Raw genomic sequence first — 43,067 nt, 5'->3', positions numbered from 1 at the left:
CAGTCGAAGGCTCCCCGTGAGGCGGAGCCGGTCCCCCGGGAGCCGGTGGAGGGCGGGGAGTCGAAGGCTCCCCGTGAGGCGGAGCCGGTCCCCCGGGAGCCGGTGGAGGGCGGGGAGTCGAAGGCTCCCCGTGAGGCGGAGCCGGTCCCCCGGGGAGCCGGTGGAGGGCGGGGAGTCGGGGACTCGACGGGAAGCGGAGCCGGTTCCGGTCGCCTCCGGCCGGGGCGGGGCCTCCCCGGGCGGGGCCAGGGCCGACACGACGGGTGCCAGCTCGGGAACGCAGCGGCCCAGCTCCGTCAGCGGGTCACCCCCTGGCACGAGCTGCACGACCTGCCGCGCCCGGCCGCCGCTGCCGTCGCCGTCGTTACCGCCCGGCGCACCGTCCCGCAGGGCGGGCACCAGACCGGCGTTCAGCAGCGAGGACTTCCCCGCCCCCGACGCGCCCACGAGCATGACCAGGCCGCCCGTCCCCACGGCGGCCCCGAGCTGGGTGACGAGCGCGTCCGTGCTCCGCTCCCGGCCGAAGAACCACCGGGCGTCCTCCCGGCGATAGGAGGCCAGCCCGCGGTACGGGCACACCCCGCCGGGCGCGGACCCGGCCCCGTCCGCAGACCGCTCCCCGGACGCGGACGCCGCGGACTCCGCGGGCCGTTCACCGACCGGGTCGGCCACCGCGCGTTCCCACAGCCGCTGCCACTGGCCGAGGTCGTACAGGCCGGGGGAGACCGGCGTGGGTCGCGAGCGCCGCGCCTCGGGGATCAGCACCTGCAGCACGGCCGCGAGAGCGGGGAACTGAGCCGGTACGTTCCGGGCCCGCCGCCAGTCGCTGATGCGCTGGGCGGACACGCGCACGGGCCGCCCGCGTTCGTCGACCCGCTGGAGCCGGACGACCGCTTCGGACACACGTTTGAGAGGAGGGTTGCCAGCTTCCTTGTACAGCAGTGCGAGGCGTTCCGCGAAGGCGGTGCGTGCCCCCGAGTCGGAACTCAAGGCCTCAGCTCCTTACTTCCACGCCTGGACGTCCGGACCGGAAAGCTCACTTTATATGGCTGACCTGCGGTAATGCCCTCCGTCGGCCACCGGAGACTCCTCCCCGGTGGCCGAAAATGGCAGGATCCGGACGCGACAGCGGGCTCATCCGGTCAGCTGCCGTCCGAGCCGGACGACCACAGCCCCACCGTTCGGTACCGGTCCCCACGAGGGGAGGGACCGGTGCCGGACGACGTGGTGATCCTCCCCGGCGGACCCCGCCCCGCAACCCCGGCGGACCGTTCGATTCGCCCTGACGGACCGAGCTCTCGGCGGACCCTGGATACCTGACGGCCCGTCAGCTATGGTCGCCCTGCCGTACCGCTTCGGAGCGATGTACAGGGGTGAGCGCAGTGGAGTCACGTCCCGAGAGCCCACGACCGCAGGGTGCTCCACGCTGGGTCGCGATGTTCTACCGGCCGGCCGCGGGCTCCTGGCATACGGCAGCGCAGTCGCCCCACCGCTCGCCCGTGCTGTACGCCCTCGGCGAGATGACCCGGGCCGTGCGGGCCCGGGGCGACGAGGTGACGGTGGCCCTGTGGGGGCCCAAGGACGGCGCGTGGCACCGGTTCGACACCGCGCCGCAGCAGACCCCCGGGCACCGGCCGGACCCTGAACCCTCCCCCGGCGAACCGGCCACACTGGCGGAACGGATGACCGGCCGCCGCCACCAGGTCCTCATGGCCGGCCTGACCAAGGCGGGCCTCTACGACCTCTCCCCCGAGGACGACACCACCGTCCAGGCCCTGGTCGAACGGCTCGACGAGGCCGCCGTACGCCGGGTCGCCCACTGGCTGACGACCGCCGGGGGCGCGCGGTAGCCGGCCGGTTCAGCCGACGGCGTGCTGGGCAGGCAGACTCCCGACGGCCATCGGCTCCCGACGCCGTCAGGAGGGGGACGAAACGGCATGAAGGTCTCTGTCGACCGCGATCTCTGCTACGGCTCCGCCGAGTGCGCCCACCGGGCACCGGCTGTCTTCGAGTTCGTCGACGGCTTCGGCGTCGTCCGCCCGGGTCGCGAGCAGGCGGGCGAGGACCCGGAGATCCTGGAGGCGGTGGAGAAGTGCCCGAGCCAGGCCATCAGCATCACCGAGTCACCGCGCTCGGCATCGGACCTGCCGTAGCGAGGGCCGATGCCGGCGCCGAGCCTTCTCGCGGTCTTCGTCCCACCCCGATGACGAGTCCCTGTCGGCGGGCGGCGTCCTCGCCCGCAACACCGCGGCGGGCGCGCGCACGGCCGTCGTGACGACGACCTGGTCGGCGGACGCCCCGCGCGCCGCCGAACTGGCCGAGGCGCTCCGCATCCTGGGCGCCGGCCCGCCGCGCATGCTGGGCTACGCCGACTCCCGCGTCCCGCGCTCGGCGCGCAGCAGCAGGGCGGCGCCGGGGGCCGCGTCCGGGAGGCGGACCGCCCCCAGCCCGGGCAGGACGACTCCCGAACCCGGACAGGCCGCGCTGGTGCGACGCCCCGCTGGACGAGGCGGTGGGGGAACTGGTCGCGCACCTGCGCGACCTCCGCCCGGAGACCGTCGTCACCCACGACGCGTACGGCGGCCTGACCGGCCACGAGGACCACGTGCACACCCACCGGGTGACCACGCGCGGTCCACGCCGCCGGCCTGGAACGCCTCTTCCCGGACGCCGGAGATCCGTGGCAGCCGAGCGCCCTGCACCTGGCCACGCACCCGCACTCGGCCCTGGGGGCGGGGGGAGGGGCACTTGGCCCCCACGGGCAAAGCGATGCGCACGGTCCCCGACGAACGGGTCAGCGCCACCGTCGACGTCACCCCATGGCTGGACCGGAAGACCGCGGCGGTCCTGGCCCACCGCACGGAGGTGGCACGGGGAGCCGCTCCGGGCCTGATCGCCGCGCTCCCCGCGCCCGAACGCGAGCGGCTGCGCGGCACGGAGTGGTACACCTGCCACGACCTGACACCGACGGCGCCTCCACCACCAGGGTGATCGTGGTGCTCAGTCCTCAGCCGGCCGGCCGCCCAGCTCCAGGACGAGGTGATAGCCACCGGCCAGGTCGATACCGGTCCGCTCGCGCAGCAGTTTGACCGCGGCGATCTGCTGGCCGTCGTCGAGCAGAGCGGTCAGCTCCTCGACCAGCCCGGCGTCGAGTCGACGCAGGGCGGCCAGCGCCTGGGCGTTGCTCGTGGGCAACGCGTGCCCCCCGGCCAGCAGTTCCACGGCCTCCCGGGCCGGGCCCCGCTTCAGCCAGGAGCCCCTGCGCAACCGCCGCACGGCCTTGCCCGTACGCCCGTCCGCGGCCAGCACCCTCGCCTCGTCCTGGGCATCCCGCCCGACGGGGGTGATGAGCGCGGCCGTGCGCGCCTTGGTGTTGGTCATGACACTCCTGCGTGGTGGGGTCTCAAGGCTGAAGACGATGGAGAGCCGGTCGCCGCCGCCCCATGCGGAAGGGATGCCTCTCAGCTCGGCGAGGTCGCTCCGCCCCAGCTCAAACGAGGGGAGGCGCCCTGTCAACCGGCAGCGAGTGAGGAGAAGTACGCCGCCCCGCCTCCCAGGACGACCAACTGCACGACGCCCGGGATACGCCACCCCAGGGCGAGGAGCCCACCGCCCGTGAGCACTGCGCCGCCGCCCAGCAGCCACGCCGCCGTCGACGCCGCCTGCGACGCACCCGTCGGAACGACACCGTCGCTCTCGTAGCCGTCCGCCCATCCCGCCATCCCGTAGCCGTACACCATCCAGGCGATGACCACGAAGTCGATGACGAGCAGCACGCCACAAACCCCCAGCTGCCCGCCGGATGATGGGTCACTCGCCTGTCTCAAGGCCTCTGCCGTTCCGCCATCGGGTGATGATCTGCTGAGTACATGCGGTCAGCATGGCGTTCCGGCGGGCACGGCACATGAGCACAGATACTCAGACGCGCCGCGCAGCCACGACGGACATGAGACGCCTTGGAAGCACAGAACCAGCGAGCGATTGCTCAGGCTCAGGCGACAGAGGCCTGTCAGGAGCTCATTGAGGCACGTCAGGCCCTCGACCTACGCGGGTTCGGCGCAGACCTCCTTGACCTCGATCAAGCTCAGCAGCGGGCACGTTCGATGCTGGACCATGAGCGAGAAGCGGTCACGGCTGCGGCGTCGGAACTCGGTGCGCCACCCCGGCTAAGTGACATGCGTGGTCGGGCCTACGGCGCGCAGCACACGGCCTTCCCCCCAGGTCCCTTCGGAGGCCCGCTTGGGGGCAACCCCGAAGGTATTTGTCTGACACAACCCCGAACAAGTCGGCCGCACTGGTTCTCAGCCTGGTCCAACAGACCGCCGATCAAGCGTCAGCAGAGGCCAGGGCAGAGGCGAACAGGATCGTTGCTGATGCACGCAAAGAGGCCAGGAGGACGGTTGGGTGTGACCCTGATACCCGTCACCTGCGCCGTTTCAGCGCCAGTGCCATGCGTAGAAATTCCTCGTACAGCAGTCGGCCGACCAGCGCCCCGCCGAAGACCACGACGCCCACGCCGACCAGCCAGGACTCGATGACCAGGACGGTTCCGACGGGCCCGTAGCTGACGGCGTTGGATGCGATCAACGGCGAGAAGACGAGCCTGGAGAAGACTCTCAGGCCGAGCAGCCCGATCACGGTGGCCACAGCGCCGGGCAGCAGGGCACGCCAGCGGACCCTCCCGCCGAGCAGCAGGCGCTGGGACCACCACAGGAACAGGACGGCACTCAGCGACGCGACGGCCCCACCGGCCAGAGGTCCGCGCAGCAGCGTGGTGGCGGAGACGTAGAGGTATCCGGTGAGGACACCGAGCCACACCACATGCCGCCACCTGGCCCACCAGCGAGCCGGCGGCAGGCCCCAGACCTTCTCATAGCCGGTCTGCACCGCCGCCCCGAACGTCAGGCCGAACACGGCGAGAGCGGCGATACCGAACGCGGTCGTGGTCCGCAGGGCCTGGCCGGGCCGGATGAACAACTGCTCGACCTGCCGCCTGGAAGCCGTCGAGACGCCCAGCCCTTCCCCCAGCCACTGCGCGAACCCCCGCCCGTGCTCGGCGTCGGCAGCGGAGACGATGATCAGCAGCGGTACCAGCGTGAGGAGCCCCAGCGCCGCGAAGCCCAGCGAACGCGACCACAGCTCGGTATCCCTGCTCCGCCTCCATCCCCGCCCGACTGGCGAACGGCTGATCACGCGGTGCAGCCGCCCGAACCGAGACGAACGGTCCGCGTCACCGGAAGGCTTTATCGACATGCCTGCCGACTACCACGTTCGAAACCCTTGCCACGCGAGGGCGCGACGCGACGAATCGCGGATAGCCTGAACAAACAATGGGCCACCGAGGTTCAGCAGGCTGTGACTGCCCGCAGGGGCGGCTCGAACCGGCCCCGGATCAACGGCTCAGGAGGCACGCCATGATCCGTTCAGCCGATATCCGCGAGTGGCGCAACCGCAGCGTCGTCGACCCGAAGGGCCACAAGATCGGCGTGCTCGAAGCGGTCTACGTGGACACCACCACCGACGAACCGGCCATGGCCACGGTCCGCACCGGACTCCCCACCCGCCACCACCTGGCCTTCGTCCCCCTCGACGAGGCGATCCTCGGGCCCGGCTACGTCAAGGTCTCCTACGCCAAGACGCTGGTGAAGAAGGCGCCCTCGCTCGGCATGGACGACGTCCTGCCCGCCGAGTCAGAGGAAGCGATCTTCCAGCACTACGACATGCCCTACCGGACGGGAGCAGGCGGCGAGCGGCAACTCGCGCGCCGCTGACGCCCGCGCTCATCCACCCTTGGGAGGCGTACGCGTCATGGCCTTCTTGCTGCTTCTCGTTCTGGTCGCCGTCGTGCTGGGAATCATCGGAGTGGCGGCCGAGGGGCTGAGCTACTTGTTGATCATCGGCATCGCGATTCTCGTGGCCGCACTGGCCCTCATCGCCGTCCGCTGGTCCCAGCGCACCGGTCGGCGCCCCATCCGATAACACCGTCAGCCCCCCACGTCCCCTTGGCCCGTAGTCAGGCGACGCGGTCGGCACCGTGGCGGGCTTCCCGGAGTCTGACCTTCGACGGGAGGCGGTCCAGGCCGGCCGAGTCCCGCGCGTGTACGAGCGTTTCCCGGGTCAGTTGCCCCAGAATCCGCGCCGGGTCCGTGTGAGGCTCCAGCAGCAGCCGCACACGTGCGGCCGGAGCAGTACGTCGGCCTGTCAGCCGTACATGCGCGCGCGACACCCCGTTCAGGGCCTGCGCCTCTTCCTCGATGACGTCCTCCAGCGTGCGGCCGTCGAGTCGGGCCGCTGCGCCGTCTTCGCTGTCCACGAGAACCTGGCTCAGGCGGTGCCTGCGCTGTGCGAGGAGCCACCACAGCAGCAGGGCCAGCAGCACGGCGAGCACCGCGATCACGGTCGGCCACCACCAGCCCTCGTCCCGCCACCGGGTGCGTCCCCCGGCGCCCAGGATCACATCGTCCGGCCCGCGGAAGGGCCACCAGCCCGGCACGCCGAAACCCCAGTGGCGTTGCAGATCCAGCCCGCCCAGCAGCACGGCGCCGCCCAGGGCGAACAGCCCAAGGCCGAGTAGCCCCAGCAGCACCCGGTTCACTGGCTTGAGCATCCGGACTCACCTCAGCCCTTCTTCGGGCGCCGGACCTGCACGGTCAGCGCGGGTTGCCGGGCGAGACCCAAGGACGTCACGGCTTCCCCCAGCGTGGCGCCCAGGTCCGCGCGGACCTCCCCTGGATCGCGGAAATGTGCGTCTGCCCGGGCTTTGACCTTCCGGCGGCCGACAGCGACCCGCGCCGACTGGACACCGGGCACCTGCACGGCCCGGTCGCGCAGAACCAGGGCGACCGCGCGGCGGTCGACCCCGGCGCGGACCTCCTCCGCCCCGGGGCTACCGGTGGGTTGCCGCATGGGCAGCAGCCCGCGCAGACCCGGCGTCACCGCCAGCAGGAAAAGCCACAGGCCGAAGGCCATCGCCACCGCGGCCCCGACGATCATCCAGATGTCATCCAGGGGCCGTGTGGCCAGTTCCTCGGCGAGCCGACGCCGCCAGCGCATCGCGGGTCCGCCTGCCCGCACCGAGACCACGTCATACAGGAACAGGCCAGTGGCTGCGACGGACAACAGGGCAACCAAGGCCGCGGGGACCCGCCGAGCAGACCAGAAGCGGCGCGCCGACCGGCGCGATGACGCGCCGACCGATGCCGTCGAGCCCGTGCCCGCCCTAGGGGTGCCGTCGGCGGACGGAGTTGCCTTTCCGGGATCGGAGGAAAGGTCGCTGTCACCGGTCGGCTGCCGCCAGGTGTTCGCGCTCATCTCACCCTCGCCTGGTCCGTGTGCCGCGCATGCTCCGAGTGCAGTTTCCCGACCGACACCGAGAAGTCGGACACCTCCATTCCGGCCCATGTCCTGAGCCGCTCGGTAACCTCCCGGCGCACTGCGGCGCACTGCGCCCCGATGTCGGACGGATAGCCGAGCTCGACGGTGATGCGCATACCCACCTCGCCGATGACCTGCCGTCCGGCGGTGGACTCGTCGTCTCCTCCGGCGGTATGCCGCTCCGGTGCCCGCCGCACGGATGTGGCCACGTGTGGCGTCCGGTGGCCGGGCGGTACGTGGCCGGCCGACTCGGTGAACCGGCTCAGTGCCTCGCGCGCCACGTGGGAAGCGATCTTCGCGACGACCCGGTCGGCGACGGTGATCGCACCGCGCTCCCCGCGGGGAATGCCCGGGCGCCGGTCGGCTTCGCCGGTCACTGCCGCCAGTCTCCCCGAGCCCGTCGCCGGTCATCGCGGATCCGCTCCTGCCGGTCTCGCCGACGGACGAAGTCACCCGGTTCGAGGTCACCTTCCATGAACCGCCCGGCCACGAGACCGACAATGCCCAGCCCGAGCACCAGCAGGAAAGCCCAGAAGTTGCCGAAATACGCGGCGAAACCCAGCGCCATCCCGGCCATCAAGCCCACCACGGCCCTGCTCATCACGCGCTCCTTCACTCATGCGGGCTGCTCCGCCCCGGCTACTGGACCCGCTGCCGCTCTTCGCCTTCGTCCTCCTCGTCGGGCAGCCTCACATCGCTGACCATGATGTTGACTTCCACGACGTCCCGACCCGCCATCCGCTCCACCGCGGAGATCACGTTCTCCCGCACCGCGCCGGCCACGTCCGTGATCGAGACGCCGTAATCGACGACGATCTCCAGATCGATGGCCGCCTGCAGCTCTCCGACCTCGACGCTGACCCCGCGCGTGGCGGATTTGCCGCTGCCGGCGCCGGGCATCCGCTCCCGCATGGATCCCATCGAGCGGGCGAATCCGCTGCCCAGGGCATGAACGCCGCGCACGTCCCGCGCCGCCATTCCGGCGATCTTCTCCACCACCACATCGGCGATGGCCGTCCGGCCGCGAGACTCGGGCGCACCACTGTGCCTCAGGCCGGTGTTCTCAGTCATAGGGATATTCCTCCCTCAAGAAGCCCACCTGGCACCATTTATTCAGATTATATTCATATTAGGACGTTTTGACCGAGGTGGATCGTGGCGAGGTGCTCAACGGATGGCCGAGCGTCCCCGGCCGGAGTCCTCGCAGACGCTCCGGGTTCAGTGCGGCAGAACCGTGGCCATAGGAGAAGAGGGTGAGAAGCCGGTGACCGAGGCATGGACGCCGGCCGTACGGCACCAGCTCGACCTGAGCCGGCTGCTTCCACTCGGCGGGCCCGATGACGGGACATGGATCACCGAGCAAGCAGCCGTACGGGCCCTCAGACGTGCTGCAGCCGACATTCCCGGCGTTCGGCTGGAGTCTGTGCGCATCGGGGCGGCACCGCTCGAGGCCGTGTCCGAGCCTGCTGTCCGTCCGCCGGCCGGCGCGCTACCGCCCGGCCCGCTCAGGATCGAAGCCGCACTCACAGCATCCCCGGGGCAGCCGTTGCCCGAGTCCGCCGAACAGTTGAGGAGCGCACTGCTCAAAGCGGCCACTGACCGGCTAGGCCTGGCCACCCTGACAGCTGACCTGCTCGTCACGGATCTCCATGACGGCTCGGGGACAGGCGTGCAGTCGCGGACCGCAGCGAGGGCCACGAGGCCCGTGCCGGAAGCTGCAGCCGCGCGAAGTTCACCCCCGGTGGCCGGTACGGGATTCCTGTGGGGACACGTCGGTGAGTTGGCGGACGTCGCGGCGGCTGTTCCGGGCGTCGCTCGCCTCGCCCCCGTGCTGGGAAGCCGCCCGATCAAGGTGGAGCACCATGACGATCCACCCAGCCGCCACATCGAGGTCCAACTCGCGGTCCTCCGCGGACACCATCCACTCGAAGTCGCTCGCGCCGTCCGGGTCGCCGTAGCCGACGCAGCCACAACTGACACCCCGGGCCCGGTCACCGCCGCCGTCCTCATCACAGAGACCGCGGCATAGCCGGCCAGACGTCAGGTTGCTCAAGAGGGCTATGGAGCATGGCCCTCGTCTGAATCGTCAACGTGATGGTTCCGCGTCAGGAGCGGACTACCTGCAAGCAGCGCTGTCCCACAGGCCAGAGCTGGTCCACACGCACTGATCGACAACGCGACACAGCCGGATCAAGGTGAGACAGAGCCCATGCAGAAGGGGTGCCCCTCAGCGAGAAGCACCCCTTCTGACCTGCAACATCTATGACCTGCGCGGAGGCGGTGGGATTTGAACCCACGGTGACATCGCTGCCACGACGGTTTTCAAGACCGTTCCCTTCGGCCGCTCGGGCACGCCTCCCCGCGCCGACCGTGATCGGCGGCGCGGGGACAAGGGTAGCGGGTCGGTGCGGGCGGGTGGGGGTCAGTTGTCGCCGACGCGGGATCCCAGGGTGACCTCGGTCGTACGCTGCTTGCCGCCGCGCTCGTAGGTGATCGTGACCTTGTCGCCGGGCTGGTGGGTCCAGATCTCGCCGATCAGGGTGGGGCCGGAGTCGATGACCCGGTCGTCGAGCTTGATGATGACGTCGCCGGGCTTGAGGCCCGCCTTCGCGGCCGGGCCGCCCGGCTCGACCGGTGCCGCGCCGCCCGCGCCCTGGTCGGTGATCTGCGCGCCGTCGGAGCTGTCGTCCAGGGAGACGGACGCGCCGATCTTCGCGTACACCGGCTTGCCGTTCTTGATCAGCTCCTGCGCGACGTACTTCGCCTGGTTGATCGGGATGGCGAAGCCCAGACCGATCGAGCCCGACTGGCCGGTGCCGAAGCCGCCGTTGCCGGTCGACTGGATCGCGGAGTTGATGCCGATGACGTTGCCCCGAGCGTCCAGCAGCGGACCGCCGGAGTTGCCCGGGTTGATCGAGGCGTCGGTCTGCAGGGCGCTCATGTACGACGCCTGGCTGCCGCTGCCGTCGCTGGAGGCCACCGGGCGGTTCTTGGCGCTGATGATGCCCGTCGTCACCGTGTCGGACAGGCCGAACGGGGCGCCGATCGCGATGGTCGAGTCGCCGACGGCCACCTTGTCCGAGTCGCCGAGGGTGAGCGGCTTCAGGTCGGAGGGGGCGTCCTTGAGCTTGATGACCGCCACGTCGTAGCCCTGCGCGTGACCGACCACCTCGGCGTCGTACTTCTTGCCGCTCGGGAACGTCGCCGTCAGCTTGCCGCCGTCCACCGCGTCCGCCACCACGTGGTTGTTGGTGACGATGTGGCCCTGCTTGTCGAAGACGAAGCCCGTGCCGGTACCGCCCTCGCCGCTGGTGCTCTCGGCCTGGATGGTGACCGTGCTCGGCAGCGCCTTGGCGGCGACGCCCGCGGTCGTGCCCGGGTCGCGCTTGACGTCACCGCCGTTCGCGGAAGCCGAGACCGTCGTGGAACCGGTGCTCTCGTCGTTGTCCTTCGCCAGCACGTAGCCGAGCCCGCCGCCCAGGCCGCCCGCGACCAGCGCGGCCACCAGGACCGCGGCTACCAGACCGCCGCGTCCGCGGCCGGACTTCGGCGCCGGCTGCTGGTACGACGAACCCCAGCCGCCCGGACCGGACCCGGAACCGCCGTCGCCGTAGGGGGCGGTCGGCGGCGGGGGCGGGGGCCAGGACGGGTCGGGGGCGGAAGAGGAGGCGCCGGGGTGACCGGCGTCGCCGGAGGCACCCTGCCCCAGGGCGTCCTGCCCGTACGGCCCTTGAGGGGCCTGCCCTTGGGCGTCCTGCCCGTACGGCCCCTGGGGGGCCTGTGCCTGGGGCGCCGGAGCAGCGGGAGCGTCCACCGGCACGGGGGGTGCGGACGGGGCGGGGGGTACCGCGGTGCCCTCGTTCTCGGTGCTCACAGCTTTTCTCCTAGATCCACGGCTGTTGTCCGGGTCGCACTCGGTCACGCTTTTTCACACCGGTCGACGGGTCCGGCGCGATGGAGCTGTGCTTGTCCCTTTGTATGCCGTCAGCTTTTCCCACCGGCCGTCAGAGCACCATAAGCGGTGGCTGTGCGTCCGAGGCCATTCTTTATATAGGTCATTACTGGCGAAAAGGATGCAATCCCTATGCCTCCGTCCGGACCTGCGCATCCGTCGAGTCCGTCCGACCGGACGCGTACCCGCACTCGGTGGCACCATGACGCGGTGACCCACGCACGACAGCACGTGATTCAAGTCGTCGCCCACCGCGGGGCCTCCGAGGATGCCCCGGAACACACCCTGGCCGCGTACACCAAGGCGATCGAGGACGGCGCGGACGCCCTCGAATGCGATGTGCGCCTCACCGCCGACGGCCACCTGGTGTGCGTACACGACCGCCGGATCAACCGTACGTCCAACGGCCGCGGTGCGGTCTCCGCGCTGGAGCTGGCCGACCTCGCCGCCCTGGACTTCGGTTCCTGGAAGAGGGGTGAGGCCTGGAAGGGACGCGACGAGGAACCCGACTGGGAGCACCGCCCGGAGGACCGCGAGGCGACCTCCGTCCTCACCCTGGAGCGGCTGCTGGAACTCGTCGCCGACGCCGGGCGCCGCGTGGAACTGGCCATCGAGACCAAGCACCCCACCCGCTGGGCGGGGCAGGTCGAGGACCGGCTGCTGGTCCTGCTGAAGCGGTTCGGTCTCGAGGCCCCCGCCTCCGCGGAGGAGTCCCAGGTGCGGGTCATGAGCTTCTCGGCCCGTTCGCTGCACCGCGTGCGTGCCGCCTCCCCGACGCTTCCGACGGTCTATCTGACGCAGTTCCTCACCCCCCGGCTGCGCGACGGACGGCTGCCCCCCGGCGTGCGGATCGCGGGCCCCTCGCTCCGGATCGTGCGCAACCACCCCACATACATCGAGCGCCTGAAGCAGTCCGGGCACCAGGTGCACGTGTGGACCGTGAACGAGCCCTCGGACGTGGATCTCTGCGTAGCGCTGGGCGTCGACGCCATCATCACCAACCGCCCGCGCGCGGTCCTGGACCAGCTCGGCCGCTGACGCTCCACGTCGGCGCCGCCAACCTCTCAAGTCACACCAGACCCACGCACACCTCTTGACCTCATGCCCCGACGAACGGGATCCTCCCATCTCGGCCACACCGATGGTTTCCGGCCAGGTGGTGACAGGGAGTGCTCCGGCGCGTTCGATCCGTGACCTGGCTGTGGTGAATGCGTCATGGGACGTGGGTTGGCCGGTTTCCGGTACAGGCCAATGGGGCATCCACACCGTGGCGTGGGGCGAAGGAGGTCTCGGGGGTGGCGTTGGTGGTGGCACAGGAGGTGCCCACGTCGTCGAGCATGGCCGTACCCCATGGCCCTGCGGGCGTGGGGGAAGCGAGACACCGGATGCGTACGCAGTTGCGCGGAGGGGGAGTCGCGGAATCGGTCGTCGACGACGCCGTACTGATCCTTTCCGAACTCCTGAGCAACGCGTGCAAGCACGGCAGGCCCCTGGGCGACGCGCTGTCCGGTGACGGTGACGTCCGTGCCGCCTGGCGCGTGGACCCGGCCGGCCGGCTCATCGTCGAGGTCACGGACGGCGGCGGCCCGACCCGCCCCGCCCCCGCGACCCCGTCGGTCACGGCGCACGGCGGCCGCGGGCTGAACATCATCACCGCGCTCGCCGACGACTGGGGTGTGCGCGACGACATCCGCGGCGAGGTCACCGTGTGGGTCATCGTCCACGCGGACGTCCACGACCCGGACGCCGGCCACCGCCGCGACGACTTCGCGACGCGTGTCGCCGCCCCCGCGGTCTCCCGGATACCCGGGCTGGATTTCGCGGACGCCTTCGACGCCTTCGACGACATGGACTGAGCGCCTGCGCCGCGCTGGAGAGGGCGTTGTCCACAGGGCACGTGGCCCGCGGCACGAACGGCTAGGCTCGCGACCGTACGAGACGAGCCGTAACCGGGAGACCCATCGATGGCCAAGAAGCGACCGCAGACGAAGGCCAAGCGCCCGCAGACCACGGGCGGGGCCCGCACCGCAGGTGTTGATGGAGACGTTCCGGTCGTGGGCGCCCGTGAGCCCTGCCCCTGCGGCAGCGGCCGCCGCTACAAGGCCTGTCACGGCCGGGCCGCCTCACACGCGGCGACCGAGCTGGTGCACCGCCCCTTCGAGGGCCTGCCCGGCGAATGCGACTGGGTGGCCCTGCGCGAACTGGTCCCGGCTGCCACGGTCGAGCTGACCCTCAAGGACGGCCTGCCCGAGGGCGTCCCCTCGGTCACGCTCGCCACGGTCCTGCCGATGGCCTGGCCCGCCCTGCGCCGCGACGACGGCTCGGTCCTGATCGGACTGCAGAACGACACCTCCTCCGGGGACATCAGCCGTGACCTCGCCGACACGCTCCAGCGCGCCATGGAAGCCCCGCCCGGCACGCCCGTCCAGGGCCGCCGCGCTCCGGCCGACAGCCCGCGGCTGCAGGACCTGCTCGACCCCGAGGGCACGTTCGAGCCAGAAGTGCACAGCGGCTTCGAGTTCTGGGTCCCGGATTCGGAGAACGCCACGCCCGACGTGACCGCCTCCCTTGAGCGGGCCAACGCCGCGGCCATCCCGACCGTCAAGCTCCAGGGTGTGGACGCCGCGTACTGGTGCGAGACGCCGGAGAAGAACCATCTGCGGTGGGTCATGCCGCACGCCGAGGAACTGCTTCTGGACGCCCTCGCGCGACTGCACGCAGCGGGCCGCTCCAGCCTCGGCGAAGGGACCCGCCTCGTGGGCTCCTTCCGCGCTCACGGGCTCACGGTGCCGGTCTGGGACCTGCCGAGCGGGGTCACGGCCGAGGACGTGGAGAAGCCCGCGGCAGAGTTCGCCGAGCGCCTCGCCGCCGCCCTGGCGACGGAAGCGCCGCTCACCGCGGAGGAGCGCCGCGCCCGCGGCGGCCTCACCAACCGGCAGGTCACGCTCAGCTGACACCGGCCCCCGGCGCCCGCCCGGCCGGTCCACCGGCCGGCCGGGCCGTCGCGTCCGGGAGGGCACAACTCCCGGCGCGGACAAGCCAGTCGGTGACCGGAAAGGCGAGTTCGAATTTGCGAACCGCCGATCTCTTGTTACCGTTCCTGTAGCCCGGTTGCTGGTGCATCCCCCGTCGCCAGCAACCGGGTCTTTTTCGTCCCGGCTTCCGTTCACGGAACGCAGCCGATCCTCAACTACCCGTTCTCGCGGGTTAGTTGCTCCCCGAGCGCAGCAGCAGCGGGCCCCGCCCGCCCCGCTCGGCGAACTCCGCGACAGCCGTGTACGCCGCCGGATTCCCGCGTGTGGGCTCCCGGGGCGTCTCACACGTCCCCGGCTCGTCCTCCGCCCTCACGGCGCACGTCATCCGCACGCTCCGGTCGTCAGGACCCATCAGGCTCAGCAGGGCGTCCAGCGCCTTGCCCGTCGCATTGCGGTAGTAGGTCCGCGCCCAGGTCTCGGCACCCTGCGTCACCACACAGGTCTGCGCCTCGATGCCGTCGGGCGAGGAGAGTCCGGGGCCGCAGCGCACGGCGGTCGACAGGCCCTGGTCGAGTACGGGGTGGCCGAGCTTGGGGCGGCCGAGGACGGGCGCCCCGGGCGCCTTGCCGCCGGCGCGCGGAGAGGACACCCCGGGCGCCTTGCCGTCGGCATGCGGAGAGGAACGCAGGGCACCGGAACCGGACGCACGGACATCGGCATCCACCGATCCCACAGCGCCCTTGGGCCCCGTGGACCCCACAGGCCCCGCGGACGCCACGGCCAGTGGCAGTGCGGCCGCGCACGCCGCCACGACGCCCGCGAGGGCGAACAGTCTGGTCTTTCGGGGTTCCCGGGAGCGGCCCCGGGCATGACGCCGCATGGTTCCGGAACTTAACGCGCCGGGACGGGCGCCGGGCCCGGCGCGCCCGACAGCCCTAGAACTCGGGCGCGCTCACACCCGTACGAGTGAGGGCCTCGACCACGGCGTCCACGACGGCCTCGACATCGGGCAGCCACGGCGAGGCCGAACCAGGCAGCGGCGCGCGCTCCCAGCGGATCTCGCCCTGGCCCGTCTCGGACGGGGGCAGGGCCAGGTAGCCGCCCTCGCTGTGGAAGCGGAGGGAGCCGGGGACGAAGTCCTTGGCGTAGAGCAGTTCGCCGAGCTGCTCCATGGAGTACGGCTTGACGAGGATCGCCCAGCGGGCGGGGGAGGCGACGACCGGGCCGAGCCGCATGCCCATCTGGTCGAGCGCCTTGAGGGCGCGGGCGGCCGGCAGGGCCGGCAGCGAGACCGCGCAGGGGGCGAGGCCGCCGGTGGCCAGGACGATCGGCGCCGTCGGCCGGTTGCCCCACCACCAGCGCACCATGCGCTCGTCGGTCGTGGCCGCGAGGACGCCGGGGTCGAAGGGGTGGGCGCCGGGCACCGTGCAGTCGGGGTCGGGGCAGCTGCAGCGGGAGTGCCCCTGCGGGTCCGCCGCCACGCCCGGGAGTACGGGCCACTGCCATTCCGTCGCGTAGGTCAGGGCCGCGCCGATCAGCTCAGGCCTCCCGTCGCTGCGCTGGGACAGGAGCCTGCGACGCCTTCCGAGGATCTCGCGCATGAGCGCTCGTTCCTTTCCGTTGCACGCCTTGGCAACACTGTGGTCCACATCACATTATGTGTCGATCACTTCACTGTGCGTACCTGTTGGCGCATCACACCCCTGCCGGGAGCAGGGGGAACCCCTATGGGTCGAGCTTGGGGCTGCCTCCGCGGCCGTCCCGCCCATACTGCGTCTGTCGAAAGCACGGGCGTGGCGTAGGGGTGGCGAAGTATGGCGTTTGCCGTCGCGCGTATTTCTCTCCGCCTCCGCCACGGGAGGATGGGGCACGGTCGTCGGTGGATAGGACGCCCGGTACCGTCACCAGGTTCCGGGTGGTTCCCAACCACCCCTGGCCTTCACCGAGTACGTACCCATCACGACCGTTGTGACGCTCCGTCGAGCAAGCCCAGTCGACCGCAATAAGCCGTCCCCTGAGGCAGTTTTAGGCCAACTTTGCATTTCCGCAAGGGGAAGGGGAGTTGTTCTCTCGGTCCTCATGGACACCAGGAATCCCAGCAGGACAATGCTGGACATCTCCTCACGAGTGCGTGTACATGTGGAGACACTGCTAGCGACGCAGAATGACATGGGGGTTTGCGATGCTTTTGAGCAGTACGTGCCGGTTGGAAGGCCGGACGCCATGAACGCTCCGCACCCTCCGAAAGTGGCTGGAATCGATTCAACGGTTCCAGCGCCCGCACACACTGTCGCGCCCGTCGCGGCGGGGGCCCCCGCGGCCGCTCCCGCGAACCCCCCGCCCCCTCCCGGCGCGGTCCTCCAGGACCGCCTGGCCGGCTGGGTCTCCGACCTCACCACCCTGCACGAACTCACCGAACGCCTGGCCCGCACGGCCGTGCTCGACGCAGCGCTCGAGGAACTGCTGCGGGCCGGCGCCGCCCTGGTGGGTGCCCGGCGCGGCCTCGTCGTCCTGGAACCGGGCGACGGACTCGGCCCGGACACCACCATCGGCCTGGGCCTCGCCCGCGCCGACCTCGGCCACCTCGAGACGGTGCCGCGCAGCGCCCTGTCCTACGGCCGGATCCTCGACGGGCTGCCGGGCGGCGAGGGCGGCATCGCCGAACCGGACCTGTTCGCCGTGGAGGGGCTCGATCCCCGCCACCGCGAGGTCGCGGCCCGCCTCGGCTACGCCGCCAGCTACGCCCTTCCCTTGACCACCGACACCGCCGGCCGCCTCGGCGTCGCCGTGTGGCTCTACGACGAACCCGCCGAACCGGGCGAGCGGCAGCGCCACCTCGCCGGCCTCTACGCGCGGTACGCAGCCGAGCACCTGGCCCGCCTCCTCGAACTGGAACGCACCCGCACGTCCATGGCCACGATGTCGGACGAGCTGCTGCCCGCGCGGCTGCCCCGGGTCGCCGGCGTCCAGCTCGCCGCCCGGCACCGCACCGGCCCGCGCGGCGGCGGCGACTGGTACGACGCCCTGCCGCTGCCCGACGCGGCCCTCGGCCTCGCGGTCGGGTCCGTCACCGGGTCGGGCCCGAGCGCGGTCGCGGCGATGGGGCGGCTGCGGGCGTCGCTGCGCGCCTACGCCGTGATGGAAGGGGAGGACCCGGTAGCCGTCCTGTCCGACCTGGAGCTGCTGCTGCGGCTGACCGAACCGGCCCGCTCGGCCACGGCCCTGTTCGGCTACTGCGAACCGGCCGCGCGCAAGATCACGCTGGCCGGGGCGGGGCACAGCCCGCCGTTGCTGATCGGACAGCGCCGCACCGAGTTCGTGGAGACGTCCGTCTCGGCCCCGCTGGGCATGCTCGCCTGCTGGGAGGCGCCCAGCGTGGAGATCCTCGCCGAACCCGGAGAGACGGTTCTGCTCTACACCGACGGCCTGCTGCACCGCACGGGCGAGGCCACCGACCGCGCCTTCGCCCGGCTGCACGCGGCCGCCGCCGGTGTGCCCCGAGCCCTGCGCGGCGACCCCGGCGCGATCGCCGACCACGTCCTGCGGAGCGTCCTGCCGGACGGACTGGACGCGGCGGCGGGTGCGGAGGACGTCGTCCTGCTGGCGGTCCGGTTCGAATAACGCTCCTCGTCACCGCCCCGGGGCCGCTTCCGCGCCGCCGTAGAGTGGACGGTGGTCCAGTGCCGTACCGAGGAGGATGACCGTGGCCGAGGAGCTCACACCGGCGACCCCGGACGAGAGCGAAGAGCCGATCAAGCAGCGGAAGAACGGACTGTACCCGGGCGTGTCCGACGAGCTGGCCGAGAACATGAAGAGCGGCTGGGCCGACACCGAGCTGCGCGACCTGCGGCCCATCCCCCAGGCCGCGGAGACCGCGGCCCGGCGGGCCGCGCTCTCCGCGCGCTTCCCGGGCGAGCGTCTGGTGATCCCCGCGGGCAACCTGAAGACCCGCTCGAACGACACCGAGTACACTTTCCGCGCGTCCGTCGAGTACGCCTACCTCACCGGCAACCAGACAGAGGACGGCGTCCTGGTCCTGGAGCCCACGGCCGAGGGCCACGAGCCGACGATCTACCTCCTGCCGCGCTCCGACCGCGCCAACGGCGAGTTCTGGCTGGACGGCCAGGGCGAGCTGTGGGTCGGCCGCCGCCACTCCCTCACCGAGGCCGGGACGCTGTACGGCATCCCCGCCTCCGACGTGCGCGAGCTGGCCGGCGCCCTGCGCGAGGCCACCGGGCCGGTGCGGGTCGTGCGCGGCTACGACGCCGGCATCGAGGCGGCCCTGACCGACAAGGTCACCGCCGAGCGCGACGAGGAGCTGCGGGTCTTCCTGTCCGAGGCCCGCCTGGTCAAGGACGAGTTCGAGATCGGCGAGCTGCAGAAGGCGGTCGACTCGACCGTGCGCGGCTTCGAGGACGTGGTGAAGGTCCTCGACAAGGCCGAGGCGACCTCCGAGCGGTACATCGAGGGCACGTTCTTCCTCCGTGCGCGGGTGGAGGGCAACGACGTCGGCTACGGCACGATCGCCGCCGCCGGGCCGCACGCCTGCACGCTGCACTGGGTGCGCAATGACGGGGCCGTGCGCTCGGGTGAGCTGCTGCTGCTCGACGCGGGTGTGGAGACGCACACGTACTACACGGCCGACGTGACGCGCACCCTGCCGGTCAACGGGCGGTTCGACGAGATCCAGCGCAAGATCTACGACGCCGTCTACGAGGCCCAGGAGGCCGGGATCGCGGCGGTGAGGCCGGGCGCGAAGTACCGCGACTTCCACGACGCCGCCCAGCGGGTGCTGGCCGAGAGGCTCGTCGAATGGGGGCTCGTCGAGGGGCCGGTGGAGCGGGTGCTGGAGCTCGGGCTGCAGCGGCGCTGGACGCTGCACGGGACCGGGCACATGCTCGGTATGGACGTGCACGACTGTGCCGCGGCGCGGGTCGAGGCGTACGTCGACGGCACGCTGGAGCCGGGGATGTGCCTGACCGTCGAGCCCGGGTTGTACTTCCAGGCCGATGACCTGACGGTGCCGGAGGAGTACCGGGGCATCGGTGTGCGGATCGAGGACGACATCCTCGTGACGGACGACGGGAACCGGAATCTGAGTGCGGCGCTGCCCCGGCGGTCCGACGAGGTCGAGGCGTGGATGGCGGCCGTCAAGGGCTGAGTGTCGTCCGCGGGTGCGTGGGGGCTGGTCGCGCCCTGGCGGCGGAGCCGCACCGTGACTCAGCCCCGCGCCCCACTTGGGACGCGGGCCTCTCGGTCAAGAAACAGCAGGTCAGCGTTAGTTGACGTATGAGATCATGGCCGACCTTGCCGGGCCGATTCGGGGAACGGGCGCGATCATCATGAAGAACGTTCAGACGGCGCTGACCATGCAGGACGCCATCCTCACCCTGCAGAAGTACTGGAGCGACAACGGCTGCATGATCACGCAGCCGCTGAACACGGAGGTCGGAGCCGGTACGGCCAACCCGGCCACGGCACTGCGGGTGCTCGGTCCCGAGCCGTGGAGCGTCGCCTACGTCGAGCCGAGCGTGCGGCCGGACGACTCGCGCTACGGCGAGAACCCCAACCGGCTCCAGACCCACACCCAGTTCCAGGTGATCCTCAAGCCCGACCCGGGCAACCCGCAGGAGCTCTATCTGGGCAGCCTCCGCGCCCTCGGTGTCGACTTGAACGCGCACGACGTGCGCTTCGTCGAGGACAACTGGGCCTCGCCCGCGCTCGGCGCCTGGGGGCTGGGCTGGGAGGTCTGGCTGGACGGCATGGAGATCACCCAGTTCACCTACTTCCAGCAGGTCGGCGGCGTCGTCCTGGACCCGGTGTCGGTGGAGATCACCTACGGGCTCGAGCGCATCCTGATGAACCTTCAGGGCGTGTCCCACTTCAAGGACATCGCGTACGCGCCGGGCATCACCTACGGCGAGGTGTTCGGGCAGAACGAGTACGAGATGAGCCGCTACTACCTCGACGACGCCGACATCGACACCAACCACCGGCTGTTCGAGTCGTACGCGGCCGAGGCCCGGCGCCTGCTGGACCTGGAACTGCCCGTCCCCGCGTACACGTACGTGCTGAAGTGCAGCCACACCTTCAACGTGCTCGACGCGCGCGGTGCGATCAGCACCACCGAGCGGGCCAAGGCGTTCTCGCTGATGCGTGGCCTGACGCACGAGACGGCCAAGCTGTGGGAGCGGCGGCGGGCCGCGCTGGAGCATCCGCTCGGGCTGGCGGCGGCGCCGGCTACGGCCGAGCGGGCCATGCTGCCCAAGGTGCCGGGCACCGAGACGCTGCTGTTCGAGATCGGCGTGGAGGAACTGCCCTACGCGGATGTCCCCGCCACCACCGAAGCGGTGCGCGAGTCGGTCACCGCCAAGCTCGCCGCGACCCGGCTGGGGCACGGCGCGATCACCGTGATGGCGACACCGCGCCGGATCGTGATCACGGTCGACGGTGTGCAGCCGCGCGAGCGGGACACCATGCGGACCGTGCGCGGGCCCAAGGTCGCCGCTGCCTACAAGGACGGCGCGCCCACCCCCGCGCTCCTGGGCTTCGCCCGCAGTCAGGGCGCCGAACCGGCCGATGTGCGCGTGGTCGAGGCCAACGGGGTCGAGTACGTGGCGGTCACCCGGCACGAAGAGGGACGCCCTGCCGTGGAGGTGCTCAGCGCGCTGCTGGCCGAGGTCGTCTCCGGGCTGCGGGCGGGGCGCAACATGCGCTGGAGCGACCCCGGGCTGTCGTTCTCGCGTCCCGTGCGCTGGCTGCTCGCGCTGCTGGGGCGCACTCCCCTGCCCGTGGTGGTCTCCTCCCTCTCCGCGAGCGACACGACGCGGGTGCAGCGGCAGGCCCCGTATCCGGAGGTCCGGGTGACCTCCGCCGAGGGCTATCCGCACTTCCTGCACATGCACGGCATCCTGCTGGACCGCGAGGCCCGGCGCGGCGCGGTCGTGCGCGGTGCCCTGGAGGCCGCCGCCGAGGTGGGCGGGCACATCGACGTGGAGGGCCAGGCCGGACTGATCGACGAGATCACCGACATCCTGGAGTTCCCGTACGCCGTGCGGGGCTCGTTCGACGAGCGCTACCTCGAACTGCCCGCGAGCGTCCTGACCACCGTGATGCGCAAGCACCAGCGCTATCTGCCGGTGCTGGACGGCGAGCGGCTCATGCCGCACTTCGTGACCTTCGCCAACGCCCTGTGCGACGACGACGTGGTGCGGGCGGGCAACGAGGCGGTACTGAGGGCCCGTTACGAGGACGCCTCGTTCTTCTGGCGGGCGGACCTGAAGGTGGCGCCGGAGGAGTTCCGGCGGCGGCTGGACAAGCTGACCTTCGAGGACCGGCTCGGCACGGTCGCCGACCGCGCGGTCCGGCTCGCCTCCCTCGCCCAGGACCTGGCCGGACGGGCCGGGCTCCCGGAGGAGTCGGTGGAGGTCGTGCGGCGCGCCGGTGCCCTGGCCAAGTTCGATCTGGCGTCGCAGATGGTGATCGAGTTCTCCGGGCTGGCCGGGGTCATGGCGGAGGAGTACGCCCGCCGGGCCGGTGAGTCCGCCGATGTCGCCCGGGCGCTGGCCGAGATGGAGCTGCCCCGCTCCGCCGGCGGTGCCCTGCCGGCCGGGGACGCGGGTGCCGTGCTGTCCCTGGCCGACCGGTTCGACCTGGTGACGGGCATGTTCCTGATCGGCGCGGCACCGACCGGGAGCTCCGACCCGTACGGGGTGCGCCGGGCGGCGATCGGGCTGCTCAACGTGTTGCGCAGCCTGCCCGCCGTGGCGGGGGTGCGGGTGAGCGAGGGGCTGCGCGCGGCGGCTGTGCGGTACGCCGCGCAGGGCGTCGAGGTGCCCGCCGAGCGGGTCGCCGAGGCAGCCGAGCTCATCACCCGGCGCTACGAGCAGCAGCTCACCGACGCCGGGCACGAACACCGGCTCGTCCAGGCCGTACTGGTGTGGGCCGACCGGCCCGCCCACGGCGACCGGACGCTGGCCACGCTGGAGCGGCACATCGGCAGCGAGGCGTTCGAGGCGCTCGCGGCCGCGTTCCAGAGGGTGGTGCGCATCCTGCCCGAGGGCGGTGCCGAGGCGGCGGATGTGTCCCTGCTGACCGCGCCCGCGGAACTGCGTCTCGCCGAGAGCGCCCAGGCCGTACGGCAGGCGCTGCAGGGGCGGGAGGACGATCTCGGCGCCCTGATCGAGGTCTCCGCCCCGCTGGTCGACGCGATCGGCGTCTTCTTCGACGAGGTGCTGGTGATGGACCCCGACCCGGCGGTCCGGGCGGCGCGGCTGGCGCTGCTGACGGAGGTGGCGGGCCTGGCGCGTACGACGCTGGACTGGGGAGCGCTGTAGGGCGGCCGGTCACAGGCTGTGTTTCACGTGAAACACCGCCCTCGCCGGGAAGGTCAGACCGCGATCAGCGGGGCGCCGGAACGCCACTTCAGAATCTTGTCGAAGCTCACCACGGCTCCGCCCCGGCCCGGCTTGTTCCCGATGTGGACGTGGTCGGCGAGTTCCTCGATGAGGCACAGACCCCTGCCGTTCTCCGCGTCGGAGTGCGCGGGGCGAACCGGCGGACGGGGCCGCCCGGCGGAAGCCGCAGGGAATCCCGGGCCCGCGTCGGCGACCTCGATGCGGCACTTCTCGCCGTCGAGGTACGCGGTGACCCGGTACGCCTCCGAACCGGGGCCACGCCCCGTGTCCCCGCCGTGCTCCACGGCGTTCGCGCACGCCTCGCTGAGAGCGACGGACAGGTCGTAGGAGATGTCGGGGTCGACGCCCGCGGTCTCCATCGTGCCGATCAGCAGGCGGCGGGCGAGCGGCACGCTCGCAGCTTCGCGCCGCAGATGGAGTGACCACCAGATGCTCATGCTCCAGCCTCCTGGCTGCGGCTCGACATACCGTTACGTATTGCCCTCACTGCCCGTGTGTAAGCGTGAAGTTGACGTGACGCCGCCCATACGGCGGATGCGCGCTGGTCCTGATCGGTGTATGTGAGGGCAGACACCGGCGCATCTGGGGGCGTGCGGGACCAGAGCATGACGTTCCGGTCGTACGGCATCTTATGGACCTGCCGCACGGTGCCTGCGGGGCCAGTGCGATGATGAGCCCGCCATGTCTGCCCCCCACGCGCGCGCGACGCGCTCCGGACACACGCTCCGGATCCTGCGGGCCGCGGTGTTCGCCGCGGTCTGCGTCGTGCTGGCCGGGGCAGGTCACGCGATCGCCTCCTGCGACGGCATTCCGCTGTGGACGCTGGTCGCCGGGTTCCTCGGGGTGGTCGCGGTGACGGCCCCGCTCGCCGGGCGCGTGCGCTCACTGGCGGGGATCACGGGAATGCTCGCGTTCGGCCAGCTGGTGCTGCACACGCTGTTCGGCCTCGGCCAGCACGGTACGGCCGCCGTCACGTCCTCGGTGCCTGCGGGCGGGAGCGACGCCGCACTCGTCCAGCAGGCCGCACGGTTCGTGTGCGGCACGACGGCGGCGGCGATCAGCCCGGCACAGGCCCACAGGATCCTCACCGAAGCCCGGATCCAGCCGTCTCCGGGAGCGCACACGCATCTGCCCGCGGACGCCGCGTCCGAGTCGGCCTCGCTCTGGCCGTCCCTGCCGATGCTGCTCGGCCACGTCCTCGCGGCGCTCGCCGCAGGCTGGCTGCTGCGTCACGGCGACCTGGCTCTGCTGCGGCTCACGCAACTGTCGGCGCAGGGAGTCGCCGAGGGGGCGCTGGTGCGTTCCCTGCGGGCCGCTCTGGCGCTGGTACGCGCCCTGCGCGCCGGGCTCCCGCGAGCCCCCGCGGCCCGCCCGAGCCCGGTGTCCGCCGCGCGGCCCGTACTCCCGATGCCTCGCACCATGGCCCTCCAGCACACGGTCATCCGGCGCGGCCCGCCGGCCGCCACGGCTTCCGCAGCCGCACTCGCCCTCGCCGCCTGACGCGACGCGACCACCACCACTCCGCTCCCGCGGAGAAGGGGCCGCCGTCGTGCGGCACGCGCGTGTGCGCGCATTCCTCCTTCCACATCCAGACCGAATCACAGCGGAGTGCCCCTTCCATGAAGGCTTCCCGTATCGTCGCGGCCGGTGCCGCCGCCGGTGTCAGCGTCCTCGCCCTGTCCGCCCCCGCCTTCGCGCACGTCAGCGTGCAGCCCGAGGGCACGGCCGCCAAGGGCGGCTACGCGGTCGTGAACTTCAAGGTCCCCAACGAACGGGACGACGCCTCGACCACCAAGCTCGAGGTCAACTTCCCGACCGACCACCCGCTGGCCTCCGTCATGCCGGAGCCCATGCCCGGCTGGAAGATCGAGGTCACCAAGTCCAAGCTGGACAAGCCGCTGGAGATGCACGGCGAGAAGATCACCGAGGCCGTCACCAAGGTCACCTGGACCGCGGACGGCAAGGGGATCGAGCCCGGCTACTTCGAGAAGTTCCCGCTCTCCGTCGGCCAGCTGCCCGAGGACACCGACGAGCTGGTCTTCAAGGCCCTGCAGACGTACTCCAACAAGGAGGTCGTCCGCTGGATCGAGGTGCCGCAGAAGGGCCAGGAGGAGCCCGACAACCCGGCCCCGGTGCTGGAGCTGTCCGCCGCCTCCGAGGACGGGCACCACGGCTCGGCAGCCGGTGACGACTCCGACGCCAAGTCGGCCGAGAAGGCCTCCGCCGAGACGGCCGCCTCCGACTCCGCCTCCTCCGACGGCACCGACACCACCGCCCGCGTACTGGGCATCGTCGGCATCGTGGTCGGCGCGGCGGGTGTCGCCTACGGCGTGCTCGCCGGGCGTCGCCGTACCAGCGCCTGAGGCTGCTTCCGTTGACGGCGCGCGCCGGATCCCCGCCTCCGCGCGAGGCACCCGGCGCGCGTCGGGTCACCGACATCTGGGACATTTTTCTATGCGCACCAAGACCTTCGCCGCGGCCGCTCTGCTCGCCGCCGCCTCCCTGACCCTGACCGCCTGCGGCAGCGGCGACGACAGCAACAAGCCCGTCGCCGTGGTGTCGGAGGAGGCCGGTACCGACAAGGCCGCCACCGTCCTCGACAAGCCGTTCGAGAAGCCGGACCTGGTCCTCACCGACACGCAGGGCAAGAAGTACGACCTCCGCAAGGAGACCCAGGGCAAGCCCACGCTGATCTACTTCGGCTACACCCACTGCCCCGACGTCTGCCCGCTGACGATGAACAACATCGCCGTCGCCAAGAAGCAGCTCCCCAAGGCCGAGCAGGACGAGCTGCGCGTGGTGTTCGTCACCACCGACCCCGAGCGCGACACCTCGGCCGAGCTCGGCAAGTGGCTCAAGGGCATCGACCCCGGGTTCGTCGGCCTCACGGGCGACTTCGCGACCATCCAGGCCGGCGCCCGCACCCTCGGCATCTCCATCGAGCCGACCAAGAAGGACAAGAACGGCAAGCCCGTCTCCGAGCACGGCACCCAGGTCATCGCGTTCTCCCCGAAGACCGACGGCGGCTACGTGCTCTACGGCGAGGAGGCCACCGTCGACGACTACACCAAGGACCTCCCCGCGATCGTCAAGGGGGAGAACCCGTGAGGCCCAGGCTCGGCCCGGCCGCCCTCGTCATAGCCGGAGCCCTGGCCCTCGCGGGCTGCGGCGGCTCGGACTCCGGCGGCGACAGCGACTCGGGGAAGGCGGAACTCTCCGTCGGCTCCGCGTACATGCCGCAGCCGGTGTCCGACGACATGGCAGCCGGCTTCCTCACCGTCACCAACAAGGGCGGTGCCGCCGACGACCTGACCTCGGTCACCAGCGACATCGCCGGGCAGGTCACCGTGCACGAGACCGTCGACGGAGCCATGCGGGAGGTCAAGAGCCTGAAGATCCCCGCCGACGGCCGGCTGGAGCTGAAGAGCGGCGGCGACCACCTGATGTTCGAGCAGCTCAAGCGCAAACCGAAGGAAGGCCAGACGGTCTCCGTCGAGCTGCACTTCGCCCACTCCGGCCCCATGAAGGTCGAGATGCCGGTGAAGCCGGCGACCTACACCCCGAAGACCGGACACTGAGGGAGGGACCACTGTGACGCTGACCATCGCCCCCCGGGTCCGGACACTGGTGCTGGTGCTCCTGGCCGCGGCCTGCGCACTCCTCGCCGGAGCCGGCCCGGCCTCCGCGCACGCCGCGGTGACCGGCAGCGACCCCGGCCAGGGGGCGGTGGTCGACAAGGCCCCGGCCCGGATCTCGCTCACCTTCTCCGAGCAGGTCGCGCTGTCCGACGACTCGCTGCGCGTGCTCGACCCCGAGGGCAAGCGCGTCGACACCGGCAAGCCCTCCAACGTCAGCGGCACGACGTACGCCGTTCCGCTGCACTCGGGCCTGCCCGACGGCACCTACACCGTGGCCTACCAGGTCGTTTCGGCGGACAGCCATCCCGTCGCCGGCGCCTACACCTTCTCCATCGGCGCCCCCTCCAAGACGTCCGTGTCGGTCTCCGGGCAGTCCGCCGACGACGGGCTCGTCGGCTGGCTGTACGGCTTCGGCCGCTACGTGTCGTACGCCGGGTTCACCGTGATGGCCGGCGGCGCCGCCTTCGTGCTCGCCTGCTGGCGGCGCGGTGCCGGGGTACGGCCCGTGCAGCGGTTCGTCGTCTCCGGATGGGTCGCGCTCACCGCGGCGACCCTCGCCCTGCTGCTGCTGCGCGGCTCCTTCACGGGCTCCGGGAAGGCCGCCGACATCTTCGACCTGTCCCTGCTCGGACAGGTGCTCCAGACCAAGACCGGCGCGGCCCTGGTGTCCCGGCTGCTGCTCCTCGCCGCGGCGGCCCTGTTCATCGCCGTGCTCTTCGGGGCGTACGCCCGCCCGTCTCCCTCCACCACCCTGACCGACGGCGCTTCGCGCCGACAGCCTGATCCTGAGGAGGACACCCAGGAGAAGCGGGACCTGACCTTCGGGCTCTCGATCGGCGGCGTCGTCGTGGCGGCCGGGCTCGCGGCGAGCTGGGCGATGTCCGAGCACGCCTCGGTCGGCCTCCAGGCGAGCATCGCCATGCCGGTCGACGTGCTCCATCTGCTGGCCGTCGCCGCCTGGCTCGGCGGACTGGGCGCGCTCCTGGTCGCCCTGTACCGCGCACCAGCCGATACGCCCGTCGATCGACCGGCTGTACGCCGCTTCTCCCAGGTCGCCTTCGGCAGCGTCCTCGTCCTCATCGCGACCGGCACGTACCAGTCCTGGCGCCAGCTCGGCTCCTGGTCGGCCTTCACCGACACCCGCTACGGCCAGCTCCTACTGGCCAAGATCGGCCTCGTCGTCGTCATGGTCGGCGTCGCGTGGATCTCGCGCCGGTGGACGGGACGGCTGGCGGAGACGGCACCGGCCGAGGCAGCGGCGGTACGCGCGAAGGAACGGGTCGGCGCGGGGGCCGAGACCGCCGGTGACGCCGACATCACCGCCACCGGCGACGGGGACGCCCCCGCGGAGGGTGACAGCGACCTCGGCACCGACGAGCACCCCGGCACCGAACGTGCCGCACAACTCGCCCGGCAGCAGGCCGCCCGGGACGCCGCACGGCAGAAGCGGATGCGGGACGCGGACCCGAACCGCTTCGGACTGCGGCGCTCCGTGCTGGCAGAGGCCGGCATCGCGGTCGTGCTGCTCGCCGTCACCACCGTGCTGACGCAGACCGAGCCGGGACGCACCGAGCAGGAGGCCAAGGCGGCCTCCTCGTCCTCCGCGTCCGCCTCGTCCGGCACGGGCGCGTCCGGGGCGCTGACCCTGAACATGCCGTTCGACACCGGCGGCGAGGACGGCAAGGGCATCGTCACGATCGACCTCGATCCCGCACGCGTCGGCGACAACGAGATGCACGTCTTCGTGGAGCGGCCCAACGGAAGGGCCTTCGACATCCCCGAGGTGAAGGTCGAGTTCACCCTCAAGGCCAAGGACATCGGGCCCTTGCCCGTCGTCCCCGACCACATCGCTACCGGACACTGGTCGGCGAACGGAGTGCAGATCCCCATGGCCGGAGACTGGCAGGTCGACGTGACCGTGAGGACCTCCGACATCGACGAGGTGACCGTCTCCAAGAACGCTCAGATCGGCTGAACGACCATGCCTGACCAGTCCCTTCCGAAGGCCCGTACCCCCGAGGTCACCCCGCGGGAGAGTAAAGCGGCACCGGCCCACGAGGACATCTCGCGGCGGCGGCTGCTCGGCACCGCCGGTGCCACCGGGCTCGTCCTCGGCACGGCGGGCGCCGCCGTGGGGTACGCCGCCGCTCCCTCCGAAGCCGCGGTTCCGCTCACCTCGCTCGGTACGGACCGGGCGATGTTTCACGGGAAACATCAGCCCGGCATCACCGACGGCCTCCAGGCACGCGGCCACGTCGTCGCCTTCGACCTGGCGGCGGGCGCCGGGCGCAAAGAGGCCGCCGCCCTGCTCCGCCGCTGGTCACAGACAGCCCGGCGGCTGATGGCGGGCGAGCCGAGCCCTCACGAGGACACCGACGTGGCCCGCGACGCCGGACCCTCGTCCCTGACGATCACCTTCGGATTCGGCCACAGCTTCTTCGCCCGGACGGGCCTGGAGAAGCAGCGCCCCAGCGCCCTGGACCCGCTGCCCGAGTTCTCCTCGGACCACCTCGACAAGAACCGCAGCAACGGCGATCTCTGGGTGCAGATCGGCGCCAACGACGCCCTGGTCGCCTTCCACGCCCTGCGCGCGATCCAGAAGGACGCGGGCCGGGCCGCCAAGGTGCGGTGGCAGATGAACGGCTTCAACCGCTCACCCGGCGCCACCTCCCACCCCATGACGGCCCGCAACCTGATGGGCCAGATCGACGGCACCCGCAATCCCAAACCGAGCGAGCCCGACTTCGACCAGCGCATCTTCGTCCCCGAAAAGGGTGAACCGGCCTGGATGGCGAACGGCTCCTACGCCGTCGTACGCCGGATCCGCATGCTCCTGGACGACTGGGAGAAGCTGTCCGTCAGGGCGCAGGAGGACGTGATCGGGCGCCGCAAGTCCGACGGGGCGGCCCTGTCCGGGGGCACGGAGACGACCGCGATGGACCTGGAGAAGACGGACGCCAAGGGCAACCTGGTCGTCCCGATCAACGCCCACGCCCGCATCACACGGCCCGACCAGAACGGCGACGCTGCGATGCTCCGCCGCCCGTTCTCCTTCCACGACGGCATCGACCCCGACGGGGTGCCCGACGCGGGCCTGCTCTTCATCTGCTGGCAGGCCGATCCGCTGCGCGGCTTCGTGCCGGTGCAGCGCAAGCTCGACCGCGGCGACGCCCTGTCGCAGTTCATCCGGCACGAGTCGAGCGGGCTGTTCGCGGTGCCGGGAGGGGCCGCCGAGGGCGAGTACGTGGGGCAGAAGCTGCTGGAGGGGTGAGAGTCGGGCTCTGTACGGGCTTGTGGGGGATGGCGCTTCCGCGGGCCCATTAGGGTGAGGTCATGCCAGCGAGCTATGCGTATCTCGGTCCCGAGGGCACCTTCACCGAAGTCGCCCTGCGCACGCTTCCCGAGGCCGCCACCCGGGAGCTGATCCCGTACGTGTCCGTGCAGTCCGCACTCGACGCGGTACGCGCCGGCGAGGCCGAGGCCGCGTTCGTGCCGATCGAGAACTCCGTCGAGGGCGGCATCACCACCACCCTGGACGAGCTGGTCGCCGGCGCCCCGCTGATGATCTACCGCGAGGTGCTGCTGTCGATCACCTTCGCGCTGCTCGTCAGGCCCGGCACGAAGCTGTCGGACATCAAGACCGTCTCCGCCCACCCGGCCGCGCAGCCGCAGGTGCGCAACTGGCTGAAGAAGCACCTGCCGGACGCGCACTGGGAGTCGGCCGCCTCGAACGCGGACGCCGCCCGCCTGGTCCAGGAGGGCCAGTACGACGCCGCCTTCGCGGGTGAGTTCGCGGCCGCCCGCTACGGCCTCGAAGCCCTGGAGACCGGGATCCACGACGCGGAGAACGCCCAGACGCGGTTCGTGCTGGTCGGCCGCCCCGCCCGGCCCGCGGCACCGACCGGCGCGGACAAGACCTCGATCGTGCTGTGGCAGCGCGACGACCACCCCGGCGGCCTGCGCGACCTGCTGGGCGAGTTCGCCACCCGCGGCATCAACCTGATGCTGCTCCAGTCCCGGCCCACCGGCGAGGGCATCGGCAACTACTGCTTCTGCATCGACGCCGAGGGCCACATCTCCGACCGCCGGGTGGCCGACGCCCTGATGGGCCTGAAGCGGATCTGCCTCCAGGTGCGCTACCTCGGCTCCTACCCGCGCGCGGACGTGCGGCCGGCTGATGTGCAGCCGCCGCGCCTGGGGACCTCCGACGACGAGTTCATGTCGGCGGCCGACTGGGTCGCACAGTGTCAGGACGGCCGCTTCTAGGCCGGTCCTACCTGCCTATTGTCGTTATCCACAGAAGTTTTCCACAGGTCCGCTTCTCGACCTGGGGACAAGTCGACAACGAACCGTGAGTCAGTCGACAAATCGCCCTACAGGCCCTTGATGCATCCATCAGCGGGCAGGTCACCCTTCGTCCATCGTTTTCCCTTGCGTAACTCTTGGGGGTGACCTATTTCCACTCGAAAGTGAGGGTAAAGCGGGTTTGCGAGGGGAATTCTGAGGGGTGGCCGGGCCTTCTGGAGTGATCAATTCCGAAGTCCACAGATCTTCCCCACAGCCTGTGGATAACTTTGCGGGGCGCGGAGGCCCCTGTGGACAACTCACGCCCAAGTCCCGCTCCCCGCAAGGGATTCACGTCAACGCGACGCCCTCGGATGCCTCGCACCGGGGACAGGGGGCCGTTTTATTGACACTGCACGTAATTCGCCCATAACGGTACGTATGCCCCGCCGACCATAGTGAGTCGTGGGCGGTCACCCCTCACCGGTAGCCTTGGGCGCGTGATTGACCTTCGCCTGCTCCGTGAGGACCCCGACCGTGTGCGCGCTTCGCAGCGCGCCCGTGGAGAGGACGTCGCGCTCGTCGACGCCCTTCTGTCTGCCGACGAGCGGCGCAGGTCGTCCGGCGTCCGCTTCGACGAGCTGCGCGCCGAGCAGAAGGCGCTCGGCAAACTCATCCCCAAGGCGGCCGGCGACGAGAAGTCCGAGCTGCTGAAGAAGGCGGGCCAGCTCGCCGCCGACGTCAAGGCGGCCGACGCGGACCGCGAGGCGGCCGCGACCGAGACCCAGGAGCTGCTCCAGAGGCTCGGCAACCTCGTCCACCCCGACGTGCCCGTGGGCGGCGAGGAGGACTTCGTCACGCTCGAGACGCACGGCACGATCCGCGACTTCGCCGCCGAGGGATTCGAGCCCAAGGACCACCTGGCACTCGGCCAGAACCTCGGCGCGATCGACGTCGAGCGGGGCGCCAAGGTCTCCGGCTCGCGCTTCTACTTCCTGACGGGCGTCGGCGCCCTGCTGGAGCTCGCCCTGGTGAACGCGGCGATGGCGCAGGCCACCGCGGCCGGCTTCACCCCGATGCTGACCCCGGCGCTGGTCCGTCCCCAGTCCATGGCGGGCACGGGCTTCCTCGGCCAGGCGGCGCAGGACGTCTACCACCTCGCCGACGACGACCTCTACCTGGTCGGCACGTCCGAGGTGGCGCTCGCGGCCTACCACATGGACGAGATCCTCGACTCCGACCGTCTCCCGCTGCGCTACGCGGGCTTCTCGCCCTGCTTCCGCCGCGAGGCCGGCTCGCACGGCAGAGACACCCGGGGCATCTTCCGGGTGCACCAGTTCGACAAGGTCGAGATGTTCTCCTACGTCGCTCCCGAGGACTCGCAGGCCGAGCACCAGCGCCTGCTGGAGTGGGAGAAGCAGTGGCTCACCTCGCTGGAGCTGCCGTACCGCGTGATCGACGTGGCGAGCGCCGACCTCGGTGCGTCGGCCTCCCGCAAGTTCGACTGCGAGGCGTGGATCCCGACCCAGGGCAAGTACCGCGAGCTGACCTCGACGTCGGACTGCACCGAGTTCCAGTCCCGCCGTCTGTCGATCCGCGTCCGTGAGGGCAAGCAGGTCCGCCCGCTGGCCACGCTCAACGGCACGCTGTGCGCCGTCCCGCGCACGATCGTGGCGATCCTGGAGAACCACCAGCAGGCCGACGGGTCGGTGCGCGTGCCCGAGGTGCTGCGTCCGTACCTGGGTGGCCGGGAGGTTTTGGAGCCGGTGGCCAAGTGAGCGACACGGCTTCCCCGGGCGCCTTCCCGTACCGGCTCGTCGCCACCGATCTCGACGGGACGCTGCTGCGCTCCGACGACACGGTGTCGCCGCGCACCCGTGACGCGCTCGCCGCTGCCACGGCGGCGGGTGCCGCGCACATCGTCGTCACCGGCCGCGCCGTCCCGTGGACCCGGCACATCCTCGATGACCTCGGCTACCAGGGCCTGGCCGTCTGCGGCCAGGGCGCACAGGTCTACGACTCCGGCGCGCACCGCCTGCTGACGTCGGTGACACTGGACCGGCAGCTGGCCGGGGTGGCGCTGGCCAAGATCGAGGCGGAGGTCGGCCCGCTCCACCTGGCAGCGAGCCGCGACGGCCTGGACGGCGAAGTGCTGGTGGGCCCGGGCTACGCGGTCCAGGGCACCCTGCCCGCCACGCCCTTCACGGACGCGTCCGACCTGTGGACCGCGCCCCTGAACAAGCTGTACATCCAGCACCCGACGCTGACCGACGACGAACTCTGCGAGGTGGCGACGCGCACCGCCGGCGGTTTCGTCACCGTCACGATGGCGGGCGCGGGCATCGTCGAGCTCCTCCCCCTGGGGCTGTCCAAGGCGACCGGGCTGTCCCTGGCGGCCCGCAGGCTCGGGATGAAGGCGGCCGACACGATCGCCTTCGGGGACATGCCCAACGACATACCGATGTTCGCCTGGGCCTCCTACGGCGTCGCCATGGCGGACGCCCACGAGGAACTGAAGGCGGTGGCCGACGAGGTGACGTCCTCCCACGACGAGGACGGCATCGCGGTGGTGCTGGAGCGGTTGCTGGGCTGAGCGTCGGGCCGGTCGCCCGTCGGTGTGCGATGTTCGGCGGAGGATGCACGAATCGAACGTGCGCGGGCTTTTCAGACCCGACCTTGGCTTAGCAAGCCAGTGCCTTACCACTCGGCCAATCCTCCGGGTGGGCGGCCCACGCGATGTGCGACTCGCGTGCTCGAAGCGGCCGCCCCGGGCAGCTCCCCGTGTGAGGCGGGTTCTACGGAGAGGTGGCGACTACTCCGGGTCCCGCCGCGGGCTGCCCTGAAGGGAGCTGGACGTACTGCCGTGCATGGACATCGTCCCGCTCCTCTCCCAGAACGTGGCGCCGGGCTTCTCGCCCGGCCGTGATGACAACCACTGTGCCTGCCGGGTGAATCGGACGCCACCGATTAAATCGACGCCGGATCGGCGGCGGTCCGGCTACTTCCTGCGCCACCTGCGCCGCCGGACCTTGCTGAAGAACCAGCCCGCGGGGGGCTCGTCGGAGCGCCAGGGCTGCGGCTGTGGTTCCTCGCGGCGCCACTTCGCGGCGAGCATCCGCGCGCGGGCGGACGGCTCGGAGGTCCCGGCGGAGCGTATGAAGTCCTCGTCCAGTACGACCCCGTCGAGGTCATCCGGGGCTTCGCCCCGGGACCCGGACCCGGGCCGGGCCCCGTTCCGCGGCCCGCTGGTGGGCTGCCCGCCGCCGTCGTCGTCGTACTGAGCCCTCTCGCCCGCCATCCCCGTCCCTCCCAGCCGTCCAACTCCCGTGGTGATTCCCTTACATTCCGTGCGCCCAGTGTGCCCGGACGGGGGTGAAGCCCCCGTCAAGGCCGGGGCACGTCACTCCTCGCCGGCGAGCGTCAGGGAGCGCAGCTTCTGCCCGGCGAACCAGGTGGCCAGCACCGTGACGGCCACCAGCAGCACCGTCGCCGTGGTCAGCCCCACGTCCGAGGAGACCAGGTCTCCGCCGGACACCTTCTGGGCCACCGCCAGCGACCACTGCTGGACGCTCAGCGTGCGCGCACCCGGCACCAGGGAGCCGAACAGGGCCTCCCAGACCAGCGCGTAGACCAGCCCGAACACCACCGCGTGCCGGGAGACCGTGCCGAGCAGCAGGAACAGGGCCGCGTAGGCGATCGACGCGACCAGGGCGGCCACCGTGTAGGCGACGGCGACCTGCTGGCCGTTGCCGTTCAGGACGAAGCCGGCGATGAGCGTCGGCACCGCGGAGAACACCATGGTCACCGCGATCGCGACGATCAGTTTGGTGAAGATGATGGTCGGCCGCTTGATCGGCTTGGACAGCAGGTACACCACCGAGCCGTCGTCGATCTCCGGCCCGATCGCGCCGGTTCCGGCGATGACGCCGATGATCGGCACCATCGTGGCGAGGGCGAGGCCGCCGAGCAGATCCGCCGCCGTCTGGTCGTCCGCCCCGGCGAGGAAGCGCACCACCACCGAGATGGCGATGAGCAGCAGCGGCAGGGCTCCGAGGATGAGGGCCCGGCGTCGGCCGAGCAGGGCCCGGTAAGTGAGCCGGGCGACTGTGGGGTCGTACATCAGGGCCTCCTACGCCGCGACCAGGTACGAGAACACGGACTCGAGGGACTCGTCTGACGGCGAGACCGTGAGCAGCCGGATGCCGTGGTCCCTGGCGACCTTCGGCAGAAGGGCCGTGAAGCGGCCGAAGTCGACGGCCTGGATGCGCAGCGCGCCCTCGGCGACGTCCACCTCGATACCGGCCGTCGACGGGTCGGCGATCAGCGCGGCCGCGAGGGCGCGGTCGTCGCTGGAGCGCACCAGGTAGCGGTGCGGCCGGTCGGTCATCAGGCGGCGGATCTTGCGGAAGTCCCCGCTGGCGGCGTGCCGCCCGGCGACGACGACCTCGATGTGCCAGGCGAGTTGCTCGACCTCTTCGAGGATGTGGGACGAGAACAGGACCGTGCGGCCCTCGTCGCCCATGCGGCGCAGCAGGTCCATCAGCTGCATGCGCTGGCGTGGGTCCATGCCGTTGAACGGCTCGTCCAGCAGGAGCAGGGAGGGGTCGTGGACCAGGGCGGAGGCCATCTTCACGCGCTGGCGCATGCCCTTGGAGTACGTCTGGATCTTGCGGTCCTGCGCGTACTCCATCTCGACCGTGGCGAGCGCCTTCTGGGCCGCCTTGGCGCCCAGGCCGTGCAGCTCGGCGTTGGCCAGGACGAACTCCTTGCCGGTGAGGAAGTCGTACATCGCCTCCCGCTCGGGGACGACGCCGATGTGCCGGTAGATCTGCTCGTTGCGCCACACGGCCTGGCCGTCGAGGGTGACGGTGCCGGTGGAGGGGGCCAGGAAGCCGCCCATCATGTTGATGAGGGTGGACTTGCCGGCGCCGTTGGGACCGAGCAGGCCCGTGACGCCGGGGCCGATGGTCATGGTGATGTCGTTGACGGCGACCACGTTGCCGAACCAGCGGGAGACGTGGTCGATGTTGAGCGTGGTCACAGTCCCACCTTCTTGTAGCGGCGCATCAGGAGGCCGTAGCTCGCCGCGATCAGGCCCAGGGCGACGAGGACGTAGACGACGCCCTCGGCCGTGCTCGGGCCCACCCCGCTGGGGGAGGCGGACGTCGCGCCCAGGAACGCGGACTGCACGCCGTCGACGATCGTGATCGGCGAGAACAGCCCGATCCACGGCACGGCGTCGCTGCTGCCCTGCGCGTCGGCGATGGCCTGGAGGGTGGAGACCGCGCCGTAGGTGATGGTCAGCACGGCGATCACGGCCGCGATGCCGAAGCCGCGGCGCGGGGTGAAGGACGCGATGACCAGGCCGATGCCGGCGAAGAGCAGTGAGAGCAGTGCCACGGAGACCAGTCCCTGTGCGAATCCCTTGGTCTGGTCGGCGAAGTCCAGCTTGGCCAGCAGCGCGCCCACGTAGAGCACGAGCAGGGGTGCGGCCGTGAGGATGAACAGCGCCGAGGTCAGTGCCGCGAACTTGGCGCGGACGTAGTCGGCGGTCTCGATCGGCCGCGAGAAGTACAGCGGAACGGTCTTGAAGCGCAGGTCCCGCGAGACCGACTGGGGCGCCTGCGAGGCGACGTACAGGCTGATGACCGCCTGCATGACGATCGCGTAGCGCGTGTAGTCCAGGGGCAGGGCGTTGGCCTTGGTGGCGACCGCGACGGCGACCATGATGGCCCCGGGCACGCACATCACCACGAAGAGCAGCATCGGCAGCACCTTGGACTTCACCGAGCGGCCGAGGCCGTAGGAGCCACGCAGGGACTGCGAGTACAGGGAGCGGCGGGCGTAGGCGCGGCCGAGACGCGGGCCGTCGTAGCTGCGGTAGCCGATGTTGTGGATGCGGGTCTGGTCGCCCGGTGCCGGGGCGGATGTCCCCGTGGAGTGCTCAACCGCCATGGCCGACCGCCTCCTTCCGCTGCTCGCGCTCGTCGCTGCTGGTGAAGACCTCGGAGATGTGGTGCCGGCGCTGCTCCATGCGCACCAGGCCGAGTCCGAGGTCCGCGATCAGGTCCCGGACCAGGTCGTACGTCTCCTCGCCCTGCGCGGTGAGCAGCAGTACGTGACCGGCGCCCGGCAGGCCGCTGCCGTCCTCGACGCTCACTCCGTGCCCGAGCAGTGCCTCGCGCACCGCGCGGGTGCCGTCGGGGTGCTCGTCGGTGTCGGTGACCTCGATCGCGAGGGTCGTGGTGGTCTGCGTGAAGTCCGTGGTGGAGCTGGAACGCAGGAGCTTGCCGCCGTCGACGACGACGACGTGGTCGCAGGTGCGCTCCAGTTCGCCGAGGAGGTGGGAGGTGACCAGGACCGAGATGCCGAAGTCGGTGTGGATGCGGCGGATCAGGCCGAGCATCTCGTCGCGGCCTACCGGGTCGAGGCCGTTGGTCGGCTCGTCCAGGAGGACCAGCTGCGGGTCGTGGACGAGGGCCTGCGCGAGTTTGACGCGCTGCTTCATGCCCGTCGAGTAGCCGCCGATGGGGCGGTACCGCTCCTCGTACAGGCCGACGTGGCGCAGGGTGTCGGCCGTGCGCTCGCGCGCGGCGGTGGGCGGCAGGCCGGACATGCGCGCCATGTGGACGACGAACTCGGTGGCCGAGACGTCCGGCGGCAGGCAGTCGTGCTCGGGCATGTAGCCGACCCGCTCACGGATGGCGGCGCCCTCGGTGGCGACGTCGAGACCGAGCACTTCGGCGCGGCCCTCGGTGGCGGGGGACAGACCCAGCAGGATCTTGATCAGTGTGGACTTGCCGGCTCCGTTGGCTCCGACGAGTCCGGTCACACCGGGTCCGACGTCCACGGAGAGCCGGTCAAGCGCGGTCACCCGGGGGAACCGCTTGCTCAGGCTTTCGGTCGCGATCACAGTCACCCTTCGAAGGTAGGGGCCGTACGCGTGGCGGTCGTCACTCCGCAGAGCTGTCTTCGGATCAGCCCTGAGTATTACGGGCCCCTAGGGGAGCTGGTTCTTCGGAGTTACCACGCCCGGGAAGCCTCTATTGACGAACTCTCTAACAACTGCCAGATTCGCCGGATGACGTTGCTGACGGGCGCGCGGGAGCGCTGGGTGCGGACCGGCGAAGTCGAGCTCTGTGTGGCCGAGATGGGTGATCCGGGGCGGCCCACGGTCGTCCTGGTCCACGGCTACCCCGACAGCAAGGAGGTGTGGTCCGAGGTCGCCGGGCGGCTCGCCGGACGCTTCCACGTGGTGGCGTACGACGTCCGCGGCCACGGTCGGTCGACGGCGCCGAGACCGCTGCGGGGCGGGTTCACCCTGGAGAAGCTGACGGACGACTTCCTGGCCGTCGTGGACGCGGTGAGTCCGGACGAGCCGGTGCACCTGGTGGGGCACGACTGGGGCTCGGTGCAGGCCTGGGAGTTCACCACCGTGCAGCGCACCGAGGGGCGCATCGCCTCCTTCACCTCGATGTCCGGGCCGTCCCTCGACCACTTGGGCCACTGGATCGCCCGGCGTGTGAAGCGGCCCACCCCGCGCCGGGTCGGCCAGGTCCTGGGGCAGGGCGCCCGGTCCTGGTACGTGTACCTGCTGCATACGCCCGTGCTGCCCGAGCTGGCCTGGCGCGGCCCGCTCGGCACGCGCTGGCCGCGGATGCTGGAGCGCGTCGAGAAGGTGCCCCGGGGCGGCTACCCCACCGCGTCCCTGCCGTCGGACGCGGCCCACGGGGTCTGGCTGTACCGGGACAACGTCCGGCCCCGGCTGCGCGCGCCACGCCCGGACGCGCACGCCCACGCGCCCGTGCAGGTCATCACGCCCCTGGAGGACCGGTTTCTCTCGGAGCGGCTCCACGACGAACTGGAGCAGTGGGTTCCGCAGCTGACCCACAGGACGATCCAGGCGGGGCACTGGATCCCGCGGACCCGCCCGGACCGTCTGGCCTCCTGGATCGAGGAGTTCGTGACGTCCGTCGGGAGCGGGCGGTCCCCGGTGGTGGCGAGCGGCGAGCACGCCGAACGCTTCGGCGGGCAGCTCGTACTGGTCACCGGAGCGGGCAGCGGCATCGGGCGGGCGACGGCGCTCGCGTTCGCCGAGGCCGGAGCGCGCGTCGTGGCCGTCGACCGGAACGCCGAGGCGGCGGTGCGCACCGCTGAGAAGTCCCGCCTGCTGGGCGCCCCGGAGGCATGGGCGGAGACGGTCGACGTCTCCGATGAGCGGTCCATGGAGAAGCTCGCCGAGAAGGTCACCACCGATTACGGAGTGGTGGACGTCCTTGTGAACAACGCCGGGATCGGACTGTCCGGTTCCTTCTTCGACACCACGCCGGAGGAGTGGAAGAAGGTCCTCGACGTCAACCTGTGGGGTGTCATCCACGGTTGCCGGCTCTTCGGCCGACGGATGGCCGAGCGTGGGCAGGGCGGCCACATCGTCAACGTGGCGTCGGCCGCGGCGTATCAGCCGTCCCGGGCGCTGCCCGCCTACAGCACCTCCAAGGCGGCCGTACTGATGTTCAGCGAGTGCCTGCGTGCGGAGCTGGCAGGCCAGGGGATCGGCGTGACGGCGGTGTGCCCCGGGTTCGTCAACACGGCCATCACCTCGACGGCGCACTTCGCCGGGGTCGACTCCCAGGAGGAGAAGCGGCTGCAGAAGCGCGCCGCCCGTCTGTACGGACTGCGCAACTACCCGCCGGAGAAGGTCGGCCGTGCGATCCTGCGGGCGGTGACGCGCAACGAGGCGGTGGTGCCGGTGACTCCCGAGGCGCGGGGCGCGCGCTGGCTGTCACGGTGGGCGCCGGGGGCGCTCCGGGGCCTGGCGCGGGTGAAGCCACCGGTGTGAAGTGAGGTGCCAAAACCCCTGCGGTGGCGGCCAGTTGTCCACAGAACCGCCAATTCCCCTGTGGATAACCATACTTGGCTGTGGATCAAACCTCCGGAGTGAAACTCGATCGCGTGATGCGCGTCTCTCCCGCACCCTGGAGGGATGGACGAAAGACGCACCGTGAAGGTGTCGAAGTACTTGTCGAAGCATCTGCGCCACCAGCCGGAACGCATCGGGCTCACGCTCGACGAGGCCGGCTGGGTCGAGATCGACACGTTGATCGCCGCGGCCGCCGCGCACGGCTTCCGGTTCGCCCGCGACGAACTGGACCATGTCGTCGCCACCAACGACAAGCGGCGTTTCGCCGTCGAGGGCACCCGGATCCGCGCCAGCCAGGGCCACAGCGTGGACGTCGACCTCGGGCTGGCGTCGGCCACCCCGCCCGCGCACCTCTACCACGGCACCGTCGCCCGCACTCTGGATACGATCCGGGCCGAGGGACTCCGCCCGATGAACCGGCACGCCGTGCATCTCTCGCCCGACCGGGAGACCGCGACCCGTGTCGGAGCCCGCCGGGGGCAGCCGGTCGTGCTCGGAGTGGACGCGTCCGCCATGCACGCCGACGGCCACGTCTTCCACGTCAGCGCCAACGGGGTGTGGCTCACTCAGGCCGTACCGCCTCGCTACCTGCGCTTTCCCGGACCACGCTGACCTGGTGGCGATCAGAGACGCACGGTGACTGGTTTCACGTGAAACACAGGTGGCCCCCGGGCTCCCTTAGGCTCGATCTCATGAGTCTGCGCCTGAGCACCGTGATCCTCCCGTACCGCCGCTGGCACGAAGGCGGCCGCGCGGCCTGGACGCGCGCGGAGCAGCTCGGTTTCCACACCGCCTACACCTACGACCACCTGTCCTGGCGCACCTTCCGGGACGGCCCGTGGTTCGGCGCCGTGCCGACCCTCACGGCCGCCGCGAGCGTCACCGACCGGCTGCGGCTGGGCACCCTGGTCACATCGCCGAACTTCCGGCATCCCGTGACACTCGCCAAGGAGCTGATCTCCCTCGACGACATCTCCGGAGGGCGGGTCACGCTGGGCATCGGCGCGGGGGGCTCGGGCTTCGACGCCACCGCGCTCGGCCAGGAACCGTGGACACCGCGCGAGCGCGCCGACCGCTTCGCCGAGTTCGTCCCGCTGCTCGACCGGCTGCTCAGCGAGGACGCCGTGTCGTACGACGGTGACTTCTACTCCGCCCACGAGGCCCGGAACATCCCCGGCTGTGTCCAGCGGCCCCGGCTGCCGTTCGCGGTGGCCGCGACCGGTCCGCGTGGGATGCGGCTCGCGGCCCGGTTCGGCCAGGCGTGGGTGACCACCGGCGATCCGAAACTGTTCGAGAACGGCACACCTGAACAGTCGATTCAGGCCATTCGCGGGCAGGCCGAGAAGCTCGACGACATCTGTGCCGAGGTCGGCCGGGACATGACCGGCCTCGACCGGGTCCTGCTCTCCGGTTTCACACCGGATCGCAACGGCCCGCTCCAGTCCCTGAACGCGTTCGTGGACTTCGCCGGACGGCATGCGGAGCTGGGGTTCACGGAGATCGTGATCCACTGGCCGATCCCCGACTCGCCGTTCGCGGCGGAGGAGAAGGTCTTCGAGCAGATCGCGATGGAAGCTCCGGCACAGCTGCGCCGCTGAGCGTCGCGGGACGGTCGGGACGCCTCTGGTCAGGGCGGTATCCACTCACCTGTGCGGAGCCCCGCACGCCCGTGCAGGCATGTGCGGGACAATGGCCGGGTGACCTCAGCGACCCGACAGCCCGAGACCGCGGCCCAGACCCTTCCGCCGCGGCTGATCGCCACCGACCTCGACGGCACCCTGCTGCGCGACGACAAGTCGGTGTCCCCGCGTACGGTCGCCGCGCTGGCCGCCGCCGAGAAGGCGGGCATCGAGGTCTTCTTCGTCACGGGCCGCCCGGCCCGCTGGATGGACGTCGTCAGCGACCACGTGCACGGCCACGGCCTGGCCATCTGCGGCAACGGTGCCGCCGTGGTCGACCTGCACGGCGGCCCGGGTGCCCACCGGTTCGTGAAGGTGCGGGAGCTGGCACGGGAGAACGCCCTGGACGCCGTACGGCTGCTGCGCGACGCGGCGCCGGGCACCGTGTACGCGGTGGAGCAGACGTACGGCTTCTACCAGGAGCCGGCGTACCCGAAGCTGCACATGGAGATACCGGACAGCCTCGCCCCGGCCGAGGAACTGCTGGGCCCGGATCACCCGGCCGCCTCGGAGCCGGTGCTGAAGATCCTCGCCTACCACCCCGAGATCGACCCCGACTCCTTCCTGACCCTGGCCCGCCTCGCCATCGGCGACCGTGCCGACGTCACCCGCTCCAGCCCCAGCGCCCTGCTGGAGATCAGCGGCCCGGGAGTGTCCAAGGCCAGCACCCTCGCCCTGTGCTGCGCCGAGCGCGGCATCTCGCACGAGCAGGTCGTCGCCTTCGGCGACATGCCGAACGACGTCGAGATGCTGACCTGGGCGGGCCGGTCGTACGCGATGGGCAACGCGCACCCGGACGTGATCGCCGCCGCATCGGGCCGGACGGTGGCGAACAACGACGACGGGGTCGCGGTCGTGATCGAGCAGTTGCTGGCGGAACTGCCGTAGCCGCCGGGGCCGGAGCGTCTCAAAGGGACACCCCGCGCGCCGCCAGCCACGACACCGGATTCACCGCCGAGCCCGTCTCCGCCGTGACCCGGGCCTCGAAGTGCAGGTGCGGCCCCGTGGAATTGCCCGTGGTGCCCGACTGGCCGATCCACTGGCCCGGACTGACGTGCTCTCCCTGGTCGACCGCGAGGGAAGCGAGATGGGCGTACTGCGTGTAGTAGCCGCCCGCGTGCTTGAGCACGATCTCCATGCCGAAGGCACCGCCGCAGGACACCTTCACCACCCGGCCCGCGCCCACGGCCCGCACCGGCGTGCCGATCGGCACCGCGAAGTCCTGCCCCGTGTGCCGGCTGGACCACCGCGCGCCACCGCTGCCGTAGGACGCGGACAGTTCGTACGTCTCGACCGGCGCGACCCACTCGCCGTCGGTGAACCCCGTCTCCGGCTGGTCGAGCCGGACGGCTCCGCGGCATGCTCCGGCCGCGACCGCCACGTCCGCCTCCCCTTGGAGCCGCGAACGGGCAGTCTCCAGCTTCTGTTCGATGTCCGCCTTCAGCCCGGCGAGTTGCAGGTTGCGCTTCTCCAGCGCCTGCCACCGGTCCGCGGCCCTGGCCTCGTCCGCCGCGAGCCGTGCCTCGGCGCGCCAGTTCTTGGAGATCGCGTTGTTCACGGCGAGATGCGCCTGCGAGAAGGCGTGCTGACCTCGCATCAGGCCGTCAGGGCTGTCGGCGAGGATCATGTGCGCGGCCACCGGCAGGCCACCGCTGCTGCGGTACTGAGCCCGGGCGATCCGGCCCAGGTCCTCGTGCAGGGCGGCGATGTGCCGCCGCTGCGCGTCCAGGAGTGCCTCCGTCCGCTGGGCTTCGGCCCGCTCCTTCTCGGCCTCCTCGCGGCCGGCCTCGTACTGCTGTGTCGCCACCGCGGCCTCCTCGTACAGCCG

42 protein-coding genes, 2 tRNA genes and 2 pseudogenes (1 of these 46 only partly in view) are annotated in these 43,067 nt (G+C 71.2%); 24 read left to right on the top strand and 22 right to left on the bottom strand.

From position 1 onward, the window contains the following. Positions 1 to 990, bottom strand: a pseudogene (locus ACFY9S_RS07375) (hypothetical protein); the annotation flags it as partial. Between the two features lie 446 nt (positions 991 to 1,436). On the opposite strand from ACFY9S_RS07375, the gene ACFY9S_RS07370 reads away from it, so the two are divergent. From ACFY9S_RS07370 to ACFY9S_RS07360, 3 genes and pseudogenes are all read left to right on the top strand, one after another. Next, the gene (locus tag ACFY9S_RS07370; RefSeq protein ID WP_391123976.1) at positions 1,437 to 1,850 is read left to right on the top strand and encodes a hypothetical protein; all 414 of its coding nucleotides are present in this window, start codon (positions 1,437 to 1,439) and stop codon (positions 1,848 to 1,850) included. A gap of 87 nt (positions 1,851 to 1,937) precedes the next feature. After that, entirely contained in the window at positions 1,938 to 2,153 is a 216-nt protein-coding gene (locus tag ACFY9S_RS07365) for a 4Fe-4S domain-containing protein (RefSeq protein ID WP_391123974.1), read from the top strand. A gap of 9 nt (positions 2,154 to 2,162) precedes the next feature. Continuing rightward, positions 2,163 to 2,991 (top strand): annotated as a pseudogene (locus tag ACFY9S_RS07360) (PIG-L deacetylase family protein). A gap of 9 nt (positions 2,992 to 3,000) precedes the next feature. Here the strand turns inward: ACFY9S_RS07360 and ACFY9S_RS07355 are convergent. The 3 genes from ACFY9S_RS07355 to ACFY9S_RS07345 all read right to left on the bottom strand — a co-directional run bounded on the left by ACFY9S_RS07355 (position 3,001) and on the right by ACFY9S_RS07345 (position 5,253). Next, on the bottom strand, positions 3,001 to 3,381 hold the full coding sequence (locus tag ACFY9S_RS07355; RefSeq protein ID WP_391123973.1) for a hypothetical protein: 381 nt from the start codon (positions 3,379 to 3,381) through the stop codon (positions 3,001 to 3,003). A gap of 131 nt (positions 3,382 to 3,512) precedes the next feature. Further along, complete coding sequence (locus ACFY9S_RS07350) at positions 3,513 to 3,776, bottom strand: hypothetical protein (RefSeq protein ID WP_391123971.1); 264 nt, start codon at positions 3,774 to 3,776, stop codon at positions 3,513 to 3,515. Positions 3,777 to 4,422: 646 nt separating this feature from the next. Then, positions 4,423 to 5,253, bottom strand: a complete 831-nt coding sequence (locus tag ACFY9S_RS07345; RefSeq protein ID WP_391123969.1) for a ribonuclease BN — start codon at positions 5,251 to 5,253, stop codon at positions 4,423 to 4,425. 161 nt (positions 5,254 to 5,414) lie between these two features. On the opposite strand from ACFY9S_RS07345, the gene ACFY9S_RS07340 reads away from it, so the two are divergent. Both ACFY9S_RS07340 and ACFY9S_RS07335 read left to right on the top strand, forming a co-directional pair. Next, the gene (locus ACFY9S_RS07340; RefSeq protein ID WP_391123967.1) at positions 5,415 to 5,771 is read left to right on the top strand and encodes a PRC-barrel domain-containing protein; all 357 of its coding nucleotides are present in this window, start codon (positions 5,415 to 5,417) and stop codon (positions 5,769 to 5,771) included. Between the two features lie 37 nt (positions 5,772 to 5,808). Next, positions 5,809 to 5,979: a hypothetical protein gene (locus ACFY9S_RS07335; protein ID WP_391123965.1), complete on the top strand. Its 171-nt coding sequence runs from the start codon at positions 5,809 to 5,811 to the stop codon at positions 5,977 to 5,979. Positions 5,980 to 6,013: 34 nt separating this feature from the next. Here ACFY9S_RS07335 and amaP read toward each other — a convergent pair whose 3' ends face one another. The 8 genes from amaP to ACFY9S_RS07295 form a co-directional block, all read right to left on the bottom strand. After that, positions 6,014 to 6,607, bottom strand: a complete 594-nt coding sequence (amaP, locus tag ACFY9S_RS07330) for an alkaline shock response membrane anchor protein AmaP (RefSeq protein WP_391123963.1) — start codon at positions 6,605 to 6,607, stop codon at positions 6,014 to 6,016. 11 nt (positions 6,608 to 6,618) lie between these two features. Continuing rightward, positions 6,619 to 7,311, bottom strand: coding sequence for a DUF6286 domain-containing protein (locus tag ACFY9S_RS07325; RefSeq protein ID WP_391123961.1), 693 nt, complete (start codon positions 7,309 to 7,311; stop codon positions 6,619 to 6,621). Next, complete coding sequence (locus ACFY9S_RS07320; protein ID WP_391123960.1) at positions 7,308 to 7,751, bottom strand: Asp23/Gls24 family envelope stress response protein; 444 nt, start codon at positions 7,749 to 7,751, stop codon at positions 7,308 to 7,310. The genes ACFY9S_RS07325 and ACFY9S_RS07320 overlap by 4 nt, the downstream gene beginning before the upstream one ends. Further along, entirely contained in the window at positions 7,748 to 7,975 is a 228-nt protein-coding gene (locus ACFY9S_RS07315) for a hypothetical protein (RefSeq protein ID WP_388318736.1), read from the bottom strand. Before ACFY9S_RS07315 ends, ACFY9S_RS07320 begins: the two co-directional genes overlap by 4 nt. Before the next feature lie 38 nt (positions 7,976 to 8,013). Next, complete coding sequence (locus tag ACFY9S_RS07310) at positions 8,014 to 8,445, bottom strand: Asp23/Gls24 family envelope stress response protein (RefSeq protein WP_391123958.1); 432 nt, start codon at positions 8,443 to 8,445, stop codon at positions 8,014 to 8,016. Between the two features lie 661 nt (positions 8,446 to 9,106). Next, complete coding sequence (locus ACFY9S_RS07305; RefSeq protein ID WP_391123956.1) at positions 9,107 to 9,427, bottom strand: hypothetical protein; 321 nt, start codon at positions 9,425 to 9,427, stop codon at positions 9,107 to 9,109. A 219-nt stretch (positions 9,428 to 9,646) separates the two neighbouring features. Continuing rightward, a tRNA-Ser gene (locus tag ACFY9S_RS07300) sits at positions 9,647 to 9,733 on the bottom strand. Between the two features lie 63 nt (positions 9,734 to 9,796). Continuing rightward, entirely contained in the window at positions 9,797 to 11,248 is a 1,452-nt protein-coding gene (locus ACFY9S_RS07295; protein ID WP_391123954.1) for a trypsin-like peptidase domain-containing protein, read from the bottom strand. Between the two features lie 288 nt (positions 11,249 to 11,536). Here ACFY9S_RS07295 and ACFY9S_RS07290 point away from each other — a divergent pair, with 288 nt between their 5' ends. The 3 genes from ACFY9S_RS07290 to ACFY9S_RS07280 all read left to right on the top strand — a co-directional run bounded on the left by ACFY9S_RS07290 (position 11,537) and on the right by ACFY9S_RS07280 (position 14,280). Next, the gene (locus tag ACFY9S_RS07290) at positions 11,537 to 12,364 is read left to right on the top strand and encodes a glycerophosphodiester phosphodiesterase family protein (RefSeq protein ID WP_391123952.1); all 828 of its coding nucleotides are present in this window, start codon (positions 11,537 to 11,539) and stop codon (positions 12,362 to 12,364) included. Positions 12,365 to 12,534: 170 nt separating this feature from the next. Next, the gene (locus tag ACFY9S_RS07285; RefSeq protein WP_391123951.1) at positions 12,535 to 13,182 is read left to right on the top strand and encodes an ATP-binding protein; all 648 of its coding nucleotides are present in this window, start codon (positions 12,535 to 12,537) and stop codon (positions 13,180 to 13,182) included. Positions 13,183 to 13,290: 108 nt separating this feature from the next. Further along, entirely contained in the window at positions 13,291 to 14,280 is a 990-nt protein-coding gene (locus ACFY9S_RS07280; protein ID WP_391123949.1) for a DUF5926 family protein, read from the top strand. Between the two features lie 253 nt (positions 14,281 to 14,533). Here ACFY9S_RS07280 and ACFY9S_RS07275 read toward each other — a convergent pair whose 3' ends face one another. Beyond that, a complete protein-coding gene (locus tag ACFY9S_RS07275) occupies positions 14,534 to 15,181 on the bottom strand; it encodes a hypothetical protein (RefSeq protein ID WP_391123947.1) in 648 nt (215 codons plus the stop codon). A 55-nt stretch (positions 15,182 to 15,236) separates the two neighbouring features. After that, positions 15,237 to 15,902, bottom strand: coding sequence for a bifunctional DNA primase/polymerase (locus tag ACFY9S_RS07270; RefSeq protein WP_391123945.1), 666 nt, complete (start codon positions 15,900 to 15,902; stop codon positions 15,237 to 15,239). Between the two features lie 505 nt (positions 15,903 to 16,407). Between ACFY9S_RS07270 and ACFY9S_RS07265 the strand changes: the two genes are divergently transcribed. The 3 genes from ACFY9S_RS07265 (at position 16,408) to ACFY9S_RS07255 (ending at position 22,637) form a co-directional block, all read left to right on the top strand. Beyond that, positions 16,408 to 17,922 (top strand): SpoIIE family protein phosphatase, encoded by a 1,515-nt coding sequence (locus ACFY9S_RS07265; protein WP_391124259.1) that lies wholly within the window; start codon positions 16,408 to 16,410, stop codon positions 17,920 to 17,922. A gap of 82 nt (positions 17,923 to 18,004) precedes the next feature. Then, positions 18,005 to 19,462: an aminopeptidase P N-terminal domain-containing protein gene (locus ACFY9S_RS07260; protein WP_391123943.1), complete on the top strand. Its 1,458-nt coding sequence runs from the start codon at positions 18,005 to 18,007 to the stop codon at positions 19,460 to 19,462. A gap of 181 nt (positions 19,463 to 19,643) precedes the next feature. Next, positions 19,644 to 22,637 carry a glycine--tRNA ligase gene (locus ACFY9S_RS07255; protein WP_391123941.1) on the top strand — a complete coding sequence of 998 codons (2,994 nt, stop codon included), beginning with the start codon at positions 19,644 to 19,646 and terminating at the stop codon, positions 22,635 to 22,637. A gap of 53 nt (positions 22,638 to 22,690) precedes the next feature. On the opposite strand, the gene ACFY9S_RS07250 is transcribed toward ACFY9S_RS07255, so the two are convergent. Next, on the bottom strand, positions 22,691 to 23,155 hold the full coding sequence (locus ACFY9S_RS07250; protein ID WP_391123939.1) for an ATP-binding protein: 465 nt from the start codon (positions 23,153 to 23,155) through the stop codon (positions 22,691 to 22,693). Positions 23,156 to 23,399: 244 nt separating this feature from the next. Here ACFY9S_RS07250 and ACFY9S_RS07245 point away from each other — a divergent pair, with 244 nt between their 5' ends. The 9 genes from ACFY9S_RS07245 to ACFY9S_RS07205 all read left to right on the top strand — a co-directional run bounded on the left by ACFY9S_RS07245 (position 23,400) and on the right by ACFY9S_RS07205 (position 33,233). Then, positions 23,400 to 24,218, top strand: coding sequence for a hypothetical protein (locus ACFY9S_RS07245; protein ID WP_391123937.1), 819 nt, complete (start codon positions 23,400 to 23,402; stop codon positions 24,216 to 24,218). Positions 24,219 to 24,337: 119 nt separating this feature from the next. Beyond that, complete coding sequence (locus ACFY9S_RS07240) at positions 24,338 to 25,081, top strand: DUF1775 domain-containing protein (RefSeq protein WP_391123935.1); 744 nt, start codon at positions 24,338 to 24,340, stop codon at positions 25,079 to 25,081. A gap of 91 nt (positions 25,082 to 25,172) precedes the next feature. After that, positions 25,173 to 25,826: an SCO family protein gene (locus ACFY9S_RS07235; protein ID WP_391123933.1), complete on the top strand. Its 654-nt coding sequence runs from the start codon at positions 25,173 to 25,175 to the stop codon at positions 25,824 to 25,826. Beyond that, a complete protein-coding gene (locus ACFY9S_RS07230) occupies positions 25,823 to 26,296 on the top strand; it encodes a copper chaperone PCu(A)C (protein WP_391123931.1) in 474 nt (157 codons plus the stop codon). Before ACFY9S_RS07235 ends, ACFY9S_RS07230 begins: the two co-directional genes overlap by 4 nt. A gap of 13 nt (positions 26,297 to 26,309) precedes the next feature. Beyond that, positions 26,310 to 28,331, top strand: coding sequence for a copper resistance protein CopC (locus ACFY9S_RS07225; protein WP_391123929.1), 2,022 nt, complete (start codon positions 26,310 to 26,312; stop codon positions 28,329 to 28,331). A gap of 6 nt (positions 28,332 to 28,337) precedes the next feature. Continuing rightward, positions 28,338 to 29,627, top strand: coding sequence for an iron uptake transporter deferrochelatase/peroxidase subunit (gene efeB / locus ACFY9S_RS07220; RefSeq protein WP_391123927.1), 1,290 nt, complete (start codon positions 28,338 to 28,340; stop codon positions 29,625 to 29,627). A gap of 62 nt (positions 29,628 to 29,689) precedes the next feature. Next, positions 29,690 to 30,622, top strand: coding sequence for a prephenate dehydratase (gene pheA / locus ACFY9S_RS07215; RefSeq protein WP_391123926.1), 933 nt, complete (start codon positions 29,690 to 29,692; stop codon positions 30,620 to 30,622). A 518-nt stretch (positions 30,623 to 31,140) separates the two neighbouring features. Beyond that, a complete protein-coding gene (gene serS, locus ACFY9S_RS07210) occupies positions 31,141 to 32,418 on the top strand; it encodes a serine--tRNA ligase (protein ID WP_391123924.1) in 1,278 nt (425 codons plus the stop codon). After that, positions 32,415 to 33,233 carry an HAD-IIB family hydrolase gene (locus tag ACFY9S_RS07205; RefSeq protein ID WP_391123922.1) on the top strand — a complete coding sequence of 273 codons (819 nt, stop codon included), beginning with the start codon at positions 32,415 to 32,417 and terminating at the stop codon, positions 33,231 to 33,233. The genes serS and ACFY9S_RS07205 overlap by 4 nt, the downstream gene beginning before the upstream one ends. Before the next feature lie 37 nt (positions 33,234 to 33,270). Here ACFY9S_RS07205 and ACFY9S_RS07200 read toward each other — a convergent pair. The 6 genes from ACFY9S_RS07200 to ACFY9S_RS07175 all read right to left on the bottom strand — a co-directional run bounded on the left by ACFY9S_RS07200 (position 33,271) and on the right by ACFY9S_RS07175 (position 37,553). Beyond that, positions 33,271 to 33,358, bottom strand: a tRNA-Ser gene (locus ACFY9S_RS07200). A gap of 280 nt (positions 33,359 to 33,638) precedes the next feature. Next, entirely contained in the window at positions 33,639 to 33,938 is a 300-nt protein-coding gene (locus ACFY9S_RS07195) for a hypothetical protein (RefSeq protein WP_391123920.1), read from the bottom strand. A gap of 102 nt (positions 33,939 to 34,040) precedes the next feature. Continuing rightward, complete coding sequence (locus ACFY9S_RS07190) at positions 34,041 to 34,760, bottom strand: ABC transporter permease subunit (RefSeq protein ID WP_391123918.1); 720 nt, start codon at positions 34,758 to 34,760, stop codon at positions 34,041 to 34,043. 9 nt (positions 34,761 to 34,769) lie between these two features. Next, on the bottom strand, positions 34,770 to 35,681 hold the full coding sequence (locus ACFY9S_RS07185; protein ID WP_391123916.1) for an ATP-binding cassette domain-containing protein: 912 nt from the start codon (positions 35,679 to 35,681) through the stop codon (positions 34,770 to 34,772). Next, positions 35,678 to 36,595, bottom strand: coding sequence for an ABC transporter permease (locus ACFY9S_RS07180; RefSeq protein WP_391123914.1), 918 nt, complete (start codon positions 36,593 to 36,595; stop codon positions 35,678 to 35,680). The genes ACFY9S_RS07185 and ACFY9S_RS07180 overlap by 4 nt, the downstream gene beginning before the upstream one ends. Then, positions 36,585 to 37,553 (bottom strand): ATP-binding cassette domain-containing protein, encoded by a 969-nt coding sequence (locus ACFY9S_RS07175; protein WP_391124256.1) that lies wholly within the window; start codon positions 37,551 to 37,553, stop codon positions 36,585 to 36,587. Before ACFY9S_RS07175 ends, ACFY9S_RS07180 begins: the two co-directional genes overlap by 11 nt. Positions 37,554 to 37,721: 168 nt before the next feature. On the opposite strand from ACFY9S_RS07175, the gene ACFY9S_RS07170 reads away from it, so the two are divergent. The 4 genes from ACFY9S_RS07170 to ACFY9S_RS07155 all read left to right on the top strand — a co-directional run bounded on the left by ACFY9S_RS07170 (position 37,722) and on the right by ACFY9S_RS07155 (position 42,127). After that, positions 37,722 to 39,479: an SDR family oxidoreductase gene (locus ACFY9S_RS07170; protein ID WP_391123912.1), complete on the top strand. Its 1,758-nt coding sequence runs from the start codon at positions 37,722 to 37,724 to the stop codon at positions 39,477 to 39,479. Positions 39,480 to 39,623: 144 nt separating this feature from the next. Next, positions 39,624 to 40,172 (top strand): RNA 2'-phosphotransferase, encoded by a 549-nt coding sequence (locus ACFY9S_RS07165; protein ID WP_391123910.1) that lies wholly within the window; start codon positions 39,624 to 39,626, stop codon positions 40,170 to 40,172. A gap of 80 nt (positions 40,173 to 40,252) precedes the next feature. Next, positions 40,253 to 41,158 carry an LLM class flavin-dependent oxidoreductase gene (locus tag ACFY9S_RS07160; protein WP_391123908.1) on the top strand — a complete coding sequence of 302 codons (906 nt, stop codon included), beginning with the start codon at positions 40,253 to 40,255 and terminating at the stop codon, positions 41,156 to 41,158. 99 nt (positions 41,159 to 41,257) lie between these two features. Beyond that, the gene (locus ACFY9S_RS07155) at positions 41,258 to 42,127 is read left to right on the top strand and encodes an HAD hydrolase family protein (protein ID WP_391123906.1); all 870 of its coding nucleotides are present in this window, start codon (positions 41,258 to 41,260) and stop codon (positions 42,125 to 42,127) included. Positions 42,128 to 42,146: 19 nt separating this feature from the next. On the opposite strand, the gene ACFY9S_RS07150 is transcribed toward ACFY9S_RS07155, so the two are convergent. After that, on the bottom strand, positions 42,147 to 43,067 hold the 3' portion of the coding sequence (locus tag ACFY9S_RS07150; protein WP_391123904.1) for a peptidoglycan DD-metalloendopeptidase family protein. The gene runs 147 nt beyond the window's last position; 921 of the gene's 1,068 nt are visible here — the last part of the coding sequence; its start codon lies off the right edge, out of view — the gene reads right to left on this strand; the stop codon is at positions 42,147 to 42,149.

The organism is Streptomyces sp. NPDC012474 (genome assembly GCF_042955185.1).
GTDB classification, from domain to species: domain Bacteria; phylum Actinomycetota; class Actinomycetes; order Streptomycetales; family Streptomycetaceae; genus Streptomyces; species Streptomyces cahuitamycinicus.
Note: the sequence above shows the minus strand (reverse complement) of the source record. Positions and strands in the feature narration are given on the sequence as shown.

Excerpts from the sequence above, each read along its gene's own strand:
- ACFY9S_RS07365 (WP_391123974.1), top strand. The coding sequence starts at position 1,938 with ATGAAGGTCTCTGTCGACCGCGATCTCTGCTACGGCTCCGCCGAGTGC.
- amaP (WP_391123963.1), bottom strand. The coding sequence starts at position 6,607 with ATGCTCAAGCCAGTGAACCGGGTGCTGCTGGGGCTACTCGGCCTTGGG.
- ACFY9S_RS07315 (WP_388318736.1), bottom strand. The coding sequence starts at position 7,975 with ATGAGCAGGGCCGTGGTGGGCTTGATGGCCGGGATGGCGCTGGGTTTC.
- ACFY9S_RS07280 (WP_391123949.1), top strand. The coding sequence starts at position 13,291 with ATGGCCAAGAAGCGACCGCAGACGAAGGCCAAGCGCCCGCAGACCACG.
- ACFY9S_RS07245 (WP_391123937.1), top strand. The coding sequence starts at position 23,400 with ATGTCTGCCCCCCACGCGCGCGCGACGCGCTCCGGACACACGCTCCGG.
- ACFY9S_RS07370 (WP_391123976.1), top strand. The coding sequence starts at position 1,437 with ATGTTCTACCGGCCGGCCGCGGGCTCCTGGCATACGGCAGCGCAGTCG.
- ACFY9S_RS07250 (WP_391123939.1), bottom strand. The coding sequence starts at position 23,155 with ATGAGCATCTGGTGGTCACTCCATCTGCGGCGCGAAGCTGCGAGCGTG.
- ACFY9S_RS07355 (WP_391123973.1), bottom strand. The coding sequence starts at position 3,381 with ATGACCAACACCAAGGCGCGCACGGCCGCGCTCATCACCCCCGTCGGG.
- ACFY9S_RS07255 (WP_391123941.1), top strand. The coding sequence starts at position 19,644 with ATGAAGAACGTTCAGACGGCGCTGACCATGCAGGACGCCATCCTCACC.
- ACFY9S_RS07270 (WP_391123945.1), bottom strand. The coding sequence starts at position 15,902 with ATGCGCGAGATCCTCGGAAGGCGTCGCAGGCTCCTGTCCCAGCGCAGC.
- ACFY9S_RS07190 (WP_391123918.1), bottom strand. The coding sequence starts at position 34,760 with ATGTACGACCCCACAGTCGCCCGGCTCACTTACCGGGCCCTGCTCGGC.
- ACFY9S_RS07235 (WP_391123933.1), top strand. The coding sequence starts at position 25,173 with ATGCGCACCAAGACCTTCGCCGCGGCCGCTCTGCTCGCCGCCGCCTCC.
- ACFY9S_RS07340 (WP_391123967.1), top strand. The coding sequence starts at position 5,415 with ATGATCCGTTCAGCCGATATCCGCGAGTGGCGCAACCGCAGCGTCGTC.
- pheA (WP_391123926.1), top strand. The coding sequence starts at position 29,690 with ATGCCAGCGAGCTATGCGTATCTCGGTCCCGAGGGCACCTTCACCGAA.
- ACFY9S_RS07285 (WP_391123951.1), top strand. The coding sequence starts at position 12,535 with ATGCGTCATGGGACGTGGGTTGGCCGGTTTCCGGTACAGGCCAATGGG.
- ACFY9S_RS07170 (WP_391123912.1), top strand. The coding sequence starts at position 37,722 with ATGACGTTGCTGACGGGCGCGCGGGAGCGCTGGGTGCGGACCGGCGAA.
- ACFY9S_RS07310 (WP_391123958.1), bottom strand. The coding sequence starts at position 8,445 with ATGACTGAGAACACCGGCCTGAGGCACAGTGGTGCGCCCGAGTCTCGC.
- ACFY9S_RS07335 (WP_391123965.1), top strand. The coding sequence starts at position 5,809 with ATGGCCTTCTTGCTGCTTCTCGTTCTGGTCGCCGTCGTGCTGGGAATC.
- ACFY9S_RS07265 (WP_391124259.1), top strand. The coding sequence starts at position 16,408 with ATGCTGGACATCTCCTCACGAGTGCGTGTACATGTGGAGACACTGCTA.
- ACFY9S_RS07240 (WP_391123935.1), top strand. The coding sequence starts at position 24,338 with ATGAAGGCTTCCCGTATCGTCGCGGCCGGTGCCGCCGCCGGTGTCAGC.
- ACFY9S_RS07345 (WP_391123969.1), bottom strand. The coding sequence starts at position 5,253 with ATGTCGATAAAGCCTTCCGGTGACGCGGACCGTTCGTCTCGGTTCGGG.
- ACFY9S_RS07325 (WP_391123961.1), bottom strand. The coding sequence starts at position 7,311 with ATGAGCGCGAACACCTGGCGGCAGCCGACCGGTGACAGCGACCTTTCC.
- ACFY9S_RS07195 (WP_391123920.1), bottom strand. The coding sequence starts at position 33,938 with ATGGCGGGCGAGAGGGCTCAGTACGACGACGACGGCGGCGGGCAGCCC.
- ACFY9S_RS07275 (WP_391123947.1), bottom strand. The coding sequence starts at position 15,181 with ATGCGGCGTCATGCCCGGGGCCGCTCCCGGGAACCCCGAAAGACCAGA.
- ACFY9S_RS07160 (WP_391123908.1), top strand. The coding sequence starts at position 40,253 with ATGAGTCTGCGCCTGAGCACCGTGATCCTCCCGTACCGCCGCTGGCAC.
- efeB (WP_391123927.1), top strand. The coding sequence starts at position 28,338 with ATGCCTGACCAGTCCCTTCCGAAGGCCCGTACCCCCGAGGTCACCCCG.
- ACFY9S_RS07165 (WP_391123910.1), top strand. The coding sequence starts at position 39,624 with ATGGACGAAAGACGCACCGTGAAGGTGTCGAAGTACTTGTCGAAGCAT.
- ACFY9S_RS07180 (WP_391123914.1), bottom strand. The coding sequence starts at position 36,595 with ATGGCGGTTGAGCACTCCACGGGGACATCCGCCCCGGCACCGGGCGAC.